The 56,504-nt window shown below is 70.9% G+C and carries 49 protein-coding genes and 1 pseudogene (2 of these 50 running past the window's edge); 24 read left to right on the plus strand and 26 right to left on the minus strand.

The window, feature by feature from the left end:
• Positions 1-287: the 3' portion of a sigma-70 family RNA polymerase sigma factor gene (locus tag ABZ880_RS23970; protein WP_361266681.1), read on the plus strand. The gene continues 286 nt to the left of window position 1, outside the view; the window shows 287 of its 573 coding nt (coding positions 287-573); its start codon lies beyond the left edge, outside the window; the stop codon is at positions 285-287.
• A gap of 77 nt (positions 288-364) precedes the next feature.
• Positions 365-808 carry an SPW repeat protein gene (locus ABZ880_RS23975; RefSeq protein ID WP_361266343.1) on the plus strand — a complete coding sequence of 148 codons (444 nt, stop codon included), beginning with the start codon at positions 365-367 and terminating at the stop codon, positions 806-808.
• Between the two features lie 95 nt (positions 809-903).
• On the opposite strand, the gene ABZ880_RS23980 is transcribed toward ABZ880_RS23975, so the two are convergent.
• From ABZ880_RS23980 to ABZ880_RS23990, 3 genes are all read right to left on the minus strand, one after another.
• Positions 904-1,674, minus strand: coding sequence for a metalloregulator ArsR/SmtB family transcription factor (locus ABZ880_RS23980; RefSeq protein WP_361266683.1), 771 nt, complete (start codon positions 1,672-1,674; stop codon positions 904-906).
• Between the two features lie 316 nt (positions 1,675-1,990).
• Positions 1,991-2,506: a GNAT family N-acetyltransferase gene (locus tag ABZ880_RS23985; RefSeq protein ID WP_361266345.1), complete on the minus strand. Its 516-nt coding sequence runs from the start codon at positions 2,504-2,506 to the stop codon at positions 1,991-1,993.
• A 148-nt stretch (positions 2,507-2,654) separates the two neighbouring features.
• Positions 2,655-4,109: an APC family permease gene (locus tag ABZ880_RS23990; protein WP_361266347.1), complete on the minus strand. Its 1,455-nt coding sequence runs from the start codon at positions 4,107-4,109 to the stop codon at positions 2,655-2,657.
• 112 nt (positions 4,110-4,221) lie between these two features.
• Between ABZ880_RS23990 and ABZ880_RS23995 the strand changes: the two genes are divergently transcribed.
• Both ABZ880_RS23995 and ABZ880_RS24000 read left to right on the plus strand, forming a co-directional pair.
• Positions 4,222-5,406 (plus strand): ROK family transcriptional regulator, encoded by a 1,185-nt coding sequence (locus ABZ880_RS23995; protein ID WP_361266349.1) that lies wholly within the window; start codon positions 4,222-4,224, stop codon positions 5,404-5,406.
• Positions 5,407-5,529: 123 nt separating this feature from the next.
• Complete coding sequence (locus ABZ880_RS24000; protein WP_361266685.1) at positions 5,530-8,211, plus strand: sugar-binding domain-containing protein; 2,682 nt, start codon at positions 5,530-5,532, stop codon at positions 8,209-8,211.
• Positions 8,212-8,249: 38 nt separating this feature from the next.
• Here the strand turns inward: ABZ880_RS24000 and ABZ880_RS24005 are convergent, their stop codons facing one another.
• The gene (locus ABZ880_RS24005; RefSeq protein ID WP_361266351.1) at positions 8,250-9,701 is read right to left on the minus strand and encodes a hydrolase; all 1,452 of its coding nucleotides are present in this window, start codon (positions 9,699-9,701) and stop codon (positions 8,250-8,252) included.
• A gap of 285 nt (positions 9,702-9,986) precedes the next feature.
• Here ABZ880_RS24005 and ABZ880_RS24010 point away from each other — a divergent pair, with 285 nt between their 5' ends.
• A complete protein-coding gene (locus tag ABZ880_RS24010) occupies positions 9,987-10,250 on the plus strand; it encodes a GlsB/YeaQ/YmgE family stress response membrane protein (RefSeq protein ID WP_361266353.1) in 264 nt (87 codons plus the stop codon).
• Between the two features lie 370 nt (positions 10,251-10,620).
• Here the strand turns inward: ABZ880_RS24010 and ABZ880_RS24015 are convergent, their stop codons facing one another.
• Together ABZ880_RS24015 and ABZ880_RS24020 are read right to left on the minus strand one after the other, a co-directional pair.
• Positions 10,621-11,541, minus strand: coding sequence for an NAD(P)-dependent oxidoreductase (locus ABZ880_RS24015; protein WP_361266355.1), 921 nt, complete (start codon positions 11,539-11,541; stop codon positions 10,621-10,623).
• A gap of 57 nt (positions 11,542-11,598) precedes the next feature.
• A complete protein-coding gene (locus ABZ880_RS24020; protein WP_361266357.1) occupies positions 11,599-12,567 on the minus strand; it encodes an NAD-dependent epimerase/dehydratase family protein in 969 nt (322 codons plus the stop codon).
• A 132-nt stretch (positions 12,568-12,699) separates the two neighbouring features.
• Here ABZ880_RS24020 and ABZ880_RS24025 point away from each other — a divergent pair, with 132 nt between their 5' ends.
• Positions 12,700-13,407 (plus strand): TetR/AcrR family transcriptional regulator, encoded by a 708-nt coding sequence (locus ABZ880_RS24025; RefSeq protein WP_361266359.1) that lies wholly within the window; start codon positions 12,700-12,702, stop codon positions 13,405-13,407.
• 39 nt (positions 13,408-13,446) lie between these two features.
• Here the strand turns inward: ABZ880_RS24025 and ABZ880_RS24030 are convergent, their stop codons facing one another.
• Both ABZ880_RS24030 and ABZ880_RS24035 read right to left on the minus strand, forming a co-directional pair.
• Positions 13,447-14,223, minus strand: coding sequence for a GNAT family N-acetyltransferase (locus tag ABZ880_RS24030; protein ID WP_361266361.1), 777 nt, complete (start codon positions 14,221-14,223; stop codon positions 13,447-13,449).
• Between the two features lie 41 nt (positions 14,224-14,264).
• Complete coding sequence (locus ABZ880_RS24035; RefSeq protein WP_361266363.1) at positions 14,265-14,639, minus strand: MerR family transcriptional regulator; 375 nt, start codon at positions 14,637-14,639, stop codon at positions 14,265-14,267.
• Between the two features lie 59 nt (positions 14,640-14,698).
• Here ABZ880_RS24035 and ABZ880_RS24040 point away from each other — a divergent pair, with 59 nt between their 5' ends.
• The 5 genes from ABZ880_RS24040 to ABZ880_RS24060 all read left to right on the plus strand — a co-directional run bounded on the left by ABZ880_RS24040 (position 14,699) and on the right by ABZ880_RS24060 (position 21,587).
• Positions 14,699-15,265, plus strand: coding sequence for an MFS transporter (locus ABZ880_RS24040; protein ID WP_361266365.1), 567 nt, complete (start codon positions 14,699-14,701; stop codon positions 15,263-15,265).
• A gap of 12 nt (positions 15,266-15,277) precedes the next feature.
• Positions 15,278-15,898: an MFS transporter gene (locus ABZ880_RS24045; RefSeq protein WP_361266367.1), complete on the plus strand. Its 621-nt coding sequence runs from the start codon at positions 15,278-15,280 to the stop codon at positions 15,896-15,898.
• Positions 15,899-15,938: 40 nt separating this feature from the next.
• Positions 15,939-16,424, plus strand: a complete 486-nt coding sequence (locus ABZ880_RS24050) for a nucleoside deaminase (protein ID WP_361266369.1) — start codon at positions 15,939-15,941, stop codon at positions 16,422-16,424.
• A 134-nt stretch (positions 16,425-16,558) separates the two neighbouring features.
• Complete coding sequence (locus ABZ880_RS24055) at positions 16,559-20,851, plus strand: aminotransferase class I/II-fold pyridoxal phosphate-dependent enzyme (protein WP_361266371.1); 4,293 nt, start codon at positions 16,559-16,561, stop codon at positions 20,849-20,851.
• A gap of 7 nt (positions 20,852-20,858) precedes the next feature.
• Positions 20,859-21,587 carry a class I SAM-dependent methyltransferase gene (locus tag ABZ880_RS24060; RefSeq protein WP_361266373.1) on the plus strand — a complete coding sequence of 243 codons (729 nt, stop codon included), beginning with the start codon at positions 20,859-20,861 and terminating at the stop codon, positions 21,585-21,587.
• Here ABZ880_RS24060 and ABZ880_RS24065 read toward each other — a convergent pair.
• Together ABZ880_RS24065 and ABZ880_RS24070 are read right to left on the minus strand one after the other, a co-directional pair.
• A complete protein-coding gene (locus ABZ880_RS24065) occupies positions 21,584-22,441 on the minus strand; it encodes a GNAT family N-acetyltransferase (RefSeq protein WP_361266375.1) in 858 nt (285 codons plus the stop codon). The two genes, ABZ880_RS24060 and ABZ880_RS24065, sit on opposite strands and share 4 nt — an antisense overlap.
• A 235-nt stretch (positions 22,442-22,676) precedes the next feature.
• Entirely contained in the window at positions 22,677-23,327 is a 651-nt protein-coding gene (locus ABZ880_RS24070) for a chaplin (protein WP_361266377.1), read from the minus strand.
• A 310-nt stretch (positions 23,328-23,637) separates the two neighbouring features.
• Between ABZ880_RS24070 and ABZ880_RS24075 the strand changes: the two genes are divergently transcribed.
• Positions 23,638-25,215 (plus strand): alpha/beta hydrolase, encoded by a 1,578-nt coding sequence (locus ABZ880_RS24075; RefSeq protein WP_361266379.1) that lies wholly within the window; start codon positions 23,638-23,640, stop codon positions 25,213-25,215.
• Between the two features lie 6 nt (positions 25,216-25,221).
• On the opposite strand, the gene ABZ880_RS24080 is transcribed toward ABZ880_RS24075, so the two are convergent.
• Positions 25,222-25,647, minus strand: coding sequence for a MarR family winged helix-turn-helix transcriptional regulator (locus ABZ880_RS24080; RefSeq protein ID WP_361266381.1), 426 nt, complete (start codon positions 25,645-25,647; stop codon positions 25,222-25,224).
• Between the two features lie 65 nt (positions 25,648-25,712).
• Between ABZ880_RS24080 and ABZ880_RS24085 the strand changes: the two genes are divergently transcribed.
• Positions 25,713-26,150: a PaaI family thioesterase gene (locus ABZ880_RS24085; RefSeq protein ID WP_361266383.1), complete on the plus strand. Its 438-nt coding sequence runs from the start codon at positions 25,713-25,715 to the stop codon at positions 26,148-26,150.
• Between the two features lie 13 nt (positions 26,151-26,163).
• Here ABZ880_RS24085 and ABZ880_RS24090 read toward each other — a convergent pair whose 3' ends face one another.
• Both ABZ880_RS24090 and ABZ880_RS24095 read right to left on the minus strand, forming a co-directional pair.
• A complete protein-coding gene (locus ABZ880_RS24090) occupies positions 26,164-27,420 on the minus strand; it encodes an arginine deiminase (protein WP_361266385.1) in 1,257 nt (418 codons plus the stop codon).
• A 27-nt stretch (positions 27,421-27,447) separates the two neighbouring features.
• Complete coding sequence (locus ABZ880_RS24095) at positions 27,448-28,875, minus strand: basic amino acid/polyamine antiporter (RefSeq protein ID WP_361266387.1); 1,428 nt, start codon at positions 28,873-28,875, stop codon at positions 27,448-27,450.
• Positions 28,876-29,028: 153 nt separating this feature from the next.
• Here ABZ880_RS24095 and ABZ880_RS24100 point away from each other — a divergent pair, with 153 nt between their 5' ends.
• Entirely contained in the window at positions 29,029-30,126 is a 1,098-nt protein-coding gene (locus tag ABZ880_RS24100) for a chemotaxis protein (RefSeq protein WP_361266389.1), read from the plus strand.
• Between the two features lie 122 nt (positions 30,127-30,248).
• Positions 30,249-30,446: pseudogene (locus ABZ880_RS24105) on the plus strand (zinc ribbon domain-containing protein); the annotation flags it as partial.
• Between the two features lie 34 nt (positions 30,447-30,480).
• On the opposite strand, the gene ABZ880_RS24110 reads toward ABZ880_RS24105, so the two are convergent.
• A complete protein-coding gene (locus ABZ880_RS24110) occupies positions 30,481-30,894 on the minus strand; it encodes an SsgA family sporulation/cell division regulator (protein WP_361266391.1) in 414 nt (137 codons plus the stop codon).
• Positions 30,895-31,337: 443 nt separating this feature from the next.
• On the opposite strand from ABZ880_RS24110, the gene ABZ880_RS24115 reads away from it, so the two are divergent.
• Positions 31,338-32,747, plus strand: coding sequence for a SpoIIE family protein phosphatase (locus tag ABZ880_RS24115; RefSeq protein ID WP_361266393.1), 1,410 nt, complete (start codon positions 31,338-31,340; stop codon positions 32,745-32,747).
• 42 nt (positions 32,748-32,789) lie between these two features.
• Here ABZ880_RS24115 and ABZ880_RS24120 read toward each other — a convergent pair whose 3' ends face one another.
• Positions 32,790-34,280, minus strand: a complete 1,491-nt coding sequence (locus ABZ880_RS24120) for a hypothetical protein (RefSeq protein ID WP_361266395.1) — start codon at positions 34,278-34,280, stop codon at positions 32,790-32,792.
• 257 nt (positions 34,281-34,537) lie between these two features.
• Here ABZ880_RS24120 and ABZ880_RS24125 point away from each other — a divergent pair, with 257 nt between their 5' ends.
• Together ABZ880_RS24125 and ABZ880_RS24130 are read left to right on the plus strand one after the other, a co-directional pair.
• Positions 34,538-35,680, plus strand: coding sequence for an aminoglycoside phosphotransferase family protein (locus ABZ880_RS24125; RefSeq protein ID WP_361266397.1), 1,143 nt, complete (start codon positions 34,538-34,540; stop codon positions 35,678-35,680).
• 266 nt (positions 35,681-35,946) lie between these two features.
• On the plus strand, positions 35,947-37,917 hold the full coding sequence (locus ABZ880_RS24130; RefSeq protein ID WP_361266399.1) for a peptidoglycan recognition family protein: 1,971 nt from the start codon (positions 35,947-35,949) through the stop codon (positions 37,915-37,917).
• A 6-nt stretch (positions 37,918-37,923) separates the two neighbouring features.
• Here ABZ880_RS24130 and ABZ880_RS24135 read toward each other — a convergent pair whose 3' ends face one another.
• The gene (locus tag ABZ880_RS24135) at positions 37,924-38,421 is read right to left on the minus strand and encodes a hypothetical protein (RefSeq protein ID WP_142149023.1); all 498 of its coding nucleotides are present in this window, start codon (positions 38,419-38,421) and stop codon (positions 37,924-37,926) included.
• Between the two features lie 162 nt (positions 38,422-38,583).
• On the minus strand, positions 38,584-41,463 hold the full coding sequence (locus ABZ880_RS24140) for an AAA family ATPase (RefSeq protein ID WP_361266401.1): 2,880 nt from the start codon (positions 41,461-41,463) through the stop codon (positions 38,584-38,586).
• Positions 41,464-41,785: 322 nt separating this feature from the next.
• Here ABZ880_RS24140 and ABZ880_RS24145 point away from each other — a divergent pair, with 322 nt between their 5' ends.
• On the plus strand, positions 41,786-42,220 hold the full coding sequence (locus tag ABZ880_RS24145; RefSeq protein ID WP_361266403.1) for a plastocyanin/azurin family copper-binding protein: 435 nt from the start codon (positions 41,786-41,788) through the stop codon (positions 42,218-42,220).
• A 30-nt stretch (positions 42,221-42,250) separates the two neighbouring features.
• Here the strand turns inward: ABZ880_RS24145 and ABZ880_RS24150 are convergent, their stop codons facing one another.
• Positions 42,251-42,856, minus strand: coding sequence for an ABATE domain-containing protein (locus ABZ880_RS24150; protein WP_361266405.1), 606 nt, complete (start codon positions 42,854-42,856; stop codon positions 42,251-42,253).
• Between the two features lie 52 nt (positions 42,857-42,908).
• Between ABZ880_RS24150 and ABZ880_RS24155 the strand changes: the two genes are divergently transcribed.
• Both ABZ880_RS24155 and ABZ880_RS24160 read left to right on the plus strand, forming a co-directional pair.
• Positions 42,909-43,220 (plus strand): pyridoxamine 5'-phosphate oxidase family protein, encoded by a 312-nt coding sequence (locus tag ABZ880_RS24155; RefSeq protein WP_361266407.1) that lies wholly within the window; start codon positions 42,909-42,911, stop codon positions 43,218-43,220.
• A 24-nt stretch (positions 43,221-43,244) separates the two neighbouring features.
• Positions 43,245-43,562: a pyridoxine 5'-phosphate oxidase C-terminal domain-containing protein gene (locus tag ABZ880_RS24160; protein ID WP_361266409.1), complete on the plus strand. Its 318-nt coding sequence runs from the start codon at positions 43,245-43,247 to the stop codon at positions 43,560-43,562.
• A gap of 285 nt (positions 43,563-43,847) precedes the next feature.
• On the opposite strand, the gene ABZ880_RS24165 is transcribed toward ABZ880_RS24160, so the two are convergent.
• The 6 genes from ABZ880_RS24165 to ABZ880_RS24190 form a co-directional block, all read right to left on the minus strand.
• The gene (locus ABZ880_RS24165; protein WP_361266411.1) at positions 43,848-44,753 is read right to left on the minus strand and encodes a universal stress protein; all 906 of its coding nucleotides are present in this window, start codon (positions 44,751-44,753) and stop codon (positions 43,848-43,850) included.
• Between the two features lie 131 nt (positions 44,754-44,884).
• Positions 44,885-45,127 (minus strand): DUF397 domain-containing protein, encoded by a 243-nt coding sequence (locus ABZ880_RS24170; RefSeq protein WP_361266413.1) that lies wholly within the window; start codon positions 45,125-45,127, stop codon positions 44,885-44,887.
• A gap of 93 nt (positions 45,128-45,220) precedes the next feature.
• The gene (locus ABZ880_RS24175; protein WP_361266415.1) at positions 45,221-46,387 is read right to left on the minus strand and encodes a thiolase domain-containing protein; all 1,167 of its coding nucleotides are present in this window, start codon (positions 46,385-46,387) and stop codon (positions 45,221-45,223) included.
• A complete protein-coding gene (locus tag ABZ880_RS24180; protein WP_361266417.1) occupies positions 46,384-47,442 on the minus strand; it encodes a thiolase domain-containing protein in 1,059 nt (352 codons plus the stop codon). Before ABZ880_RS24180 ends, ABZ880_RS24175 begins: the two co-directional genes overlap by 4 nt.
• Positions 47,439-48,380 carry an OB-fold domain-containing protein gene (locus ABZ880_RS24185; RefSeq protein WP_361266419.1) on the minus strand — a complete coding sequence of 314 codons (942 nt, stop codon included), beginning with the start codon at positions 48,378-48,380 and terminating at the stop codon, positions 47,439-47,441. Before ABZ880_RS24185 ends, ABZ880_RS24180 begins: the two co-directional genes overlap by 4 nt.
• Positions 48,381-48,413: 33 nt before the next feature.
• Positions 48,414-49,214, minus strand: coding sequence for a crotonase/enoyl-CoA hydratase family protein (locus ABZ880_RS24190; protein ID WP_361266421.1), 801 nt, complete (start codon positions 49,212-49,214; stop codon positions 48,414-48,416).
• 176 nt (positions 49,215-49,390) lie between these two features.
• Between ABZ880_RS24190 and ABZ880_RS24195 the strand changes: the two genes are divergently transcribed.
• Positions 49,391-51,001, plus strand: a complete 1,611-nt coding sequence (locus ABZ880_RS24195) for an acyl-CoA synthetase (RefSeq protein ID WP_361266423.1) — start codon at positions 49,391-49,393, stop codon at positions 50,999-51,001.
• A gap of 480 nt (positions 51,002-51,481) precedes the next feature.
• The gene (locus tag ABZ880_RS24200) at positions 51,482-53,179 is read left to right on the plus strand and encodes a sulfatase (RefSeq protein ID WP_361266687.1); all 1,698 of its coding nucleotides are present in this window, start codon (positions 51,482-51,484) and stop codon (positions 53,177-53,179) included.
• Positions 53,180-53,311: 132 nt separating this feature from the next.
• Here the strand turns inward: ABZ880_RS24200 and ABZ880_RS24205 are convergent, their stop codons facing one another.
• Positions 53,312-54,052, minus strand: coding sequence for an alpha/beta hydrolase (locus ABZ880_RS24205; protein ID WP_361266425.1), 741 nt, complete (start codon positions 54,050-54,052; stop codon positions 53,312-53,314).
• Between the two features lie 10 nt (positions 54,053-54,062).
• Entirely contained in the window at positions 54,063-54,947 is an 885-nt protein-coding gene (locus tag ABZ880_RS24210) for an alpha/beta hydrolase (protein WP_361266427.1), read from the minus strand.
• A 498-nt stretch (positions 54,948-55,445) separates the two neighbouring features.
• On the opposite strand from ABZ880_RS24210, the gene paaK reads away from it, so the two are divergent.
• Positions 55,446-56,504, plus strand: the 5' portion of a protein-coding gene (gene paaK / locus ABZ880_RS24215) for a phenylacetate--CoA ligase PaaK (RefSeq protein WP_361266429.1). It continues 237 nt past the right edge of the window; 1,059 of the gene's 1,296 nt are visible here — the first part of the coding sequence; it begins with the start codon at positions 55,446-55,448; its stop codon lies beyond the right edge, outside the window.

Genomic DNA, 56,504 nt, shown 5'->3' on the forward strand with positions numbered 1-56,504 from the left:
CAGAACCGGACGGCCCCGAGGCGGTCCTGGACCGCCTGCTCGTCCGACAGGCGCTGGCCGGGCTCCCGGCGCGCCAGCGGCGGGTGCTGCACCTGGCGTTCTACGAGGACCTGACGCAGCGGCAGATCGCGGCGCGCACCGGATGGCCGCTGGGCACGGTCAAGAGCCATACAAGGCGGGGCCTGAACCGGCTGCGCAGCCGACTCCAGCACGACACGAAGGGGTGCCCCACGGCCTCCCTCACGCCCCAGCCGGCCCGCCGACCACTACACATAAAGAAAAAATAAGCGCAGAATGTACTTACGCGGCGCTTACCGCATACCGCAACAGACGCGGTCAGGCCTGCGAGTCAAAGGAGACGAACATGGCCAACGTCTCGCCCACCAGCAGAGGTGACATAACCACTCATCCTGATGTTTCCGAAATGCGGGACCGCTACGCCCGCATGCTCGGCGGTCGCGATGTGGCACTCGTGGACGGACCGGTCTTTCTGCTCGGCCTGTACTGCGCCGTATCCCCGTGGATACTCCACTACACGACGAGTCAGCCCGCACTCGTGACGCACAACCTGATCGTCGGTGTCGCGATCGGTCTGCTGGGCCTCGGGTTCACCAGGGCTCCGGAGCGTATGTACGGCCTGAGCTGGGCGTTCTGCGCGATGGGCATCTGGATGATCATCGCGCCGTGGGTCGTCGGCGACAGCCCTGACACCGGTGTGGCCCTCAACAACATCATCATCGGCGCGCTCGCCGTGATCCTGGGGCTGATGTGCGCCGCTACGGCGGCGAGGAGCGCCCCCAAGCCGTAGGGACACCGCACAGCACCGCACGAAAGGACCACAGCAGGCCGGTCCGCAACCAGCGCGGACCGGCCGTCCCCTGTCCCCGCACTCCCGTGCGCCGCTCAGTGGCCGGGGACCAGCCACGGCTCCTGCGGCAGCGGACTGCCGGTCTCCAGAAGGGACTTGAGGTTCGACAGCACCGCCGGCCAGCCGCCGGAGACGTCGGCGAGCTCGCCCTCGTCGTAGAGCTCCTCGTGGGTCACGGTGAGGCGGACGATGTCCTCGTGCGGCCGGATGTCGAAGGTGACGCGGGAGTGCCTGTCCTCCTGCCCCTCGTTCTCCGGTGCGGCCCAGGTGGTGACCAGACGGGTCGGGCGCTCGCTCTCCACGACGGTGCCGACCACGTCGGCGATGCCGGAGCCGTCCGTACGGACGTGTTCCCAGCGTGAGCCGCGCCGCCAGTCCGAGACATTGCTGTGGCCCCAGTAGACGGCGGTCAGGTCGGCGTCGGTGAGTGCGTCCCAGACCTTCTCGGGTGTGCTGCGGATGTAGGTGACGTACACGAATGTGGGCTTGTCGCTCATGATGGTTTCCTCGGCTCGTCGCTTCACGGCGCTGAGTGCACTCAGGCGCGGGCGCTCGAATTTGTCGATCCACCGCTCCTGGATCTCGTGGAGCGGGACCGGATTGAGGTAGTGCAGCTTCTCCCGCCCCCGCCGCACGGTGCTGACCAGGTTGGCGGCCTCCAGGACGGCCAGGTGCTGGGTGACGGACTGGCGGGTCATGGCGATGCGCTCGCACAGCTCGCCCAGCGTCTGGCCGTTGTGCTCGTGCAGCCGGTCCAGCAGCCGCCTGCGCGTCTCGTCGGCCAGCGCCTTGAAGACCTTGTCCATCCCGGAGTCGCTCTCTGATTGCACACTCAACGTTATGCAGGCAATTACTTGCATGTCAATGCCGGAGGGGTTCGCGCCGCGCTTCCTTGCGCCCAGAGGCAGTTGAGCAGGAAATTATCGACTGTTTCGAGTGATTTGCTCTGCTCGGCCGTTACTCGACGTATGGCAGCCCTTGATGAACGGTCCGTAACTTCGAATGCGTAATCACGAACCACCACCGCTCTCGGTGTCTCGGCCGCCGGCGCCTTCGCCCGGCCGGCACGCGAGGCCCGGACATTCCCAACAATCAGAGCCGACTTGATCGGCCTGAGAGCCCTCAGGCGCCGTCCTCCGCCCGCGGCCCGACCCGGAACGAGATCCACACGTCCGGCGCAAGGTCTGGCCGATTCGGTACCGGTCGCGTCTCCTCCGTCCCGGCGTCACCGACGAGTTCGGTGGCGGCGCGGCGCCAGAAGCGGACCGCGGGATCGTTGGCGTACTGGAAGGCGATCTCCCACGTGCCGGGATGCCGGAGGACGACCTCGCGCAGCGCCGTGAGCCCGATGCCCTCCCGTCGCGCTCCGCGGACGACGAAGAAGCTGTTCAGTACGCGTGTCGGACCGTCGAGGCTGCGGACGAACGCGAATCCGAGGGGCCGTTCCTCGCGGACGAACAGGTACGGCGCCCAACCGGCCTCGGTGAAGGCCGAGTCGAGCCGGTCGCTGCGGAACGTTCCGTCCGGGTTGGGCAGTACGCCCCTGAAGCCGGACAGGTCATGGTGGAACATCAGCCACAGCCGCTCCACGACGGGGCGGTCGTCGGCGGTGGCGGGGCGGACGGTCACGTCGGACATGGAACTCCTCGGTGCGGAACCGGTCTCCTGGACGGCGCTGACCGGTTTTCGGGCATGAGAAAAGCCTCCCCGGCGGACGTTTGTCCGGCCGGAGAGGCTTCACGAGTGACCAAACTCTAGCGTACGTAGGGCAGTTGCGCCGGTTCTTTCACGCGCCCGCCGGCTCCGCATCCGCCGTCGCGGGCGTCAGGTACTCCTCCGTGATCTCCTTCGGACCGAACGGCCACACCTTCTCGAAGCGGGCCCAGAGGACGTACGCGACGCACCCCAGGGCCAGCCAGGCCAGGGACCACTCGATGGGGTGGCGACCCGGCGAGTTCTTGTCCGCGTAGCCGTAGATCACGCACCAGCCGGCGAACGCGACGATGCTCGGCAGCGGGTAGAGCCACATGCGGTACGGGCGCTTCAGTGTCGGCTGGCGCCTGCGCAGCACCGTGAGCGCGAGGATCTGGGCCAGCGCCTGGACGATCACCATCACCGTCGTCAGGAGCTGGATGAGCGTCGCCAGGTCGGTGTGGCGGCCGATCAGGAACCCGATCGCGGTGATCACGCCCATGGTCGCCAGGCCCAGCATCGGGAAGCGGTGGCGGGGGTGCAGCTTGGCGTAGGGGCGGAAGAAGACGCGCTCGCGGGCCGCGTCGTACGGCACGCGTGAGCCGCCCAGGAGGCCGGTGAAGACCGAGGCGAAGGCCGTGATCAGGATGAGGACGGTGACCGTGTCGGCCGCACCCTTGCCCCAGGTCTTCTCCAGGACCGCGGATGCCACCGAGGTGGAGGCGATGTCGTTCGCGTCGGTCATGCGGTGCCAGTCGATCACTCCGAGCGTGCCGATCTGCAGCAGCAGGTAGATCGCCATGATGCCGAGGATCGAGAAGACGATCGAGCGCGGGATCGTGCGGCCGGGGTCCTTGATCTCGGCGCCCATGTAGGCGGTGGTGTTGTAGCCGAGGTAGTCGTAGATGCCGATGGTCAGGCCGGCCGCGAAGCCGACCCAGAAGTGGCTGCTGCCCAGCTCGAAGGCGTGCGCCGGGTAGGTGAAGGCGAGGTGTGCGCTGAAGTTCGTCGCCGCGGCCAGGATGACCAGGACCACCGAGGTGATCATCACGGCCCACATCACGGCCGTGATCCGCGCGATGTTCTCGATGCCCCGCCACAGCAGCAGGACGACGAGCGCGACGATGCCGAGGCCGATCAGATCGCCCTGGGTCTGGGTCAGGTCGGGTGCCAGATAGCCGAGGTACTGGACGAAGCCGACCACACCCGTGGACATGATCAGCGGGATGAAGAGCATCGCCGTCCAGACGAACAGGAACGGCATCAGCCGGCCCGTGCGGTACTGGAAGGCCTGGCGCAGATAGACGTAACTGCCGCCGGAGCCGGGCATCGCCGCGCCCAGCTCGGCCCACACCAGCCCGTCGGCGAGAGCGAGGATCGCCCCCGCGACGAAGCCGGTCACCGCCTGTGGACCGCCGAACGCGGCGACCATCAGCGGGATCGTGACGAACGGCCCGATGCCGCACATCTGGCTCATGTTGATGGCGGTGGCCTGGAACAGACCGACGCGACGGACGAAACCACCGCTGGGTGGCGGACTACCGGACATGGAGACTCCTGAAGCGGGACGTGACTCGCCCGGCGGGCTTGACTGGGCGATAAAGTTAAGGAGCCTTACTTGATGCGTCAAGAGGGGAGTCCGTGTGCGTGAGAATGGTGCGATGACCGCCGGTGACGTCGCAGCGCAGCAGGAACAGCCCTGGAACCGTCAGCGGCTGCGCTCGACCAACGAGCGGCTGCTGCTCGACCGGCTGCGCGCCGCCGGCGCCGCGTCGCGTGCCCAACTCGCCCGCGAGACGGGTCTGTCGAAGCCGACGGTCTCCAGCGCGCTCGCCTCGCTGGAGGCGGCCGGGCTCGTGCACGAGGTCGGTACCCACGCCCCCGAGCGGGGCCGCACCGCCGTCCTGTACGCGCCGGACCCGGCGGCCGGCTATGCCCTCGGCATCGACGTCGGCCGCAGCTGGCTGCGGGTGGCGGTCGCCGACCTGGACGGCGCCGTCGTCGCCCGGTCCGACGTGCGCAACCGGGCCCGCAGCTCGGGCGCGATGGCGGACCTGGTGGTGGCGACGGCCCGCCAGGTGGTCGCGAGTTCGGGCGTGGCGCCGGAGGAGGTGGTGCACGCGGTGGTCGGCACGCCCGGCGTGTACGACCAGAAGCAGCGCCGGGTGCGGTACGCGATGCATCTGCCAGGCTGGGGGCGCGCCGGGCTCTTCGACCGGATGCGCGAGGAGCTCGGCGTCCCGCTGGAGGTGCACAACGACGCCAATCTGGCGGCGCTCGGCGAGTACACGTACGGCGTCGGCGCGGGCAGCCGGCTGTTCGCGTACATCCTGATCGGCACCGGCCTCGGCATGGGCGTGGTGAGCGACGGCCGGCTGTTCACGGGGGCGCACGGCCTGGCCGGGGAGATCGGGTTCCTGCCGTGGCCGGGGCAGCACAAGCCGGAGCGGCTGGAGGACGCGGTGTCGGGGCTGGCCGTCGTGGAGGCGGCGCGCCGGTTCGGGATGAGCGGGCAGCTCACCGCTAAGGCCGTGTTCGACGCGGCGCGGCAGGGAAACGACGCCGCGGTCAAGGCGGTTCAGCTGGAGGGCGAGCGGATCGCGCACACCGTGGCGGCGGCCGCGGCCGTACTCGATCCGGATCTCGTGGTCCTCGGCGGCGGGGTGGGCCACAGCGTCGACCTGCTGCTGAAGCCGGTCCACGACAACCTGCGGGCGCTCACTCCCCTCCGTCCGCAGATCGCGCCCAGCCGGCTCGGCGAGGACGCGGTGCTCCTGGGCGCGGTGGCCACGGCCCTCGGGACGGCGCGGGACGTGGTGTTCGAGCGCCGGTCGGCCGCTTCCTGAACAAGTCCCGCAGGGGCCACGGTGATTGACATGGTCCATGCGTCGCCCTAGCCTGCCCGGGTTAGTAAAGTTTCCTAACTTTACGATGAGGCTGGAGGCTCTGTGAGCAGGCACCGTCTCGCCATGGCCGCGGTGGTCCTGGGACTGTTGGGTTCCCTCACCACCGGCGCCTGGGCCGGAGCGCACGACGACAGACCGACCTCGCACAGCCGGGCCACCAGAGTCTCCTCCGCGCCGGGCAGCACGACCGCCCTGTCCGGCTACAGCATCCAGTCCACGGCCAAGGTCTCCGACCCGGCAGCGGACGTCTCCTCCCCCGGCTACCCGGCGGCCGGCTGGTACCCGGCCGGCCCCCGCTCCACGGTCCTCGCGGCCCTGCTCGCGAACGGCGTGTACGCCGACCCCTTCTACTCGACGAACCAGCAGAAGATCCCCAAGGCCGACTTCCAGGTGCCCTGGTGGTACCGCTCCGACTTCACGGTCGCGGACACCACCGAGCGCACCTACCTCGACTTCAGCGGCGTGATCTCCGCGGCCGACGTCTATGTCAACGGCCAGCAGATCGCGGCGGCGAAGGACATCTCCGGTGCCTACACCGCCCACGAGTTGGACGTCTCCTCGCTGGTCCGCTCCGGCGCGAACACCGTCGCCTTCCGCATCCGGCCGAACAGCCCGAACAAGAACCTCACCATGGGCTGGATCGACTGGCTCCAGCCGCCGCCCGACGAGAACATGGGCATCGTCCGCGACGTCCTGGTCCGACGCGGCGGACCGGTGGCCCTGCGCGACGCGCACGTGGTGACCAAGTTGGACGTGCCCTCGCTCGCCTCGGCCGACCTCACCGTCAAGGCGCAGGCCCGCAACGACTCCGACGCACCCGTGGCCACCAAGGTCTCCGGCAGCATCGGCGCGACGACGTTCGAGGAGGGCGTCACGCTGGCCGCGCACGAGACGAAGACCGTCACGTTCGCACCGTCCGACGTGCCCGGCCTCCATCTGACCTCGCCGAAGGTGTGGTGGCCGGCGGGCATGGGCGGCCAGCCCCTGTACGGCCTCGACCTCTCCGCGTCCGTCTCCGGCACCACCTCGGACACCGCGCACGCGACCTTCGGTATCCGTGACGTCCAGGCGCCGCTGAACTCGGACGGCGCCCGCCAGTACCGCATCAACGGCCGCAAGCTGCTGATCAAGGGCGGCGGTTGGTCGCCGGACGAGTTCCTGCGCTGGGACCGGACGTACGTCGAGGACCGGCTGAAGTACGCCCTCGACCTCGGTCTGAACACCATCCGCCTCGAAGGCCATCTGGAACCGGACGAGTTCTTCGACCTCGCCGACCGCTACGGCCTCCTCACGCTGCCGGGCTGGGAGTGCTGCGACAAGTGGGAGGGACAGGTCAACGGGGACGAGAGCGGCGACAAGTGGACCGCCGCCGACTACCCGGTGGCCAAGGCGTCGATGGCCGCCGAGGCCGCGCGGCTGCGCGACCACCCGAGCGTGATCTCCTTCCTGATCGGCAGCGACTTCGCGCCCGACGCGACGATCGAGAAGAACTACCTCGACGCCCTGAAGGCAGCGGACTGGCCGACCCCGGTCGTCCCCGCCGCGTCCGACAACTCCTCGCCGCAGCTGGGCAGTTCGGGCATGAAGATGACCGGCCCGTACGACTGGATCCCGCCCAACTACTGGTACGCCAAGCGCGAGGGCGGCGCCACCGGCTTCAACTCCGAGACCAGTGCGGGCCCCGACATCCCCACCCTCGACACCCTGCGCCGCATGATGACCCCGGCCGAACTCGACACCCTCTGGAAGAACCCGGACGCCAAGCAGTACCACCGCTCACCGTCGTCGACCTTCGCCACCCTCAAGCTCTACGACAACGCCCTCACCGGCCGCTACGGCGCCCCGACGAGCCTGAGCGACTACGTCCGCAAGGCGCAGCTCGCGCAGTACGAGAACGTCCGCGCCCAGTTCGAGGCGTACGAGCGCAACGCCACCGACTCCTCCAAGCCGTCGACCGGGGTCGTGTACTGGATGTTCAACAGCGGCTGGACCTCGCTGCACTGGCAGCTGATGGACCGTTACCTCGACCAGGGCGGCGCCTACTTCGGGGCGAAGAAGGCGAACGAGTCGCTGCACGTCCAGTACTCGTACGACGACCGCTCGGTGGCCGTCGTCAACAACCGGCACCAGGCCGCCTCCCAACTCACCGTCCGGGCAACGTTGTTCAACCCCGACGGCACGCAGAAGTACGACAGGACCGTCACCGGCGTGAAGGTGAGCGGCGACGGAGCCCACAGCACCGCACTCACGTTGCCGGCGTCGGTGACCGGCCTGTCGGCGACGTATCTGGCGCGCCTGACGCTGACCGACGCTTCCGGCGGGGAGGTCAGCCGCAACGTCTACTGGCTGTCGACCAGGCCCGACACGCTCGACTGGGCCAACACCGACTGGTACTACACGCCGACGACGAGTTACGCGGACCTCAAGGGCCTGAGTTCGATGGCGCAGGTGCCGGTCACGGCGACGGCGTCGACCGAGTCGGCGGACGGTACGTCGACCACGACGGTGACCCTGCGCAACGCGGGCAGCGGCAAGACGCCGGCGCTGCTGACCGACGTACATCTCGTGGCGGCGAAGGGGGATCCGGTGCTGCCGGTGCGGTGGTCGGGCAACGAGGTCAGCCTGTGGCCGGGCGAGTCGGTGACGCTCACCGCCACGTACCGGACCTCGGATCTGCTCGGGTCCGCGCCGCACATCAGGGTCTCCGGCTGGAACACGCCGGAGCGGACGGTCCCGGCGGGATGAGCGCGTGGGGCCCGGCCGGGAGCCGGGCCCCACGAACGTCAACTGACGTTCAGCGCCGTGTCGTCGATGACGAAGGACGTCTGCAGGGTCGAGCCCTCGGTGCCGGTGAACTTGAGGGTGACGGTCTGGCCGGCGTAGCTCGCCAGGCTGAAGCTGCGCTGGGTGTAGCCGCTGGCGGCGTTCAGGTTGGAGTAGGTCGCCAGGGTGCTCAGCACGGTCCCGGAGCTGTTGAGGACCTGGACCTTGAGCGTGTCGTACGCCGTGCTGGTGCTGGTCTCCGCCGTGTCGATGTGCAGGTAGAAGCTGAGCGCGGCGGTGGTGCAGCCGGACGGGACGGTCACCGACTGGGAGAGCGTGTCGGTGGTGGCGGTGCCGTAGCCGTCCAGCCAGGCGTAGTACGAGCCCGAACGGGCCGACTCGCTGCTGGAGTTGGTGATGACGCCGCTCGAGGCGCTCCAGGTGGTGTTGCCCGACTCGAAGCCGTTGTTGCCCAGGAGCTGGGCGGCGGTGCAGGTGCCGGAGCCGCCGCCGTCGTCCCCGCCGCCGCTGCTGCTCGCTCCGGCGAGCCACTCGGTGGCGTTCAGGGCGAGCGCGGCGTTGGTGGCGCCGGAGTCGTTCCAGCCGTCGTAGAGGGTGTTGCCGGACTGGCCGGTGCCGTCGTCGATCGGCGAGCTGTCGCCCCAGAAGGCCACGCGGCCGCTGCCGAAGGTACTGGTGGCGAAGAAGGCGCCGGTGTTGCCGGAGTAACCGGTGCGGTAGAGCAGGCCCTTGACGCTGGAGTTGTCCGAGGGCTTCAGCGTGGCGGTCGTGCCGCTGGCGATGAGGCTCTTGGTGACGGTGCCGAAGGAGCCGTGCAGCACCGGGTTGCTGCTGTCGCTGATGGCCGACGGGTAGTCGGAGCTGATGCTCAGCGAGTCGATGGAGAAGCCGAACGGGTCGGTCGAGTCGACGCTGTTGTTGGTCATCAGGTCGTTGAGGATCTCGACCGCGTCCTCACCGTCGTTGTTGCGGTCCGCCCCGGTGTGGTCGGAGATCATGAACAGTCCGCCGCCGTTCTTGACGAAGGTCATGATCGCCGTCTTCTCGGCGGTGGTGAAGAGGGTGTTGGGCTCGGGCAGGACCAGCGTGTCGAAGTTCGACAGGTCGGTCGAGGACGAGCCGCCGTAGGTGAGGGCGCTGGTGGCGGTCTTGAGGCTGTAGCTGCCGGTCTTCTGCAGGTCGACGCCCCACGAGGACAGTGCGCCGGTCCAGTCCGTCTCGGAGGACGGGGAGGAGTCCTGGGCGAGGGGGTCGGGCTTGCTGGTGGAGATGATCCAGTCGGCGTTGCCGGCCTCCTCGGCGTGGCCGTCGTCGAACAGGATGCGGTGGGTGGTGGCCGCGTGGGCGTGGGTGGCGCCGACCGTGGTCTGGAGAGCTGCGCCCGTGGCGAGCAGACCGAACGCGGCGAGGGCCGTGGTGAGTCTGTGGCGGGATCTGGTGCGTCCGTGCATCCGGCGTACCTCCGTGTGGGGTTGGGGAAGAGCGGTGCGGGGCCCGGACCTACGCGCGTAGACACAGGACATCAGCGCGCGTAGACATTCGGTCGGCCGACACTCGTGCGACCGATCGTTTGAACGGTACATGGCAGAACGGGCCCTGAACAGGCATCACCGACCTCAACAGGCCCACCGGAACGGAGATTGACCGACCGTTGACCCTTGGTTGAAACGGAACGGACTGTCCCTGTCTCCAGCGGGCATCCGGATGGTGCGGGGGTCTGGAGAAGAGGGGCGGAGATGGAGATTACGGGCATCATCAGTGCCATCGTGATCGGCATCGTCATCGGTGTGCTGGGCCGGTTGGTCGTGCCGGGCCGTCAGCGCATCGGAATTCTGCTGACGATTCTCGTCGGCATCGTGGCCGCACTGATCGGTGCGGCGATCGCCTCGGCGGTCGGTGTGGCGGACACCAAGGGCATCGACTGGATCGAGTGGCTGATCCAGATCGGTCTCGCCGCGCTCGGCATTGCCGCGCTGGACCGGTCGAGGGCGCATCGCTGACACATCGTTCGGCGCCGGCACAACAACCGTTTCGGGCCGGGGCGAGGCCCTGAGGTGCCTCGCCCGGCTGCGATAGGTGCTGCTCTGCCGCTCGCGCACAGTAGCTGAATTCCGCATTCCGCTGCGTTCCGTGCAGGACTACGGTGGCGGTACGCGGGAGGCCCGGAATCAGGCCCGCCGACACGGCTCCCCTCGGCAATCGGCGGGCCTGCCGCCTCGACCGTGCGCCCTGAGCGGGAGATCGGACGTGCGGGAGGCAGTTCCCCCGTGGGGCTTCGGGCGCCCCACCGAGGAGAGTCCCATCCGCACCGGTCGGCGAAGGGGGGCCGTTCGGCCCTCAACCCTGGTCCGAACGGCCCCAGTTGTGCCTTCACCCTCGGGCTGCCAGCGCGGCGAGGCCGTCGCGGCTGGAGGGGTATTGGGGCGTCCACCCCAGTTCCTGCTCGGCCTTGGCCGTCGAGACCCGCAGGTTGGTCGACATCATCGTGTGCGCGTACGACATCGGCCGGGTCAGCCACAGCGGTACGGTCATCGGCTTCGGCAGGCCGAACTCCTCGGCCACGTACAGGACATGGGCCCGGAATCCGAGCGGTGTGCGGTCGGCGATGTTGTACGCCTGGCCGGGGCGGCCGCGCTCGACGGCGGCGACCACGGCACGTGCCGCGTCGGTGAGTTCGATCCAGGGCAGCACCCTGCCGTGGTCGTCGGGGGCGGGGAGCCGGCGCTTGCGCAGCATGGGCAGCACGGCGTCGGTGCCGCCGGGGCCGTAGAAGAGGCCGAAGCGCAGCGAGATGCCGTCCAACCCGGTTGCCCCGAAGGTGAGTTGCTCCTTGATGCGCATGCCCTCCACGTGCTTTTCGAGCTCTGCCGTGGTGCCGCGCGGGCCGAAGGAGTCGTCCTCGGTGATCGGGCGGGCGCCGAAGTCGCCGTAGCCGTAGCCGAAGACCATCGACTCGCTCACGAAGCGGCGGGCGCCCGTGGCCTGCGCGGCCTCCACCAGGTGGGCGGTGCCGTCCACGCGCAGGGCGTTGGTGGCGTGCATGTCGCGGTGGCGCATGGGCGCCTTGCTCAGCGCGGTGGCGGCGTGGATGACGGTGTCGAAGTGCTGTCCGTCGACGGCGCGCAGCAGTGCGTCGCGGTCCACGAGGTCGGCCCGGACACCGTTCGCCGGCCCGCGCCCGAGCCCGGTCACCTTGTGGCCGGCCTCGGTCAGCGCGCGGGTGATGTGTCCGCCGAGGACGCCGCTGGCGCCGGCGAGGAGGATGCTCTGGTTCTTCCGGTTCGTCGTCATGACCATGCGACGGATCGGGCGGCCGCGGATGTGACATCGCGGTCGGCGCGACCGCGGTCACTTCTGCGCGAGCCACTCTCCGTACCAGGTCAGCGTCGTGTCGAGAGTTTCCGCGAGCGGCGTCGGCGTGACGCCGAAGGTCTGCTCGAAGGCGGTCGAGTCCATGATCTGGGGCTCGGTGTGCTGGTAGAACATCTCGGCGTACTCGGCCATGAACTGCTCGTCGAACGGTCCGAAGGGCTTGGCCTCCTCGAGGACCACGATGTGCAGCGGCCGCTCCACCCGCTTCTCGATCATGGCGTGGATCTCGCGCGTGGTGACGGCGGGCGCGGTGGGCAGGTGCCAGACGCGGCCGTCGCCCTCCGGCTGCTCGCCCAGGGTGGCGAGTCCGGCCGCGACCTCCCGTATGTCGGTGTAGCTGTGCGGCAGGTCGATGTCGCCGATGCCCAGGACCTCTCCGCCGGTGAGTGCGGCGGGGAACACGGCCGCACCGAGGGTGGAGTTGAGCACGCCGGGACCGATGAAGTCGGCGGAGCGGGCGAGGACGACACGGGCGCGCCCCTCCCGGTGTGCGGCGAGGTACTTCTCGTCCAGTGCGGCGCGCATCCGGCCCTTGCGGCTGGTGGCCTTCCACGGGGAGTCCTCGGTCATCACCGCTCCCCCGGTCTCGCCGTACGGGTACAGCGTGTCGAGGACCACCAGCCGCGCACCCGAGTCCTCGACCGCCCCGAGGACGGCCTCCTGGATCCGGGGCATCACCTCGACCTGGAGGTGGTAGCCGACGTTGACGCAGTGGTACACCACGGCCGCTCCCGCGGTGGCCGCCCGGGCACCCTCCGCCGTGCTGACGTCGGCGGCGAACCGCTCGACCCCGTCGAGCGCGGGCCCGGTGGCGTTGCGGTCGACGAGGCGGACGGGGTGGCCGCGGCGTACGAGCTCGCGGGCCAGAGCGGTGCCGGCCGGGCCGGAACCCAGGACGGTGTGCAGGTCGCGCGACGCAGCGGTGGCAGCGGTGTCAGACGTCATGACGAACTCCGTGTGATGGTGATTGGCTCTCACTTCTGTTAGAGACTGTAACTCTTTCGAGTGTCATTAGCAACGGCGGGATGTCCGGCCTTTCGTTAGGGTGTCTCGCAAGATCAGGAGAGGGGGCCGCCGGTGGCCGGCAGCACGCAGAGCCCGCGGGCGCGTTATCGCGAGCAGACCCGCGTGGAGATCAAGGAGATCGCGCTCAGGCAGCTCGCCGAGGGCGGTACCGCGGCCGTCGCCCTGACCCGGATCGCCAAGGAAGTCGGCCTCTCGGGTCCCGCGCTCTACCGCTACTTCGACAGCCGCGACGCCCTGCTGACGGATCTGATCCGCGACGCCTACGCCGACCTGGCGGCGGCCGTCTCCGCAACCGCGGGCGCACTGCCGCCCGGCTCGTCAGGGCGCGCAAGGCTGCAGGCGCTCGCGGGAGCCTGCCGGGACTGGGCCGTCGCGCAACCGCACCGCTACCTGCTGATCGAGGGCACCCCGGTGCCGGGCTACACCGCACCCCCGGACACCCTCGACAGCGCACGGGCCGTGCTCGGGCCGTTCCTGCCCGCCTTCGCAGAGGGCGAGCCGTCGGCGGCGGTGCGGCCGGTGGTGGAGCAGATGACGGCCTGGGCGGAGACGGACGAGGCCGTCGCCCAGTGGGCGCGCGGGAACGTGCCCGCCGGTGCGGAAGGGGTCGCGCTGGCCGGAGCCGTGTTCGCCTGGGCACACATGCACGGGGCGATCGGCCTGGAGGTGTCCGGCCAGTTCACCGGCATGGGCCACGACGGAGGCACGCTGCTCACGGCCCAACTGGACTTGCTGGCGGACGCGTTCGGCCTGGACTGACCGGCTCCCGCCACGGGACGTACGTCGTGCCGGCTTCCGCTACGGGCCGTACGTGTACGGCGTCGTCGTGGTCAGCGGCTCGAAGCCCAGGCGTTCGAGGATGGGGCGGCTCTGACTGGAGGCGTCGACCTGGAGGTAGCGGTAGCCGCGGTCGACCGCGGCGCGGGCGCGGTGGGCGACCAGGGCCCGGTAGACGCCTCGGCCGCGCCAGGCCTCGACGGTGCCGCCGCCCCACAACCCGGCGAACCGGGTGCCGGGCACGAGCTCCATACGGGCCGCGCTCACCGGCACGTCGCCGGCGAGGGCGACGGTGGCGACGACCGTGTCCGGCTCCTGCGTCAGCCGGGCGAGCAGTTGGTGCCGTATCCGGGAGCCGTCGGTGCCGAAGGCCTTGCCGTGCACGTCCGCCACGAGGCCGACGCCCGTCGCGTCGGCGACCGGCAGCAGACGGATGCCCTCGGGCGGCTCGACGTCGAGATCGAGAGCGGCCGCCTCGGCGACCATCACCGTCTCCTCGGGCTCGGCCTCGAATCCGGCGTCCCTGAGCCGCTGCCCCAGATCCACCGGCAGGTCGTGCCCGTACAGCTTCCACTCGAACTCGCGGCCGAGATCGGAGTAGTACGCGATCTGCTCGGCGATCGCCGCGTCCGCGCCCGTCTCGTCCACGTCGGACCAGACGACGCCGTTCCACCCCTGCGCGGACGACACCTGCCGCACCACACCACCGACCCGCTCCACCCGCGCGTCGGGCCCGTCCGGCTGGGCGCCTTCACGCATGTCACGGTCGAAAAGGGCGAGCACCGCTGCATGATCCATGGGCTCACTCCAGCATCCGGGGGGCGAGGGCGGCAACGCCTTTACGAAGCGCCCTCCGGCCGCACCGCCGCCAGATATGCGCTCAGCCGGTCCCGGTTGCGGGCCAGGCAGTCGATGCGGGACTGGATGCGGTCGATGTGGGACTGCAGGAGCGCCGCGGTCTCGGGGGTCAGCAGGCCGGCGGGGAGGAGGATCTCGTCCGGGCCGGACAGGTACGGCAGGATCGCACGGATCATCTCCGTCGTCAGGCCCGAGTCCAGCAGGCCGCGGATCTGCTGAACGTCCCGGACCGCCGGCTCGCCGTAGTCGCGATAGCCGTTCTCGGTGCGTTCGGGGCTGAGGAGTCCCTGCTCCTCGTAGTAGCGCAGCAGTCTCGTGGGCACACCGGTGCGGCGGGACAGTTCGCCGATCTTCATGGCCGCCTCCACGAGTCGCCCTTGCCTTCACACTGATGTGAGGGTTCGAGCATGGTCGCATGTCCACCGCATCCATGGCCCAGGGCACCGCCCTGCCCGTCCCGCTGCCCTGGTCCGGGCTGCTCGCCCTGTCCACGGCCGCCTTCACCGCCGTCATGACCGAACTGCTCCCCGCGGGTCTGCTGCCCGAGATGGCACCGGCGCTGGGCGTCCCCGAAGCCCGCATCGGGTTCCTGGTCACCGCCTACGCGGCCGCCTCCTTCGCGGCCGCCATCCCGCTCACCGCGCTGCTTCGAGGGCTGCCACGGCGGCCCGTGCTCGTCGGCGCGCTGCTCGGGTTCGCGGTGAGCGACGCCGTCGTCGCGCTGTCGTCGTCGTACGCACTCACCTTCGGCGCACGGCTCGTCGCCGGATGCACGGGCGGGCTGCTGTGGGCGATGCTCGTCGGGTATGCGGCCCGGATGGTGCCGGCCGAGCGGCGCGGCCGGGCGATCGCGGTCGTGCTCGCCGGGATCACGCTGGCTCTGTCGCTGGGCGTGCCCGCCGGGACCGCGCTGGCGGGAGCGATGGGATGGCGGACGGCCTTCGGGGTGCTGGCCGGGCTCGCGGTGCTGCTCGTGGGCTGAGTGTACCGGCGAGTGCCCGGGTTTCCGGGCGAGCCGGCGCACGCGCGCGTGCCGCTCGTACGGGTGGCCGCGCTTCCGGGTCTGCCCGCCGTGCTGTCCGTGACGCTGTTCCTGCTCCTCGGGCATCAGGTGATGTACACATACGTCGCCCCCTTCGCGGCCCACGCCGGTTTCGGCCGTACGGACGTGGTGCTGCTGGTGTTCGGGGTGGCCACGGTGGCCGGCATCTGGGTCACCGGGCTGCTCGTCGACCGGTGTCTGCGGGCCGTGCTGCTGGGCGCGCTCGCGCTGTGCGCGGCCGTCATGCTCGTGCTGGGCCTGTACGCGAGGACGCCCGTCGTGCTGCTCGGCTCGGTCGCGCTGTGGGGTGTGGCGTTCGGCGGTGCGCCCACGCTGATCCAGACCGCGCTGGTCGACGCCTCGGGTCCCGTCCACGCCGACGTGGCCACCTCCCTGCAGACGACCGTGTACAACGCGGGTATCGCCGCGGGCTCGCTGACCGGCGGCCTCGCCCTGGAGCGCCTGGGCCCCGGCGCGCTGCCCTGGACCGCACTGCCCCTGCTCACGGCCGCCCTCACCGTGGTGACCCTTGCCCGCCGGCACGCCTTCCCGGCCGTGCGGGGGCGCGCATAGGCTGCGCGGCGAAGATCGCGTGGCGAGGAGGCCGTAGACCATGACGGTGATGGACACCGAACTGACGTATCTGCGCCGCTGTGTGGAGCTGGCCGGCGAGGCGCTGGAGGCCGGGGACGAGCCGTTCGGATCGGTCCTGGTGGGCGGGGACGGTGCCGTGCTCGCCGAGGACCACAACCGGGTGGCCTCCGGCGACCGCACCCGGCATCCCGAGTTCGAGCTCGCTCGCTGGTCCGCGGCCCGCATGACGCCCGAGGAGCGGGCGGCGGCCACCGTGTACACGTCCGGCGAGCACTGCCCGATGTGCGCGGCCGCGCATGCCTGGGTGGGGCTCGGCCGGATCGTGTACGTGGCGTCCTCGGAGCAACTCGCCGCCTGGCTGGCCGAGTTGGGGGTGCCCGCGCCGCCGGTGCGGACACTGCCGGTGCACGAGGTGGCACCGGGTGTAGTGGTGGAGGGTCCGGTGCCGGAGCTCGTGGAGGAGGTGCGGGCGTTGCACCGGCGATTCCACCGGGGGCGGGCCTGAGGGCGGTCCGTCCGCCCGAGATGCAGGCGTCCGGTCGAAGTGCCTACGATCTAGGAGGAATCAGACCAGGTTGGACGGCCCGGTCTCCTCCAGGCGGGGGGAGGCGCTTGCTCTTGCAGCCGGCACATCGGCTGATGACCGCGCATGCTGCGCTGGTCGCAGCCGCAACGGCCCTCTATATGACGGTGCCCGCCGCACGCTCTTCGGTGTGGGCCGTCATCGGACTCGCGGGCGTCGTCGCCGTGCTGGTCGGCAGCCATGTCAACGGCCCGGCCCAGCGCTGGCCGTGGTGGGTGCTCGCGGCGGGGCTGTTCACGTTCATCGCGGGCGACACGTACTACAACGTCGTGGAGGAGTACTTCCACGCCTCCAACCCGTTCCCCTCCCCCGCGGACGCCTGCTACCTCGCCACCTATCCGCTGTTCGCCCTCGGGCTGTCCGGTCTGGTGCGTTACCGCTGGGCGGGCCACGACCTGCCGAGCCTGCTCGACGCGCTGATCATCACGGCCGGTCTGGCCCTGCCCGTGTGGGTCTACCTGGTACAGCCGCTGACGGAGGTGAAGGGGCTGACCTGGGAGCAGCGGGCCATCAGCATCGCCTACCCCCTCGGTGACGTCCTCGTGCTGGCCCTGCTGGCGCGGCTGCTGACGCCGCACCCGGTCGACGCGCACAACAGATCGGTGCAGTTCCTGGTCGTCGGCACGCTGACGCTGCTCGCCATCGACATCGCGTACGGAATCCTGCAGCTCAACGAATCATGGCAGGCGGGCACGCTGCTGGACGTCGGGTGGATCGTCTTCTACACGGCCTGGGGACTGGCGGCACTGCACCCGGACATGGTGGACCTCACCGCGGCCGCGTCCCAGCGAGGGTCGCTGCTGCCGCCACGGCGCCGGATTCTGATGCTGGCCGTGGCGACGTTCATCGCGCCGGGGATCCTGCTGTACGAAGGACTGAGCGGCTCGGCGCACGACGCCGCCGTCATCGCCGCCTTCTCGGGCGTGCTCTTCCTGCTGGTGATCCTGCGGCTGTCGGGCATGGTGGTGGCGCACCGCAAGGCTGTCTCCCGGGAACTGGTGCTGCGCCGCGCGGCCGCCTCGCTGGTCTCGGCGGTCCGGCAGCAGGAGGTCGCCCGCTCGTGCGAGGCTGCGGTCGACCGGTTCCTGGGCACCGCGGTCGGCCACCGCACCCTGCTGCTGCCGGCCGAGCGGGCGGCGGGTCTGGCGCAGTACCACGGGCGGATCGTGGCCGCCCGCGAACTGGGCGCCGACACCGCCGAACTGGACGGCACCGCGACCGTCCTGGTCTGTCTGATGACGCCGCCGGACCGCCCGTACGGCGACGTCCCGGGCGTCCTGCTGGTCGCCGGACCGGCGGGGCCGCTCACCGAGACGCGGGGCTCCATGGAGATCCTGGCCTCGCACGCGGGGCTGGCCCTGGAACGCATCGCGCTGCGCCAGGAGATCATCCGCCGGGAGAGCGAGGCGTACTTCCGCACCCTGGTGCGCAACACCTCCGACGTCATCCTCATCGTCGAGGACGACAACACCATCCGGTACGCCAGTCCCTCGGCAGCCACCGTCTTCGGCACCGCCGACCTGGTGGGCGCCTCCCTGCCGGAGCTGGTCGACCCGCGCGACCGGCACCGCGCGGCGCGGGAGCTGACGGCCGTGCGCGAGACCGGTCCGCGGGCCACCCACGACCACTGGTGGGTGCGCCACCGGGCGGGCCGCGTCGAGGTGGAGGTGCGGTGCAGCGACTTCCGCGACGAGCGGACCGTGGCAGGTCTGGTGGTCACCCTGCGCGACGTGACCGAGCAGCGCCGGCTGGCGCACGAGCTGACGCAGCGGGCCTTCCACGACTCGCTGACCGGGCTGCCCAACCGCACGCTGCTGCAGGAGCGCATCGAACGCGCCCTGCTGCGCGGCCGGCGCGAGTCCTCCCTGACCTGTCTGCTCTTCATCGACCTGGACGACTTCAAGCTGGTCAACGACACGCTCGGGCACTCGGCCGGCGACCATCTGCTGGTCGCCGTCGGCAACCGCCTGTCCAAGACGCTGCGCCGCACCGACACCGCGGCCCGGCTCGGCGGCGACGAGTTCGCCGTACTCATGGAGGACGCCCGCGAACCGCTGGACGCGGAGCTGCTGGCGGCTCAGGTCATCCAGACGCTGACCAGGCCGTTCGCCCTCTCCGAGGAGTCGGTGACCGTGTCCGCCAGTGTGGGCGTGGCCACCGCCCGCGACAGCACCGACGCGGAGGAGCTGCTGGGCCACGCCGATCTGGCGCTGTACGCGGCGAAGTCGGCCGGCAAGCGGCAGTGGCGCCGCTTCCAGCCGCTGCTGCACACCCGCATGGTCGAGCGGCACGACCTGCAGAGCCGGCTCGCCGAGGCGGTCGCCGGCAAGGAGTTCGCCCTGCGCTACCAGCCGGTGGTGGACATCACCGCGGGCGAGGTCGTCGGCTTCGAGGCCCTGATCCGCTGGCCGAAGGCGCCGCCCCGGCCGGTCCCGCCGGAGCAGTTCATCACAGTGGCCGAGGAGACCGGGCACATCGCGCCGCTCGGGGCGTGGGTGCTGCAGAACGCGGTCAGCGACATCGTCGGGCTGCAGCAGCTGCCCGGCCCGGTCACCCCGCCGTACGTCAGCGTGAACGTGTCCGCCCGCCAGTTCCGCGACGGCGGCTTCCTCGACCAGGTCGGCCGGGCGCTGCGCACGCCGGGTCTGGCTCCCGGTTCGCTGCAGCTGGAGCTCACCGAGACGGTACTGCTGCGCCGCGACACCCAGATCCAGGCGGTGCTGCGCTCCCTGAAGGAGCTCGGCGTGCACATCGCCGTCGACGACTTCGGGACCGGTTTCTCCTCGCTGCGCTACCTGCGGGACTTCCCCATCGACGTACTGAAGATCGACAAGACGTTCATCGACGACATCACACGCGACGCCCGGCAGGTCGCGCTCGTCGAGGGCATCGTACGGATCGCCGACACGCTCGGCCTGCAGGTGATCGCCGAAGGCATCGAGGACCCGGGGCAGCGCGACCTGCTGGCGGACATGGGCTGCCGGTTCGGGCAGGGCTATCTGTTCGCCCGGCCGATGACGGTGGAGCAGAGCGGGCATGTGCTGCGGCAGCACGAGGGCCGCTGCTACGCGCCCTCCAACAGCGGCAGGAAGCCGGCGCCGGTGCCCGTGCCGCGGCCCGGGCACCGGGCACGGCGGACGGCGCTCTGGGCGGACCTGGAGCATCTGCGGCGGACCAGCCCGATGAGCGACGCGGTGCTGGACGAGGTGCGGGGCCGGCACATCCGCAGCCGCGGCCACTGGCTGGTCGACTTCGCGTCCTGCAACTACCTGGGCTTCGACTGGGACCCGGAGGTCATGGAGTCCGTGGATCCCGCCGTACGGCGCTGGGGCACGCACCCGAGCTGGTCACGGCTGCTGGGGAGCCCCCGCCTGTACCCCGAGATCGAGGATCGGCTGGCGGCGCTGCTCGGTGCGCAGGACACGCTCCTGCTGCCCACCCTCACGCTGATCCACGGCTCGGTGATCCCGATCCTCGCGGAGGACGGCCATGTGTTCGTGGAGGCGACGGCGCACCGGACGGTCTACGACGGCTGCGTCGTGGCCCGCGGCCAGGGCGCCACCCTGCACCGCTTCCACGCCGAGCGGCCCGATGAACTGGAGGCCCTGCTCGCCTCGGTGCCCGCGGGGCTGCCGCGGCTGGTGTGCCTGGACGGCGTCAACAGCATGACCGGCAACCTCCCCGACCTGCCCGCGCTGGCCTCGGTCTGCCGCGCCGGGGGCGCGACGCTCTACGTCGACGACGCGCACGGCTTCGGTGTCATCGGCGAGCGCGGGCCGCAGGAGCCGTGTCCGTACGGTTCGCGCGGCAACGGCGTGGTGCGGCACGCCGGGGAGTCGTACGACTCGATCGTGCTCGTGTCCGGTTTCTCCAAGGCGTACTCGTCACTGCTGGCCTTCCTGGCGCTGCCCACGGAGCTGAAGAACCGGCTCAAGACGGCCGCGGGCCCCTACCTGTACTCGGGACCGTCCCCCACGGCGTCTCTGGCCACGGCGCTGGCCGGGCTCGACGTCAACGACCGCCGCGGCGACGAACTGCGCGCGGTTGTGTACCGCAGGACGGCCCGGGTGCTCGAGCATCTCGACGGGCTGAACGTGGGCACGCTCAACACGGACGGGCTGCCGATCATCGAGATCCCGCTGGCGAACGCCGACGACCTCGAGGCGGTCGCGGCGTTCCTGTGGGAGGAGGGCATCTACGTGACGCTGGCCGCCTATCCGCTCGTACCACGTGACCGGGTGGGCTTCCGCATACAGATCACGGCGCTGAACTCCGACGACGACATCGAGCGGCTGAACCGCACGCTGAGCCGGCTGTCCGCGCGGTTCCCGCTGAAGGCGAAGGCTTGAGACGGCCATGATCACGCACAACGACGATGTCGACTGGGACAGTTGGCCGGTCGCGGACTACCTCGCCGAGAACTACCGCGACCTGCACCCCGCCGACGCCGCGGTCATCACCCACCACTCGGCCTTCTACCGCCGCTTCGCGCCGGGATCCGTCGCCCGCTCGGTGGAGTTCGGCGCGGGACCGAACCTGTATCCGCTGATCCTCGCGGCCGCCGCGAGCCGCCGGATCGACGCCGTCGAGGCGGGCGCGGGCAACGTGGCCTATCTGGAACGGCAGTTCTTGTACGGCCCGGACGCCAGCTGGCAGCCGTTCCACGCCCTCTGCCGCCGCCTCAATTCCGACCTGCCCGCCACGCTGGCCGGGGCGCTGGCGCACGTGAACATCGTCCACGCCGACGTCAGGTCCCTCGAACCGGGCGCCTACGACCTGGCGTCGATGCACTTCGTCGCCGAGGGCGCCACCGAGGACTACGCGGAATTCGCCGACTTCTGCCGCGCCTTCGTCCAGTGCGTGGTCCCCGGCGGGTCGTTGGTGGCCGCCTTCATCGAGAACATGCCCACCCACCGGATCGGCCCCGCGTCGCACTGGCCGGGCTGCCCCGTGAACCCGGAGCTGGTCACGAAAGTGTTCGCACCGCTGACCCGCGACCTGTCCGTCACCCGCATCGGCACCGACCCGACCCTGCCGGACCACGGCGACTCCGGGATGGTCCTGCTCACCGCGACCGCGCGCTAGCCGAGCTCCAGCGTCGTGACGCCGAAGACCCGCTGCCGGGCGTACGGCCGCACCGGGCCCGTGTACATGCGGGCGGTCTCGAAGGAGGGGGTGAAGCCGGCCGCCTCGGCCAGGGCGATGCCCGCCGTGTTCGTCTCCGGCACGTCCACCGCGACCTCGCTGCCGGCCGCGTCGGCGGTCAGGGCGGCGAACAGGGCGCTCGCGTCCTCGGCGGTGTCGGCGAACAGGGGGCCGATGCGCAGCGTGTCGCGGCCGGGGCGGATCACTCCGTAGCCGGTGACGCGGCCGCCGGTGCGGCGGACGACGGCGCGGTGTCCGGGGGCGGTCAGCCAGTGGGCGAGGAAGCGCGGGCGGTCGGCCGGGGAGCAGACGCTGTCGTACGCCGTGAGGTCCGCGAGGTCGGCCTCCACCGCGGCGTGCACGCCGCTGGGAGGCTCGGCCACGGTGGGCGCGGTTCCGCTGAACCGGACCGTGCGGTGGGCGAGTTCGAAGCCGGAGCGGCGGTAGTTGTCCTGCTGGGCGACCACTCCGTCGAGTCCGATGGTGCGGGTGCCGGCGTGGGCCAGCGCGGTCTTCCAGGTGGTGAGGCCGTGGCCGCGGCCGCGCAGGTCCGGTCGGACGAGGTAGCAGCCCAGGAAGGCGTAGTCGTCGCCGTAGTTGACGACGGAGATCGCCGACACCGGTTCGCCGTCGATCCGGCCGAGGAAGAAGCCGGCCGGGTCCTGCGCGAAGAACGCCGGTCCGTCGGAGAGCCCCGGGTTCCATCCCTCGTCCGCGGCCCAGCCGCTGATCACCGGCCAGTCGTCGGGGCCGGCCTGGGTGACGACGAGGTCTTCGAGGGCCTCAGAGGGCATGTGTGCGCTCCATTCCGTGGCGGTACGGCGGACTCGGCGCGCGGTGATCGACCGCGCCCGCAGCATCCTTGCGGATCTTGCGGCGGGCGTCACGGTGCGATCGGGCCGTTGGCCGGATCCGACTGGGCCTGTCTGTCGGGCCGTTGGCGGTCCACGGCCGCCGGACCGAACGGCCGCAGGCCCTGCCGGTCCCCCGGCCGGCAGGGCCTCCCCGTCCTGAGATGGGGCGGGACGCTCAGCGCGTCGCCCGCGGGCGGAAGCGACGGTGGACGGCGGCCCCGCCCAGGATCAGCGCGGCGCTCGCCACGGCGGCGGGCAGCGTCTGGTCGGTGCCGGTGTGGGCGAGGGAGGCCGCCGAGTGCCGCGGGGTGTGCCGGGCGGGTGTGGGCTGCGGAACCGTCCCGGAGGGGGCGGTCGGCTTCGGTGCCGGCTCGGTGCAGTGGCGGGAATGGCGGCCGGAGTTCCTGGACTCGTTCCCGGTGGCCGCGTTCCCGGCGCCGATCACGTTCGCGGTGTTGCCGCTGACGTTCACCGGTGCATGGACCGGGACCTGGACGACGTTCCCGGAGACGATCCCGGGCGAATCCTTTCCGCTGCCGTGGGCCTCGCTGCCGCGTTCCGAAGAGCCGCCGCCCTTGTTGGCGCAGCTGTTGCCCGCGGCCGGGTTGAGCAGCCCCACCACGTTCACGGTGTTCCCGCACACGTTCACCGGGACGTGCACCGGAACCTGGACGGTGTTGCCGGAGAGCACGCCGCCCGAGTCGGCGGTGGCACCGTCCGCGGAGGCCCCGTCGGCCGCAAAGGCGGCGGTCACCGGCATCGTCAGGGCCATCGCGCCCGAGGCAGCGGCGACGGCGATCACACCGTTTCGGGTAACCCTTCGCATAGGTTTCCCTGCCTTCCAGACATGGTCGCGGACAGGTGCCCGCGCCGAGGAAGCGGGCACTCGCCCGCACGGGATAAAACGCGGGCGAACCATCCGAGTTATGGCTTATCGGCCTTTCACCCCATCGAGCGGCACGTTTATCGAACTGGCAGCAAAACCGCCGCATACGCGCGGAGCGGTGCCAGGAAGGCGCACAGGGTAGGTCATGTGGTGCGATCCCGCTCGTCCGGAGGCGATGCCCGGAACGTCCGCTTATCGTGATCGAGGGCGCCGTTCCACCGGTCCCCGGCGGGCGCCCATGGAGGCATTGATGCTGGCCAAGCTGTCGAAGCGGCCCGCCATACGACGCTGCGCCGTCACCGGAGCCGTAAGCCTGACCCTGCTCGCCGCGGGGCTGCCCGCGGTGGCCTCGGACGGGCCCGAGCCGGACCTGTCGCGGTTCTACGACCAGAAGATCGCGTGGTCGAAATGCAGGGGCGAGGACATGCCCAAGGACCTTCAGTGCGGCAAGGTCACCGTCCCCCTCGACTACGCCGACCCGAAGGCGGGCACCCTCGACCTGGCGCTCGCGCGCTACCGGGCCACGGGCAAGAAGAGGGGCTCGGTGCTGCTGAACTTCGGTGGCCCCGGCGGTGCGGGCGTCCCCGAACTCGCCGCCGGCGGCGACGACTTCATGGGCCTGACCAACGGCTACGACGTGGTGACCTTCGACCCGCGCGGGGTCGGCAGATCCTCCCCGGTCAGCTGCGGCGACGGCACCGACGAGGTCTCGTCGGCGGCGGACGAGGACGCCGACATCAGCCATCCGCAGGCCGTGCTCGATCGGGTGCGCAAGGCGGCTGCCCAGTGCGCCAAGCACTCCGGACCCGTGCTCCCCCACATCGGCACGGTGAACGCCTCCCGCGACCTGGACGTGATGCGCCAGACCCTCGGCGACAAGAAGCTCAACTACCTCGGCTTCTCCTACGGAACCCGGCTCGGCGCGGTGTACGCGGCCCAGTTCCCCAAGAAGGTCGGCCGGATGGTGCTCGACGGCGTCGACACCCTGACCGAGCCGATGGCCGAGCAGGGTGTGGCGGGCGCCGAGGGACAGCAGAGGGCGCTGGAGGACTTCATCGACTGGTGTGCCAAGGACATCGCGTGCCCGTTCGGACAGGACCCGCGCGACGCCCGGGACCAGGTCGTCGGTCTCGTCGACTCGCTCGACGAGGATCCGGTGCCGAGCGACTTCGGCGAGGCGTTCTCCGGGCAGGACCTCGTCGGCGCCATCGGACAGGCGCTCTACAGCAAGGAGTTGTGGCCCTCGCTGGAACGCGCGCTCGCCCAACTCGTCGAGGACGGCGACACCCGCGGAATCATGGGCTTCACGGCCGGCGGGGCCGCCGTTCGCGGCAACGAGACGCCCGGGGCCGGCCTGGTCGACGAGAATGACGTCCCGCTCGACAATCTTCCGGCGGCGCTGATGGCGATCAACTGCGCGGACGATCCCGATCGCCCCGGCGCGGGCCGGATCACCGAGGACCTCGGCCGGCTGCGCGCCGAGTACGAGCAGGCGTCACCGGTCTTCGGCCGCTACCGCCTCACCGAACTCCTCATGTGCTACGGCCGCCCCAAGGGCACCGACTTCATCCGCGACAAGGTGCGTGACCTGCACACCGCGAAGATGCTCCTGGTCGGCACCCGCGGCGACCCGGCGACGCCCTACCGCTGGACCGTGGAGACGGCGAAACGGCTCGGCTCCTCGGCCGTGGTGCTCGACAACAGGGGCGAGGGCCACACCGGTTACGCCTCCTCCAAGTGTGTGCACCGCAAGGTCGACGACTTCCTGCTGTACGGCGGGCTGCCGCCGAGCGGCAGCTCCTGCGGCCCGGACGAGGACGACGACTGAGCCGGGTCAGGGCTCCCAGTACGCGAGCCGGTGCAGGGCCCCCGCCGTCGACACGAACCCGTCGTCGCCGAGCAGTTCCCGCACCTGCGCGTTGAAGCGGTCGACCTCCGGCTGCGCGGCGCGCAGGGCGGCGACCCCGGCCTCGGTCAACTCCAGCACCACGGCCCGGTGTTCACGCGGGTGCGTCTGCTTCAGCAGCAGGCCCGCCGTGGTCAGCCGGCCGACGAGGGCGGTGACCCCGGACTCGCGCAGCCCGAGGACGCGGGCCAGCTCCTGCTGGGTGATGCCGGGCTGCTCCTGTACGGCGAACAGCGCGCCGAGCTGGGCGGTGGTGACGCCGGCGGCGGCCAGGCAGCGCCTGTCCAGCGTGGTGCGCAGGAGGTGCGCGGACCGCTGCAGCAGGAAGAACAGACGCCGGTCGGGCTCGGACATGGGCCGATCTTGACAGAGGTCACCGGGCCGCGCCACCCTCACTTCACTGGTGAAGTGAGGTGGAGATGAGCGGGACGATGGATCTGGAGCTGGCCCGGAAGATCCTTGCGGAGCAGCCGTTCAGCAGGCTGCTGGGCGCCCGGGTGGCGGCGTTCGGTGACGGCGAGGCCACGCTCGAGCTGGACATCCGCGAGGAGCTGCTCCAGCAGTACGGCTTCGTCCACGGCGGGGTGCTCTCCTACGCGGCCGACAACACGCTGACGCTCGCCGCCGGCACCGTCGTGGGGGCGGGTCTGATCACCTCCGGCTTCACCATCGACTATCTGCGCCCGGCCACGGGCGCGTTGCTGCGCGCACACGCCCAGGTGGTACGGGCCGGCCGCACCCGGGTCGTCTGCCGCTGCGACGTGACCACACTCGACGCGAGCGGCGCGGAGACCCTGTGCGCGGTGGCCCAGGGCAACATCGCGGTGATCGACACACCGGACACGCCCCGGTCCTGAGACAAGCCCCGGATCAGAACTCGACCGGGTCACGCACGATCGGGCATGTCATGCAGTGTCCGCCGCCACGTCCGCGGCCCAGCTCCGCGCCCACGATGGTGATGACCTCGATGCCCGCCTTGCGCAGCAGTGTGTTGGTCTGGGTGTTGCGGTCGTAGGTGAACACCACGCCCGGCTCCAGGGCGACCGCGTTGTTGCCGCTGTCCCACTGCTGGCGCTCGGAGGCATACACGTCGCCGCCGGTCTCCACGATCCGCAGCTTCGGCAGGCCGAGCGCCTTGGCGACGACGTCGACGAACGGGGTCGAGCCCTCGTCGGTGATGTCGATGCCGGGCGCCCGGTCGGAGGGGCGCAGGGAGAAGGTGTGGACGCCGTCCATGATGGCCGGGTAAAGGGTCACCAGATCGCGGTCGGCGAAGGTGAACACGGTGTCGAGGTGCATCGCGGAGCGCAGCCTCGGCATGCCGGCGACGACGACGTGTTCCGCGGCGCCCTGCTCGAACAGCGCCTTGGCGACCTGGGTGATGGCCTGCCGTGAAGTGCGCTCGCTCATGCCCATCAGGACGACACCGCCCCCGACCGGCATGATGTCGCCGCCCTCGAACGTCGCCTGGCCCCAGTCGCGTTCGGGGTCGCCCCACCACACGGTGGAGCCCGCGTAGTCGGGGTGGAACGTGTAGACCGCCTTCATCAGCAGGGTCTCGTCGTGCCGGGCCGGCCAGTACAGCGGGTTGAGGGTGAGGCCGCCGTAGAGCCAGCAGGTGGTGTCGCGCGTGTAGAGGGTGTTGGGCAGCGGCGGCATCAGGTATTCGCGGACGCCGATCGACTCCCGGGCCAGCGCGAGGTATCCGGTGCGATATTCCTCCGGCAGGTCGCCCGTGGCCAGGCCGCCGATCAGGAACTCGGCCAGCCGCCCGGGTTCGAGGGACTCCAGATAGGCGCGCGTGGTGTCGATGAGCCCGACTCCGACCTCGTTGGCGATGATCTTGCGGTCGAGGAGCCAGTCCCGGGCACCCGGGACCGCCAGGGTCCGGGCGAGCAGGTCGTGCAACTCGACGACCTCGACGCCGCGTTCACGCAGTTCGTCGACGAAGTCGGCGTGGTCGCGCTGCGCGTTCTCCACCCACATGACGTCGTCGAAGAGCAGGTCGCTGGAGTTGGTCGGGGTGAGTCTGCGGTGGGCGAGCCCGGGCGCGCAGACCAGCACCTTGCGCAGCCTGCCGACCTCGGAGTGGACGCCGTACGCGGGACGGGGGTCTTGACTGGTCACGGTGCACCTTTCCGAGAGGCCGGCGGGTCAGAGGCTGATCCAACCCAGCGCCAGGGCGACGATCCCGATCACGGCGCCGACGGCCGAGACGGCGAGTACGACGAGTTCGCGCGGCGAGAAGAGTCTTCGGCCCTGTTCCCTGCGGGCCATGACGAACAGGGCGGTGGCGGGAGCGTAGATGATGAACGAGACGAGGACGAACTTGAACCCGGCCGCGTAGATGAGGAACGCGGTGTAGACCGTGGCGAGCCCGGCCACCGCCAACTCACCCTTTCCCGACCGGTTTCCGGCCAGGGCGATCCGCACGGCGAACGCTGCGGCCAGCAGGAACGGGATCAGGGTCAGCGCACTGGTCAGGTCCAGCGCGAAGTTGAACGCGTCGTCCGAGAACAGCGTGACGACCAGGACGATCTGACTGAGCAGGGTGGTCATCACCAGCGCGGGCACGGGCACGTCGGCCGCCGTGGAGCGCCTCAGGAAGCGCGGCATGTCGTCGTCCTTGGCGGCCACGAACAGCACTTCGGCGGCCATCAGCGTCCAGGCAAGATAGGCGCCGAGCACGGAGACGATCAGGCCGACGCTGACGAAGACCTTGCCCCAGGTGCCGACCGCGCTCTCCAGGACGCCCGCCATGGACGGCTGGCGCAGTTCGGCGATCTCACTCATCGGCATCAGGCCGTACGACACGATCGTGACCGACGCGAACACGGCGAAGACGCTCAGGAAGCCCAGGACGGTCGCGCGGCCGACGTCCTCGCGGCGCGCCGCGTGCCGGGAGTAGACGCTGGCCCCCTCCACGCCCAGGAACACGAAGACGGTGGCCAGCATCGTGCCCTTGACCTGTTGGAACAGGGATCCTGCGTAGTCGGCGCCGCCGAAGTTCTCGGCGAAGACGTGCGGCTTGAGATAGAAGAGCGCGAGAACGACGAAGACGAGGATGGGCACGACCTTGGCGACCGTGACGATCCGGTTGATCGCCGCCGCCTCCTTGACGCCGCGGCTGATGAGCAGGAAGAACAGCCACAGCCCCGCGGAGGAGAGCACCACCGAGAGCACGGTGTCGCCGTCGCCGAGCGCGGGCGCGATCGCGCCGATCGTCGACATGATCAGCACCCAGTAGGTCACGTTGCCGACGCAGGCGCTCGCCCAATAGCCGAACGCCGAGAAAAAACCGAGGTATTCACCGAAACCGGCCTTGGCGTACGCGTACACACCGGCGTCGAGGTCGGGCCTGCGCACCGCGAGGGTCTGGAAGACGAAGGCCAGCATCAGCATGCCGGTACCGGCGACGGCCCATGCGATGAGGGCACCCGCCACGCCCGTCTCCTGGGCGAAGCGGCGCGGGAGGGAGAAGACACCGGCCCCCACCATCGAGCCGACCACCATGGTGGTGAGCGTCGGGAAGGAGAGCTTGGCGGTGGCTGGGGCCCCGGTTTCCTGCTCGACCTGCGTCATGAAAGGCCCCGCGAGGGTCGGGCATCGGCGTTGATCGACGATGCGGAGAGCGCCATCCGGCGACCCGAGCGAGATTAGCAATGAATTGTCCCCAATGCCCGGCGTGGTTGGCCCCTAATGCCCGATCGGCGAAACGGTCCTATCGTGCTTGTTATGGAGCACGACCTGAGTCCCTCAACCCTGTCCGAGCTCCGGCGTCCGCGTGCCTATCCGGCCGTGTCCGTGCTGACGCCGACGCATCGCCGAGAGCCCGAAAACGCCCAGGATCCGGTCCGGCTGCGCAATGTGGTGGCCGAGGCCAAAAAGCAGCTGGAGGCCGACCCCTCGGTGACCCGGGAACGGCGCTCCGACGTGGTCCGTCACCTCGACCAGGCCCTCAGGGAGGTGGATCTGGCGCACGCCGAGGACGGCCTGGTGATCTTCGCCGCTCCGGGCGAGCACCAGGTGTGGTCGCTCGCCCGAACCGTGCCGGAGCGCGTGGTGCTCTCGGACACCTTCCTCACGCGCAACCTGGTCTCCGCGCACGCCGCCGAACGGCCGTTCTGGGTGCTGTCGGTCTCCCCCGACCGGGCCACCCTCTGGAGCGGCGGCACGGATCGCGTCACGGAGGACCGCACCGGCGGATTCCCCCTGACCAGGCGGCTGGAGAACTTCGACGCCGAGCGGCAGGAGCGCATCGGCGACATGCCGAGCACCTTCCGCGACGAGGGCACCCGCCACTTCCTGCGGGAGGCCGACGCCGCGATGGGCATGGTCCTGCGTGACCAGCCGCGCCCGCTGTACATCACCGGCGAGCAGGCGGCGCTGTCCGTGCTGGACGAGGTCGGCAGCGTCACCAAGGAGGCGGTGCACGTGCCGCACGGCGGTCTCACGCACGGCACGCCCGACGCCGTGTGGCAGGCGGTACGGCCGATGGTCGCCGCCGAGGCCCGCAGAAGCACCGACGCCGTGGCCCGGGAGCTCGAAACCGCCCGCGGCCGCAAGGCGTTCGCGGCCGGCGTCGATGAGGTCTGGCAGAGCGCCCGCGAGGGCCGCGTGCGTCTGCTCGCCGTCGAGGAGAACTACCGCGTGACGGTGCGCGACAGCCACGGCGACCACTTGATCCCGGCCGAGAGCGGCGACCTCGACTCCCGCGAGGACATCGTGGACGAGATCGTCGAGCAGTGCCTGGAGACGGGCGCGGACGTCCGGTTCGTGCCGGACGGGATGCTGGGCGACGCGCACGGCATCGCCGGCATCCTGCGGTACTGAGCGTGGGGTGAAGCACGTTCACCGGATTCCTCCGAGGATGCCCCGGCCTTTGGTCCGGGGAGGAATCGGAGTCCTGCGGAGCAGGACTGGAACAGCCCGCGCGGGGGTGAGCCGGCCCACAGATGGACTGCGCGCAGTGCGGAGCGAGAACCAAGCACGCACTACCTCTCTGCGAGAGAACGTATGCCTGCACCGCGTGCGGAGCCGTGTCCCCCAGGGACAAGAACTCCGCCCGCGTGATGCTGGTCCGGGCTGGTCTCAACCCGGCTGGTGCCGAGGGCGTAAGACCCACTGAGGCGCCGCCTCAGCGGGCAGCCTGAGCCAGGAATCCCCTCCCTTCAGGGAGGGGAGGATTCAAACGTTGCCGAACAGCGAGCTCAGCCCTTCCTCGACGGCCGCACCGATGTCCTCCTGCCCGGCCGCGACCACCGCGTACGTGCGCAGCAGGAACCGGCGCAGACAGGTGGTGTCGAACTGGAGCAGCGCCAGGCCGTGGGGCGAGTGGAACTCCACGACCGTGCGGTTGTCGCCGCACGGCCAGATGTGCACGTCGCCGCCGCCGGCCGGGCCGCGCAGCCCCTCCTCCAACAGGGCGCGGCCGAAGGCCCAGGTCACACCCGTGCCGTCGAGGGAGACCTCGGGCGGGAAGTCGAGGTGCACGGCCAGCGGGTCCGTGGAGACGTAGCGCAGCGTGGCGGGAACGGGCAGTTCCCGCTCGTCCGCCGTGATCAGACGGCCGGGGGCGGGCTGCTCGAGCGTGATGTCCATGGTCGGTCTCCACTGCGGTCGGAGGTCGGCCGGATTTCCGGTGTGCTGTTACGACCCCGCAGATGCCGTTTGCATTACGTGGAAGCGCTTGCGAGTTTATGTGACCTGCGTCACCTTCGACGGGTGCGACCCATCGCCGCCGCGGGGTTGATCCACGCCCACCGGATCCCGTAGAACAAGAAGTCGTCGAACACGCGGCTGAACGCCTACGGCAATCCCTCGACGACCCGTCAAATCACGTACGTCACCTACGACTTGACCTGCACGGTGAGGTACACCATTCGCACCGCACAAGCACTCCGTGAAGACTGTGGCATATGCCAGAAGCACCACCGTATCGTGTGTTGCCAAATCCCTTACAGGGCGTCGCGGGCTGTGCAAGAGTCGTAACGGTCCCTCGAGCCGTCAGCCCCGGTCGAACCGTCCCCGCATCGGAGTGCTTCATGCCGTCCCATCTCTCTGCGGATCGCCCAGCCGCCCAGCCGCCAGGACGCGGCTCGGTCGACGCGCTGATATCGCAGGCGCGACGGCTCAAGGGCGACGTGGACGCCGTACGGAGGGACGCGCACGGCGACGGTTCGGACCCGCAGGAGCGCTGGCAGCGCGCGCTGTGCGACCTTGCGCTGCACCAACTCACCGATCTCAATGCCCACTTGGCGCAGCTGCGGGACGGCCCGACGCCCGTGACCGCCGCGGAGGCGGCGCCCGCCACGCGGAGCGGCTCGCTGCTCAGCCGGGTCGGCAGTGCGGAGTGGAACCTCCTGACGGACGAGGCGAGTTGGTCCGGCGAGCTCTACCAGATCCTGGGCCGCGACCCCGCCGCTCCCCCGCTCACCCTCGACGAACTGCCGTCCGTGGTACTGGACGAGGACCGCGCGCAGCTGACGGCGATGGTCACGGACTGCCTCGTGGACGCCAAGCCCATCGACGGCGAGTTCCGCATCGTGCGCCCCGACGACGAGGTGCGGACCGTGCACATGATGGGCGAGCCCGTGCTCGACGCCGACGGCAGCACCGCCTCCATGTGGGCCGTACTGCGGGACGTCAGCGAACTGCGCCGCAGCCAGAGGGCGGTGAGCGAGACCCGTGACTCGCTGCAGCGCCAGCAGCACCGTGCGCAGACCGAGCACCGGCTCGCGGTCGAGCTGCAGGAGGCCGTGCTACCGCCGTGGCGTGGCTCCCTGCGGCTCCCGCACCAAGGCCCCGAGACGCTGGACCTGGCGGCGCACTATCTGCCGTCCTCGACGAGCGCGCTGATCGGCGGCGACTGGTACGACGCCCTCGAACTGCCCGACGGGCAGACCCTGTTGAGCGTCGGCGACCTCACCGGACACGGTGTCGTCGTCACCTCGGGCATGGCGACGCTGCTGGGCGCCGTGCGCGGCATGGCGATGGCCGGCACCGAGCCCGGGCAACTGCTGGCCCTGCTCAACCAGTTACTCGACGCCACCGTGCAACCGGCCCTGGGCAGCGCCGTGTGCTGCCGCTACCGGCCCGAGACCCGCACCCTGACCTGGGCGCAGGCCGGACACCCCGCCCCGCTGCTGTTCCGCGACGGGACGGGGCGCAGGCTGCAGGCACCCGACGGCGTCCTGCTCGGCGCGACCTCGGGCGCCGCCTACGAGCAGGTCCACGAGACCCTCGAGGCGGGCGACCTCCTCCTGCTGCACACCGACGGGCTGGTGCCCAGGCACGGCAGCACGGAGTCCGAAGCCGTGAACCCGCTCCTCGACCTGGCCCCGCGCTTCACCGAGGCGCGGACCGCACAGGACTGCGTACGGACGGTCGTGGAGGAGTTCGGCCGGGCCGAGCGCGCGGACGACGCGTGCGTGCTCGTGGCCAGGGTGATGTGAGACGCCAAAGCGGCGTGAGACTACGGCAGTTGCACGAACCCCCTATGCACGTGCGGTGTTGCCGCCCTTCGCCGGCCTCGGCAACGCCAGTTTGATCTCCTCTCGCAGCTCGTGGATCTTCGGGTAGCTGGAGTACTCGGCGGTGAGCCGGTACATCTGGCGCAGCCGGTCCCAGGTGCGGTGGGAGGAGTTGGATCCCATCGACATCAGGGCCAGGCGTGCATACCGGTCCGCCTGTTCGGGGTCGTCGGCGATGAAGCAGGCGGAGGCCATGGACAGGAAGTCGAAGATCTTCGACCGCTGCCGGCCGTCGACCCTGAGGGCGAGCGCCTTCTCCGCGTAGTGCTGGGCGTGCGCGGCCGCTCCGGGGTCGTGCTCGGCCAGCGTGCGGTAGGCCAGGGCCTGCATGCCGTACAGGTCCTCCTCCTTGAACATCTGCATCCAGCTCGGCGGCGGCACGTCGCCCTTGTCGGAGACGAAGAGGTCCTCCGCCCGGCCGAGGGTGCGCCGCATCGCCTGGCCCTTGCCCATGGAGGCCTGTGCCCAGGCCTCGATGGTGTAGAGCATCGCCCGGGTGCGCGGCAGCACCTCTTCGCCGGAACCGGACTGGGCGAGCTTCATCAGGTCGAGTGCGTCGTCGGGCCGGCCCAGGTGCACCATCTGGCGAGCCGCTCGGGAGAGCGCCTCTCCGGCGCGGGGCCGGTCGCCGCCCTCACGGGCCGCGTGGGCGGCGATGACGAAGTACTTCTGGGCCGTGGGCTCCAGGCCGACGTCGTGCGACATCCAGCCCGCGAGGACGGCGAGGTTGGCGGCGACGCCCCACAGGCGCCGCTGGAGATGGTCGGGGTGCCGGTAGGCGAGCATGCCGCCCACCTCGTTGAGCTGCCCCACGACTGCCTTGCGCTGCAGCCCGCCGCCGCGGGCCGCGTCCCAGGCGCGGAACACCTCGACCGAGCGCTCCAGTTCCTCGATCTCCTGCGACCCGATGGGGGCGGCCTCGTAGCGGTCGAACCCAGCGGGGTCGGCATGCAGGGGATCGTCGAATCGGGGAGCGTCGGCCCTGAGGGCCGGATCGGTGTGCAGCCAGTCGTGCATGGCGCTGCTGAGTGCGGATCCTGCGGTGAGCGCGACACCCGCACCCACCAAGCCGCGTCGGTTGAGCATGAGGTCCATTCCCGTGAATTCGGTGAGGACCGCAGCCGTCCGCTCGGGCGCCCACGGCACACCGTCGGGATGTTCCACACTCCCGGCGTCCTGCCGTTTCCCCGTACGCCCGTGCCGGACCAGACCGAGGTCCTCGATGGTCACGACACGGCCGAGACGCTCGGTGAACAGAGCAGCCAGCACCCGCGGCACCGGATCGCGGGGGATCTCCCCCATGTCGATCCAACGCCGCACCCGGGAGGTGTCGGTCGACAGCTGCGGATGGCCCATGGCCGCCGCCTGCCGGTTGACCAGCCTCGCGAGTTCACCCTTGGACCAGCCGGCCAGGCCGAACAGGTCCGAGAGACGGGTGTTGGGTTGTCCGCTCACGTCAAGCCCCCAGGTTCTCGGCTGAGTTGACAGTAGCCCGGTGAAAGATGCCGGGCGACTATTCGCCAGGGTTCGCCAGGGTGCGCCAGATGGTGTGCCACTGGGCATCGGGTGTCAGGTAGGAACGCGCCACCCCGACCCGGTCGCCTTCTGGAAACAGAGCTGGAAACAGAGGACGCATTCCCCAGGGTGCATCCAAGGGACCGGGCCGGGTAGCGCACAGACGTCGCAGGCACACGAAGGGATCTGTTTCGCCCATGTACGCAGCATCGTCCTCCGTGTCCGCCCCGCCCCGGTCGCTGCACCCCCGCCCGGCGGGCAGCGGCCCCTACCTCGACCCCGCCGCGCGCCCGGCGGCCCCGGTGCTCGGCGCGGGCCGCACGCGGCGCCCCGCCGGGCTCGGCACCCAACCGCTCAGCGGGAGACTCGACTTGTCCGGCCCTCAGGGCGCCCAGCTGCGTACGGCCATCGCGTCGGTGCACCGGATCTGTCCGGAGTTCGCTCCGGTGCAGGTGCTGCGCCGCAGTGGACGGTCCGTGCTCCTGGTCGGAACGACCGGGCGCAGCACGGCCGTCGCCAAGTGTTTACTCGACCACTCCCCAGTGTGGTCCGAGCGGATCCGCCATGAAATAGCGGCCTACCGCTCGTTCGTCAGGCACCGCCCTCCGGTGCGGGTGCCGAGGCTGATCGCGGCGGACCCGGACAACTGCACACTGGTCATCGAGCGGATGCCGGGCCGGGTGGCGGCACTGCAGCGCCACCCGGCGGAGGCCCCGCCGCGGGCGGACATCAGGGCGGCACTCGGCGCGATCTGCCGGCTGAACGCCTGGCGGCCACCGGCGGGCACCTTCGACGCCCCGCTCGACTACGCGGCCCGCATCTCGCGGTACCACGAGCTGGGGCTGCTCACCGACCGGGACATGGGCGACCTGCAGAAGCTGCTGCACGGCATCGCGCACTCGACGGGCCGGCAGGGCATGGGCCAGTTCTGCCACGGCGACGCACTGCTGTCGAACATCCTGCTCTCACCGGCCGGTCCAGTGCTGGTGGACTGGGAGCACGCGGGCTGGTACCTGCCGGGCTACGACCTGGCGACGCTGTGGTCGGTCCTCGGCGACGCCCCGGTGGCCCGCCGTCAGATCAGTCAGATCGCGCAGTCGGCGGGCCCGGCCTCGCGGGACGCGTTCCTGGTGAACCTGATGCTGGTCCTGACCCGTGAGATCCGTACGTACGAGACGGCCGTGCAGCGTTCGATGCACGAGATGACCCCGGCGGCACCGGGAGCGGCCCACCCCGGTGCTGCGCCGTCCGGCGAGGAACAGCGGCTGCTGCTGAGGCGGCTGCACGACGACTGCCAGCTGGCCCGTCGGGCCGTGCGCGCGGCGGTCGGCACTCGCTGACGGGGACGAAGGTCCGCGGTGTGCCCGGGACAGCGGCACACCGCGGACCTTCGTATGTCGCGACCTGCTTCCCTACGGCCACTGGTGTACGCCACTGACGCTGCGCAGGCCCGCACGCCGCCGCAGCGAAACTCCTGCACACTCGTGTTGACATGGGAAATCCCCTGCCTCTGGGCATGATTGACGGATCGTCGGCCAGCCGGTAACACAGACCCACCGACCGGCCCTGCACGCCCCGCCACGCTCGTCCGTCCCAGGAGGCTGCATTGCGAGGATCCGCCACCGCCCCCACGTCCGCACCCGGCCACAGACGCGCCCGCAGAACCGCCGGCGCCGTCGCCTCCGCGGCTCTTCTGCTGCCTCTGCTGGGCATGGCCCCGTCCGATGCGCCGCCCGCCACCGAGCGGCTGCAGCTGGCCTTCGCCTCTGCTGCCGCCGAGTACCACGTCCCGCAGAGCGTGCTGCTGGGCGTCTCGTATCTGCAGTCCCGCTGGGACGCGCACGGGGGCGCGCCGAGTGTGACCGCCGGCTACGGCCCGATGCACCTCACCGACGCCCGCACCGCGCTCGCCGCGACCTCGCACCACAGCGAGGGCACGGAGGACGCCCGCGGGGACTCCGCCCGCGCGGCCCTGCATCCCGACACCAAGGTGCCGCAGGACTCCCAACTCCCGGCCCGCCTCAAGACGTTGGCGAAGGCGGCCCAGCTCACCGGCATCCCGGCAGAGCGGCTGCGCAGCGACGAGACCGCGAACGTGGCGGGCGGTGCCGCGCTGCTGGCCGCCGCGCAGAAGAAGCTCGGCCTGCCGCTGAGCGAGGACCCGGCGGACTGGTACGGGGCGGTGGCCCGCTTCTCGGGCGCGGACGACACGGCGACGGCGGCGGCGTACGCGAACGACGTGTACGACGTGATCCGCACCGGCGAGCGGCGCACCACGGACGCCGGTCAGCAGGTCGCGCTGGCCGCCCGGCCCGGGCTGGCCCCCGAGACCGCACAGATCGCCAGGACCGGACTGCGCACCCTGTCCGACGACGGCGCGGAGTGCCCGAAGTCGGTGTCGTGCCAGTGGATCCCCGCCCCGTACGAGGAGTTCGGGGACAACGACTACGGCAACCACGACCTGGGCGACCGCCCGGCGTCACAGAGCATCAGGTACATCGTCGTCCATGACACCGAGGGCGCCTGGGACGGCGTACTGAAGCTGGTCCAGGACCCCACCTATGTGTCGTGGAACTACACGATCCGCTCGACGGACGGCCTGATCGCCCAGCACGTCAAGGCGAAGGACGTGGCCTGGCACGCGGGCAACTGGTACGTCAACGCCAAGTCGGTCGGCATCGAGCACGAGGGTTTCCTGGCGAACCCGGACGCCTGGTACACGGAGGCGATGTACCGGTCCTCGGCCCGGCTGGTGAAGTACCTCTCCGCCAAGTACGGCATCCCGCTGGACCGGCAGCACGTCCTGGGCCACGACAATGTGCCGGGACCGACCACGTCGACCATCCCCGGCATGCACACCGACCCCGGCCCCTACTGGGACTGGCGGCACTACTTCGAGCTGCTGGGCCACCCCTTCAAGCGGACCGCCGGCAAGAGCGGCGGGCTGGTGACGATCCGGCCCGACTACGCGACCAACCGGCCCCAGTACACGGGCTGTGTCACCGCGGGCGAGCCCTGCGCGGCGCACGGCTCCAGCGAGGTGCGGCTGTACTCCGACCACGACGAGCACTCCGCCCTGATCAAGGACGTCGGCCTGCACAAGGGCGCCGACTCGACGATCGACGTCAACGACGTGGGCTCACGGGTCTCCACGGGGCAGCAGTACGCGGTCGCCGACCGGTATGGCGACTGGACGGCGATCTGGTACCTGGGCCAGAAGGCCTGGTTCAAGAACCCGAAGAAGCACCCGACCGCGGTGAGCGCGTCCGGTTTCGTGGTGACGCCCAAGGACGGTCTGGACAGCGTCCCGGTGTACGGGCGTGCCTACCCGGAGGCCTCGGCCTACCCGGCGGGAGTGCCCGCCCAGGCGGTGGCCCCGCTGCCGTACACCCTGCCGAAGGGGCAGAAGTACGTCGTCGGTGACAAGGTGCCGGGCGAGTACTACTACGCGGTCACCTTCACCACCGACTCGCACCGGGTCGTGGCCGGCAAGGACCTGTACTACGAGATCCAGTTCGGACACCGGGTGGCGTTCGTGCGCGCCGCGGACGTGCAGGTGCGGCCGTCGGTGTCGTAGCCGGGATCAGCCCTGCTGGAAAAGCTCCGCCGGGAGCGGCTTCAGCAGGGCGTACAGGTCGTCGGTGATGGGGCGGTCCCAGGCGGCGATGGTCACCAGGACGTTGTCGCTGCGGTCGAACTGGACGCAGGAGATACGGCTCTCGGAGAGCTTGAGGCGGCGCACGATCAGGAGGTTGTCGCCCTGCATGACCGGCATGTCCTCCACGCCGACGACGGTCACCTCCTCCTCGTTCTCCAGCGCGAGCAGCAGCTGGGCCACCTCGAAGGGGATCTCACCCTCGGCGACCTCGCGGGCCGGGGAGCCCTCGGGGAGGTTGCCGATGATCATGGCGGGGCCGCGGCCGCCGAAGAGGTCGTAGCGCAGGAAGACGCCCTGACAGCTGCCGTCCGGGGCGGGCAGCAGCCCGGCGCCGAGATTGCCGGGCCAGTCGCCCGGATCCATGGCCAGGACGTCGAAGTCGGGGCCGGCGGGGGTCGCGCTGCGGCGGCGGAGGAACGACATGTCGCCCATGGTACGTGCTGCCGTTCGGCGATGTGCGGGAGGTCACGGGGCCGCGGGGGGACACGCTTCGTCCTTCGTGTGCGGGTCGTACGGGGCTGGTCGCGCCCACCCGGCGGAGCCGCACATGGACACCGCCCCGCGCCCCTTTTGGGGCGGCCGGCCTCAGGTCGGCTTCAGCGCCACCGTCAGCCCAGTGATCTCGGTTCCCATCTTTCGGTAGACCGCGGAGAGCAGGCGCACTGCTGTCGGCTCGTCGATGTGCAGCTCTCTTGCGATCTCCGTCTCGGTACGGCCCTCGGCTGCCAGGTTCGCGGCGACGCGTTCCCTCGACGTCAAGGTGTCCGTCTCGGTGCTGTGCAGGCGGCGCGGGCGCAGGCCGGCGGCGGCGAGTTCGTCGCGGGCGGCTTCGACGAGCCCGTCGGCCGAGCACTGGACGGCCGCGTCCAGCCCTCGGTAGAGGTACTCGGCGGCCTCCCTGGCGCGGCCGGTACGGCGAAGCTCCGTGCCGAGGGCGACCAGGGCGCAGGCGAGTTCGTAGGCGGCCGGGGAGCGCTCGAGGTGGGCGACGGCCTCCTCGAGGTACTTGATGCGGGCCGACCCCGAGGAAACCTCGGCGGCGACGCGCAGGGCCTGGCCGACGGCGGACGGCGCGCCGAACTGGCGGGCGCGGGCGACCGCTTCGAGGGCGGTGGCGACGGCGCGTTCGGGGGTGTCGTGGGCTTCTGCGCGGGCGAGGTGGAGCTGCCAGGGGCACCAGGCCGGGTTGCGCATGCCGCGCGGTTCCAGGCGGCGGCCCGCGGCGGCGAGCTCCTCCGCCGCCTCCTTGGTCAGGCCGCGGGCCAGCAGCAGTTCGCCGTGCACGGTCTGGGCGTCGGGGAAGACGACGGCGGCCGGGAAGGGCGCGCAGAACGAGTAGTGGTCGCCGGTCTCGGCGGCCTCCGTGACCCGGCCGCGGGCCAGCAGCACTTCGATGAGGATGCCGACCGCGTACCAGTGGGCGGGGGTGCCCGGGCCGACGCGTTCGGCGAGCCTGAGGCCGGCCCGGACGAAGTCCTCCGCCTCGGCGAGGCGGCCGCGCCGGTAGCGGACGTAGGCGAGGAGCGTGTAGGCGAAGGAGAGGTGGGCGCCGCGCCAGCCCTGGCGTTCGAAGTCGGCGATGCCGGTCGTGAAGAGCTCTTCGGTGCGGCCGGGGCGGTCGGCGTACATGAAGGCGAGGGCGACCAGGACGGGCACCTCGAAGCCGCGGTCGGGTTCGGCCCAGCCGAGGCCGCCGGCCAGGGCGCGTTCGGCGTGGTGCAGGGCGACGTGGGAGGGTTCGCCGCGCAGGATCGCGTCCCAGGTGCGCAGGCCGATGATGTAGCGCTCGGTGAGGTCGCGGCCGCTGAGGCGGTCGGCGAGTTTGGCCATGCGCCGGGAGCGGGAGGGGTGGTCGGGTTCGTCGGCGCGGAAGGCGTCCCACATGAACTGTTCGGCGACCATGCGCAGCTTGACGCGGGCGTCGTCGGTGACGCGGATCTCGCGGGCGAGGGTGTCGGAGGCCTCGGCGAGACGGTCGCTGTGGGCGAGGACCTGGGAGAGCCGGTAGACGATGTGGTGGCGCAGGTCGCCGTCGGTGATGGGTTCCTCGAGGGCGGCGCGCAGGTGGTTGACGGTGGTGGCGGGTTCGGTGAGCAGGGATGCGGAGCCCAGTTCGTACAGGACGGCGGCGCGGTCGTCGTAGGGCGGGGGTTCGCGCAGGGCGCGGGCGAGGTAGCTGCGGGCGGCGTCGGGGGCGCCGGCGCGGAGGGTCTCCTCGGCGGCGGCGCGCAGTTGCTGCACGACCCAGTTGTCGCCGTCGGGGTGGGTCTCCAGGAGGTGGCGGGCGGCTGCGGAGGGACCCTGTCCGTCGTTGATCACGCACCAGGCGGCCTGCCCGTGCAGGGCGACCCTGACGCCGGGCGAGATGGCCCGGTAGACGGCGGTGGCGATCAGCGGGTGGACGAACTCCAGGGTCTCGGCGCCGGTGAGGATGCGGGCGCCGCGCAGCGCGTCGGCGGCGTCGGCGGCCTCCTCCTGGCCGAGTCCGGCGACGGCCGCGGCGAGGGAGGGCCGGATCTCGGTGCCGAGGACGGCGCAGGCCCAGGCGAACCGCACGGTGGAGGTGCCGAGCCGTTCGAGCCGGGCGATGAGGCCGCTGCCCTTGACGGCGGCGGCGAGGTCGCGCAGCAGGTGGGCGCCGGTCTCGGTCGGGGTGACGCCGCGGTCGCGCACCTTGGCGATCAACTCGACCGTCTCGAAGGGGTTTCCGGCGGTGACGGCCCAGCACTCGCGGCAGAACGCGTCGTCGGCCTGCGCGCCGAGCGCCTCGCGCACGAGGCGGCCGACGGCGGCGGCGCTCAGCGGTTCCAGGTCGAGGGGGCGTCCGCCCGCGCGCCCTGGTAATCCCTTGAACGACTCGGCGTGGTCCGGGAGTTCGTCGGGGCGGTAGGCCACGACGACGAGCAGTGGGAGTTGTTCGGCGCGGGGTGCGAACGCGGCGAGCCAGCTGAGGGATTCGGCGTCGGCCCAGTGGGCGTCGTCGAGGACGAGGACCATCGGCGCGCGCAGTGCGGCGAGATGGGTGAGTACCCAGTCGAGGCCGTCGCGCAGGCCCTGTTGGTCGGGCGGGGCGCCGCCGGTCGGGGCGCACAGGCCGAGCGCCGGGCCGACGATGTCGTACCAACTGCCCAGCGAGGACCGCAGATCGCTCTCCGCCGAGCCGGCGAACTGGGGCTGCAGCAGCTGACGGGCGACGTGGAAGGCGACGCGCTGTTCCTGGTCGCCGCCGCGGGCGGACAGAACGGTGCAACCCCTGGCGGCGGCGCGCCGGCGGACCTCGGCGAGGAGGGTGGTCTTGCCGATGCCGGCGCGCCCGGCGAAGGCGAGGAGCGCGCCGCGGGGGCGGTCGGGAGACTCGGCGCCGTCCCTGCGCAGGCCGGTGAGCTCCGCCAACGCCTCGTCGACGGCGGCGAGTTCACTTTCCCGTTCGAAGATGGTTCGGCTGCTCCACACGCGCTGCCCCATGGTGTACCCCCTGCCACGGTGGTACGTCCGCGCGGGGAGCGGGCGCGCACCGTGACCTACAGGCACCTCAGCGTACGCCTCGCGGAGGTCGCGCGACTCGGTTCGACCGTTACTGGCCACCAACGGGTGAGGGCCGCCTCCCGTGCGCAGGTATGCCGGTCCGGTGACCGGCATCCGCCGGGCGGGCGGAGTGCGCGGCCGGCCGGACTGGACCGCCCTGAACACCGGGGCATGACCGTCCGTATCCCCCATAGAGGGCCTCTCGCGCCAGACACGGACAAGCCCGACGACTCGCGGGCAGGCCCCGAAGGGGATGAGCCTCATGCCACGCACTGCGCGCAAGGCCCGCACGACACGTATGACACTGCTGATGACCGCGCCGGCCTTCTCCGCCGTCCTCGTCCTGGCCGCCTGCTCCAGCGGGGGCGACGGCCAGGGAAGCAGCTCGTCCGGCTCCGCCGCGGGCAAGGCCGGATCGGGGACCCGGGTGACCGTCACCGAGACCGACTACGGGCTGAAGCTCTCCCGGTCGTCCTTCACGCCGGGCACCTACACCTTCGTCGCCGACAACGCCGGCAAGGTCACGCACGCCCTCTCCATCGACGGCCCCGGAGTGGAGGACGCCAAAACCAAGAACATCCAGGACGGACAGCAGGCAACGGTCACGGTGACCTTCAAGAAGGGCACGTACGAGCTGTACTGCCCGATCCCCGGTCACAAGCAGCTCGGGATGGACACGCACATCCAGGTCGGCTGACCCGGCCGGCACTCCGGCTCGGACCAGCCGTCACGCCTGCGCTGTCGTCTTGTGCCGTTCGTGATGCCGGGCGACCCGGGCACGGTTGCCGCAGGAGGGCTTGCACCACTCCTGGCGCGGGTGCTCCTTGAGGAAGTAGCGCACACAGCGCGGCGCGTGGCAGGCGCGCAGCCGCTGCCGGTCGGGGCTCGCAAGGAAGGCGATCACGGCCTGCGCCAGGGCCGAGGAGAGTTCGTCCGCGCCTTCAACTGCCTTTCTGTGTACGACGGGTTCGGCGTCGTCGGCCCAGTGCAGCACGGGGACGGTCGGGGTGCGGGCGGCCGCGGCGTTGAGGCGGGCGACGGCTTCGGGCGCGGGCAGGAGGCGGGCGGCGTCGGCGGGGCTGGGTGCGGCGGGACGTACGGCGCGGGCGAAGAGGGCGCGGACGGCCGCGCGCAGATCCCGTACGGCGGCCAGGTGCGCGTCGTCGGCGACGAAGCCGGCGGTGTCCGGCAGGGCCTCGGGGTGCGCCTGGACCCAGGCGGTGAGTCCGGCCGGGTCGGTCAGGTCGTCGGCGACGCCGCCATGTCCGTCGTGGCGGATGGTGAGGGCAAGGTCCAGGGCGAGGCGGGCGTCCCTGATCAGCGATTCCGGCATGCGGCTAATGATAGGTTCCAATTCATCCATTAGCTGCCGAGGGAGAGAGTTCATGGAGGATCTCCGTGAGCTGCTGCACGGTCTCGAGGCGTTCGCCGGGGAGCTGCCTGCCTCCGATCCGGTCGCCACGCCGGGGACTCCGGTGGAGTTGTTCACCGAATGGCTGATCACGGCGGCCGAGGCGGGTGCGCGCGAGCCGCACGCGATGACGCTCTCCACGGCGGGCGCGGACGGGAATCCGACGGCACGGACGCTGATCCTCAAGGGCGTGGGTCCCGACAGCTGGCAGTTCGCCTCGGACGGCGGCAGCACCAAGGGCCGTGACCTCGCCGCGCGCCCCTTCGCCGCCCTCACCTTCCACTGACCACAGCTGGCGCGCCAGGGCCGGGTGCGAGGCCCCGTCGTCGCCGCGGCGCCCCAGGACAGCGCCGCCGACTTCCTGGCGCGGGGCGTCGGCGCCCGCGCGGAGACGCTGCTCGGCCGCCAGTCGCAGCCGCTCACGGACCTCGCCGAGCGGGACGCGGCGGTCAAGGAGTCCCTGGTGCGACTGGAGGCCGAGCCCGGCCTGGTCGCGCCCGGCTGGACGCTGCACTCCGTTCGGCCCGAGTCGGTCGACTTCTGGCAGGGCGACAAGGAACGCCTGCACACACGGCTCGTCTACCTGCGCGAGGAGGCGGGCTGGCGGAAACAACTGCTGTGGCCGTAAACCGATGCAGCCGTCTCGAGGTCGGGCGCGCATCCCGGCTGCGGCAGCCGGGCACGGCTTCGGCGGCGGCGCCGACCTGGCACCGCGACAGCCGCCGCGACAGTCGCGAAGCCGGTCACGCCAATCGCGGATACAACCGCCCCACCGGGTGCGACCTCGACGACGGCACCGGACCCGGCGCCACCGCAGTTCTGACCGCGGGCCATTGCGGCTGTCCCGCCGGGCGGCTCTCGCCGTCCCGCGACTGCGGCACCCGGGCCGCTGATTCGACGGTCGCCCCGGGCCCTACTCCTCCCCCGGCCCGGGCGGAATCACCGCCACCGGTGCCGCCGCGTGCAGCAGCACCGCGTGGGTGACCGAGCCCATCATGCGGGCGGGAGCCGACAGACGGCGCCGATGGCGGCCCACCACGACCAGTTCGGCGTCCCTGGAGGCCGCGACCAGCAGGCCCGCCGCGTCGCCCGGCATCGCGTAGGCGTCGGCCCGGACCTCGGGGTGGTTCTTGCGGTGCGGGGCGAGGAAGCCCTCCGCCAGGGCCCAGGTCTCGTTCTCCACGGCGCTCTGGTCGACCGCAGGCGGGACGAGTTCGCCGGGGGCCGCCCAGCTCTGGAGCGGCCAGGTGTAGGCGGCGATCGCCTGGAGGCGGGCGCCGCGCAGTGCTGCCTCGGTGAAGGCGAAGGCGAGGATCGCCTCGTCGGGGCTGTCCACCTGCAGTCCCACGACCACGCGGGGGCCGGGCTCGACCGGTGCGTCGCCGTGCACCTCGCGTCCGGGCCGGGGCACCACGACGACGGGGCACTCGGCGTCACGGGCGGCGGCCAGACCGTTGGAACCGAGCAGCAGGCTGGCGAATCCGCCGCGGCCGCGGGAGCCGAGCACCAACAGCCGTGCGGTGGAGCCCAGTTCGGGCAGCATGGCGCCCGGTGCGCCCTCCAGGCCCAGATACTCCAGGAGCGGCAGGTCGGCCCGCCTCTGCAAATACTCACGCACCCGGTCGAGCACCGGATCGGCGTCCGAGTCCGGTGGCCCGGCGACCAGCACGCCGGGCTGCGCCCACGCGGAGTACTGCCGTACGTGGACCACACGCAGCGGCGCCTCGCGTCTGCGGGCGTCGTCGAGGGCCCAGTCCAGGGCGCGCAGGCTGTCGTCCGAACCGTCCACCGCCGCGACGACCGGCAGGGTGCTGCTCATGGGCTTCCTCATCTCCGGAAGACGACCTTCCCTTCCCGGGGCCAGCCTCGCTCAGGCGTCGGCCCGGGAAGGGTGCTGAAGGTCGCGTGTCCGGAAAGACGGGTGGAACACCCCCCGGATCGCCCGTCGGATCAGGTCAGGTCGAACTCTCCTTCCCGCGCCCCCGACACGAACGCGCCCCATTCCGCGGGCGTGAAGATCAAGGAAGGGCTTTCCGGGCGGCCGCTGTTGCGCATCGCGATGAATCCCTCGACAAAAGCGATCTGGACATCCCCCAGGCCACGGCTGCTCGAGTGCCAGTCGGCGGTGCTGAGGTCCAGGTCAGGCTTGTCCCAGCCCGCAAGCGGGTGCTGCTGGATGGTGCTCTCGGCCACGTCCGTGCTCCTCCCGATTCGTCGTCCGCGGCCAGCCTAGCGATCGGTTTCTGATGCCAACAGGCCACGTGAGGAGGACCTTTCCGGAGTCTTTCAAGAGTCCGGGGGTTCGCTCCCCACGAGCCACATGGAGAAGAACTGCGATCCGCCACCATAGGCGTGCCCGAGGACCCGCCTGGCCCCTTCCACCTGGTGTTCTCCGGCCAGTCCGCGCGCCTGCAGCGCCGCCTCGGCGAAGCGGATCATGCCGGAGGCGCCGATCGGATTGGTCGACAGGACACCGCCCGACATGTTGACGGGCAGGTCACCGTCCAGCTCGGTGACCCCGGCCTCGGTGAGTTTCCAGCCCTCGCCCTCGTCGGCGAAGCCGAGGTTCTCCAGCCACATGGGCTCGTACCAGGAGAACGGCACGTACATCTCGACCGCGTCGATGTCGCGCCGCGGGTCGGCGATCCCGGCCTGCCGGTACACGTCCGCGGCACAGTCCTTCCCGGCCTGCGGCGACACCGCGTCCTTGCCGGCGAAAAGGGTGGGTTCGCTGCGCATCGCGCCGCCGAGCATCCAGGCCGGCGACCGGGGCGCACGGGCCGCGCCCACCCGGTCGGTCAGCACCATCGCGCAGGCGCCGTCCGAGGACGGGCAGGTCTCCGAGTAGCGGATCGGGTCCCACAGCATGGGCGAGGCCTGGACCTTCTCCAGGGTGATGTCGTGCTCGTGGAGGTGCGCGTACGGGTTCTTGAGCGCATTGCGCCGGTCCTTGTACGCCACCAGGGAGCCGACGGTGTCGGGCGCGCCGCTGCGTCGCATGTACGCGCGCACGTGCGGCGCGAAGAAGCCGCCCGCCCCGGCGAGCAGCGGCTGCTGGAAGGGGATCGGCAGGGACAGGCCCCACATGGCGTTGGACTCGGACTGCTTCTCGAAGGCCAGCGTCAGCACGGTGCCGTGCACGCGGGCCGCGACCAGGTTGGCGGCGACGAGCGCGGTCGAGCCGCCGACCGAACCGGCCGTGTGCACCCGCAGCATCGGCTTGCCCACCGCGCCGAGCGCGTCGGCGAGGTACAGCTCGGGCATCATCACGCCCTCGAAGAAGTCGGGCGCCTTGCCGATGACGACGGCGTCGATGTCGGCCCACGCCAACTCGGCGTCGTCGAGCGCCCGCCCGGCCGCCTCGCGGACGAGCCCCGCGATCGACACGTCCCGCCGGGCCGCCACGTGCTTGGTCTGGCCGATGCCTACGACGGCCACGGGCTCCTTGGTCATCGCAGATCCCCTTCGAGTACGGCGACCAGGTTCTGTTGCAGACAGGGACCGGAGGTGGCGTGGGCGAGCGCCCGGTCGGACTCCCCGCGGTGGATGGCGGCGGCCGCCTCTCCGATGCGGATGAGCCCGGCGGCCATGATCGGGTTGGCGGCCAGGGCTCCGCCGGAGGGATTCACGCGGACGCTGTCGTCGAGCCGCAGCGCCTTGCGCAGCACGACCTCCTGAGAGGTGAAGGGGGCGTGCAACTCGGCGGTGTCGACGGGCCGTTCGAAGGCGCCGGCCCGCTCTGCGGCCTGGCGGGTGGAGGGCGAGTCGGTCAGGTCGCGGACGCCGAGGCTGTGTGCCTCGATGCGGTGGTCGATGCCGCGGATCCACGCAGGACGTTCGCACAGTTCCCGGGCCCGCTGCCCTCCCGCGAGGACCACGGCGGCGGCTCCGTCGCCGATGGGCGGGCAGTCGCCGGTGCGCAGGGGCCGTACGAGATAGTCGCCCTGCGGTACCGAACCGCGCAGCTGGGCATGGGAATTGGCGGCGGCGTCCGCGCGGCTGCGGGATGCCACGGCGGCGAGGGCCGGTTCGTCGGTCTCGCCCGCGTCGATGAGCGCCTGTGCCTGGAGGGCGGCGAGGGCGACGGAGTCCGGCCACAGGGGCGCCACGTAGTAGGGGTCCAGTTGGCGGGTCAGGACGTCGCGAACGGAGCCGGGTGAGGACTTGCCGTAGGAGTAGACGAGGGCCGTGTCCGCGTCCCCGGTGAGGAGTTTGGTCCATGCCTCGTACAGGGCCCAGGCGCCGTCCATCTCGACGTGCGACTCGGAGATCGGCGGCCAGGCGCCCACGCCGTCGAGGGCGAGGGTGAAGGAGAAGGCGCGGCCGGCGAGGTAGTCGCTGGAGCCGGAGCAGGTGAAGCCGATGTCGGCGGTCTTCAGGCCGGTCTGGGCGAGGACGTCGTGCAGCACCGGCATCAGCATCTCCACCTCGGAGAGCTCCGCGCTGCTGCGCCGGTGGTCGGTCTGGGCGAAGGCGACGACCGCGATCTCACGGATCTCACGCGTCATAGCAACTCCTTGTAGGTGTCGTACTCCGCGTCGGGCTCGCCGGTGGGCCGGTAGTGGTCGGGATACCGGGCCCCTTTCGTCCACACCGGCTCCACGCGCAGTCCCATGCGCACCTGGTCGTAGGGGATGCCGCCGATACGGCCGTGCAGCGCGAGGTCGGCGCCGTCGAGGGCGATGTGGGCGTAGACGTAGGGGACTTCGATGTCGAGGTTCTTCGCCTTGATGTTGACGATGCAGTACGTGGTGACCGTGCCGCGCGGACCCACTTCGACCTGTTGGGACGTGGCCACGCCACAGGTGGGACAGGCGCCCCTGGGCGGGACGTACACCTTGCGGCAGGACGGGCAGCGTTCGCCGACGGTGCGCCGGCCGGAGAGGGCGTGGATGTAGGCGGTCTGCGCGCGGCCCGGCGAGTAGGTGTAGTCGAGGCGGGCGGCGGCGACGATGCCGGTGATCGCGTCTTCGAACTCGCCGCTGTAGCCCGTCGGTTGTGCTGCTTCGCCGTCGTAGGGCTCGAAGCAGGCGATGTCGGTGATGGCGCCGGTGCGCTCCTCGGCCCAGCGGACGCGGACGCGCATGCCGGTGTGCACGGCGTCGGGGCCGGGGGCGTCGAGGGCGTGCAGGAGGGCGGTGTCGGCGCCGTCGAGGCGGACCAGGACCCAGGCGAAGGGGGTGTCGAGGGGCTGGCCGCGGCGGGGTTCGTGGTTCCAGGCCCAGGTGGTGACCGTGCCGGTGGGGGCGACCTCGATCAGGTCGCGGAGCTCGTCGGCGGTGACGGGGTCGTACTCGACGGGCGGGACGAGTGTGCGGCCGTCGACGGTTTTCACCCCGAGGACGACGCGCTCGCGCAGTCCGGTCAGGAAGGCGCTCTGGACGGGGCCGAGGGAGCGGGTGAAGGGGAACTCGACGGCAAGGGGGGCTTTGAGGACTTCGGGCATGCCGATCTCCTTTGGAAGCCGGGCCTGTGGGGCTCAGGCTCGTTTGTAGACGGGCGGTCGCTTCTCCGCGAAGGCGCGGGCGCCCTCCTTGGCGTCGGCGGTGTCGAAGATGGGCCAGCCGCGCTTGAGTTCGGAGGCGAGGCCGTCCGTCTCCGTCATCTCGGCGGTCTCGTAGACGGACGCCTTGACCGCCTCGACCGCCAACGGCCCGCAGGCGTTGATCTGTTCGGCGATCTCCAGGGCCTTGGCGAGCGCGGTGCCGTCGGGGACGACATGACCGATCAGGCCTACGGCGGCGGCCTCGCGGGCGGTGTACGGGCGGCCGGTGAGCAGCATCTCCAGCGCGTGGGTGCGCGGGATCTGGCGCTGCAGGCGGACCGTTGAGCCGCCGATGGGGAACAGTCCGCGTTTGACCTCGAAGAGGCCGAAGGTCGCCGACTCGCCCGCGACGCGGATGTCGGTGCCCTGGAGGATCTCGGTGCCGCCCGCCACGCAGTAGCCCTCGACGGCGGCGATCACCGGTTTGCGGGGGCGGTGGTGGCGCAGCATCGCCTTCCAGTGCAGGTCCGGGTCGGCCTTGAGGCGGTCCCGGTAGTGCTCGCCCTCCATGCCCTTGCCTGCGAGGGCCTTGAGGTCCATGCCGGCGCAGAATGCGCCGCCTGCGCCGGTCAGCACGATCGAGCGGACCGCGTCGTCCTCGTCGGCCTCGATCCAGCCGTCGTACAGACCGACGAGCATGGACAGCGAGAGCGCGTTCTTGGCGTCGGGCCTGTTGAGCGTGAGCACCAGTGTGGCGCCTTCGCGCTGCACGGTGAGGTGTTCGGTCCCACCCATCACCCATCTCCCCTCTGAAAGAACGAGAACAGGTTGCAGTAGGCGGGGAGCCACTTCAAGAGTTTTCTGACAGACAGTCAGATTTATTCGCGCGAACCCTTCACAGTTGTCGCCCCCTTTGCTCTGATGACCGGCGAACCGGCAACTGCCAGGCACGCCCGGGGTCAGGAGGAGCGGTGGAGTACAACCTTGCCGATCTGTTCGAGTCGGTCGTCGACGTGGTGCCGGACCGCGAGGCCCTGGTGTACCTCGACCACCCGGGCACGGGCGCGGAACGCCGCCTGACGTACGCGGAGTTGGACGCGGCGGCGAACCGCATCGCCCACCATCTGATCGACGCCGGGATACGCCCCGGGGAGCACCTCGGGCTGCACCTGTACAACGGGATCGAGTACCTGCAGACGGTGTTCGGGTGCCTGAAGGCACGGATCGTCCCGGTCAACGTCAACTACCGCTACGTGGAAGACGAGTTGGTGTACCTGTACCGGGACGCCGATCTGGTGGCGCTGGTCTTCGACGCGGAGTTCGACGGGCGGGTGGCGGCGGCGCTGCCGCAGTGTCCCAAGCTGCGGCATCTGGTGCGGGTGGGCGGGGCGGACGACGGGGTTGCCGCCGTGCCGTTCGCGGAGGCCGAGGCGGGCGGGTCGCCGCAACGCGGGTTCCCCGCGCGGTCGGGCGACGACCAGTTCATCATCTACACCGGCGGCACCACCGGGATGCCGAAGGGCGTGATGTGGCGGCAGGAGGATCTGTTCTTCTCGGGGCTCGGCGGGGGCGCGCCGACCGGTGAGCCGGTCAGGAAGCCGCAGGAGCTGGCCGAGCGGGTCGCGGCCGGCGGCTCCGGGATCACCTTCTTCCCCACTCCCCCGCTGATGCACGGCACTTCGACGCTCACCTCCTTCATCGGCTTCAACTTCGGGCAACGGGTCGTGATCCACCGCAAGTTCGTGCCCGAGGAGGTGCTGCGGACGATCGAGAAGGAGAAGGTCACCAGCATCTCGCTGGTCGGCGACGCAATGCTGCGGCCGCTGATCGACGCGCTGGGCGGGCCGATGAAGGGCACGGACTGCTCGTCCGTCTTCAGCGTGTCCTCGTCCGGCGCGGTGCTGTCGGAGACGGTGCGGCGGCAGTTCCAGGAGCTGGTGCCGGGCGCGATGCTGCTCAACAACTACGGCTCGTCCGAGTCCGGGTTCAACGGCACGGCGACGGCCGACTCCGGGGCCGGGCAGAGCTTCCGTATCCGCGTCAACTCCCGTACGCAGGTGGTCGATCCCGCCACACACGAGCCGGTCACCGCGGGCGAGGTGGGCAGGGTCGCGCAGTGCGGTCATGTCCCGCTCGGCTACTACAACGACCCGAAAAAGACCGCCGAGACATTCTTCGAGAAGGACGGCGAACGGTGGGTGCTGCTCGGCGACATGGCGACCGTGGACGAGGAGGGCGTGGTCACGGTCCTCGGCCGGGGCTCGCAGTGCATCAACACGGGCGGGGAGAAGGTGTATCCGGAGGAGGTCGAGCAGGCGCTCAAGTCCCATCCGGACGTGTACGACGCGCTGGTGGCCGGGGTGCCGGACACGAAGTGGGGCAACCATGTGGCGGCGGTGGTACAACTGCGCCAGGGCGCGCCACGGCCTTCACTGGAGGACGTGCAGTCCTACTGCCGTACGCATCTCGCCGGTTACAAGATCCCCCGGCAGCTGGTGATCGCGGAGACGATACGGCGCTCGCCCAGCGGCAAGGCGGACTACCGGTGGGCCCGGGAGGTGGCGGTCGCGGCGGACCGGTAGGCCGGAGGCAGAGGTTCGCAGGTGGGCCCGCCGGGGGCGACGGGCGTACTCTTTGCGCGCGGTTGACCCGGGTGTTTGAACGGAGGGTGACGTAGGGCCGTACGCGAGGTTGGCGGCCCGGCCCGGCGGGTCCGGTTCGCCGTGCCATCAGCGCGCTTCGCACGGAAGGACCTACGGGTGTCGCACCTCACGCCCCATCGTCAACTGCCCGACGCCGACACGGCCGTCGACCCCGATACCGACGGGACGGGGAAGGAGACGGCGGCGGAACCGGGCGAGTCGACGCAGCCCGCGGAGCCGGCGGAGTCGGTGACCGACAAGGAGTTGGTGACCGACAACAGGGCGACCGAGTCTGCGGATGCGGAGGTTGAGGAGACTCCCGAGGTCGATGGGGTCGGTGGGGTCGATGAGGTCACGGAGGCGAGCGACGCCTCCGAGGTATCCGAAGAGTCGGCGGTCGCGAGCGCCGAGGCTGCACCCGTGCCCGACCCCGTATCTGGACCCGGACCCGCTGCCACCGGCCGCCCCGGCTGGTTCGGCTGGCGCCGTCGTTACCCCCGCGCCGCCCGTGCCGTGCGGGTGGGCACGAGTGTGCTGGCCGGTGCGCTGGTGCTGGTCGTGCTCCTCGTGCCCAACCGCCTCGACTGGATCACTGTCCGGTCCTTCCTCCGCCTCCCCGTCGAGGCGATCTTCCTCGCGGCGGTCCTCCTCGTACTGCCGGCGAAGGCACGGCGCATCTCGGCGGTCGCCCTGGGGGCGTTCCTCGGGCTGTCCGCCGTCCTGAAGTGCCTCGACATGGGCTTCCGCCAGACCCTGGCCCGGCCCTTCGACCTGGTCTTCGACTGGGTTCTGCTGAGCGACGGGGCGGACTGGGTCAAGGACTCGTTCGGGCGCTCGGGCGAGGTGCTCGCGATCGTCGGGGCGATCATCCTGCTCATCCTCGTGCTCGTGCTGAGCGCGCTGGCGATGGTGCGGCTGGCGGACGTGATGGCCCGGCATCGCCCCATGGCCGTACGCACCACGCTGGTCCTCGGCACTGCCTGGATCGTCTGCTTCACCATGGGTGTGCAGTTCGGCGGCGTCACGATCGCCACCAAGGGCTACGCCCAGTACCTCAGCAACCGTGTGCAGTACGTCCGCGACGGCCTCGGTGACGCCGACGTCTTCAAGAAGCAGATGGCCGTCGACGCCTTCGCCAAGACCCCGTCCGACCAGCTGCTGACCGGGCTGCGCGGCAAGGACGTGATGTTCACCTTCATCGAGAGCTACGGCCGGGTCGCGATCGACGATCCGTCGATGGCACCCGAGATCGACGCGACGCTCCAGGAGGGCAACGCCAGGCTCAAGTCTGCGGGCTTCGCGGCGCGCAGCGGCTGGCTCAAGTCGCCCGTGACGGGCGCCGGCAGCTGGCTCGCCCACTCCACGTTCCTGTCCGGCCTGTGGATCAAGAACCAGCAGCGGTACCGGACCCTGACCACCAGCAACCGCGCGACCCTCACCAGCTACTTCCAGAAGACCGGCGCCTGGCGCACGGTCGGCATCGTCCCGGGCGTGCGCAAGGCCTGGCCCGAGGGCAAGTATTTCGGCCTCGACCACATCTACGACTCGACGCATCTCGGCTACTACGGTCCGTACTTCAGCTGGACGCCGGTACCGGACCAGTTCAGCCTCGAGGCCTTCCAGAAGCTGGAGCACGGCAAGAAGAACCGCGACCCGATCATGGCGGAGATCATCCTGGCCTCCAGCCACAACCCCTGGTCCCCCATCGCCCACATGATCGACTGGAAGGACCTCGGAAACGGCAAGGTCTTCTACAAGATCAAGAAGGAGGGCACCAACCCCACGGAGGTCTGGAAGAGCGCGAAGCGCGTGCGCACCGAGTACCGCAAGGCGATCCAGTACTCCCTGGACAGCCTGACCCAGTGGATGCAGCGCTACGGCGACGACAACACCGTCCTCGTCTTCCTCGGCGACCACCAGCCCGTCCCGACGGTCACCGGAGGCAGCGCCAACAGGGACGTGCCGGTGACGATCGTCGCCCGCGACCCCAAGGTGCTGGACCGCGTCTCCGACTGGGGCTGGACCGAGGGACTCAAGCCGGCGGGCAACGCCCCGGAGTGGACCATGAACAAGTTCCGGGACCGCTTCATGACGGCATACGGCCCGCAGGCCGGGTGACACAGCCGCACTCGCAGTACTCGTGATCGCCGCACCGGCGGTCACGAGGCACACGCAACCTCCACGGCCGTGCCTGTTACCTTCCGAGTAGAGCCCGGTTCGGTGGCGTCTTGAGAACGGGAGACCCGGGCATCACTCCGCCAGAAACGCCTCCACCACCGCCAGGAACTCCTCCGGCCGGGTCTCGTGCACCAGATGGCCGGCGTCGATGGTCACCAGCCGGGCGCCGGGGATCAGTTCGGCCAGGACGGCGATCTGGTCCTGCGGGATGAGGCTGTGGGAGCCGCCGCCGATCAGCAGTGTGGGCATCGTGATGCGCCCCATGTGGTCCCACCACACAGGGTCGGGCGCATTGCGCTGTTCGTCGGTTGCGCGGATCATCGCCCAGTCGAACGGCAGCTCTCCGTCGGGCCGTTCGGCGGGCGGCCGGGGCGGGTCGAGGGGGATCGGCGCGGGCACGTCCTCGAGCACGAGGCGTCGTACGAGATCCGGCGTCTGCTGGGCGAGGAGATAGGCCACTGCGCCGCCCAGCGAGTGGCCCACCACGTCCGTGCGGTCGATGCCGAGGGCGGTGGCGAAGGCGCGGATGTCGTCGCGCATCGACTCGTACGCGTACGTTTTCGGATCGTCCGCGTAAGTGTCCGAGCCCGCGCCCGCGCCCGGCCAGTCGCTGCTCCCGTGACCTCGCAGATCAGGGGCGTACACCCGGCGCGGGCGCGCACCCGACGCAAGGCGTTCGGCGATCGGGGTCCAGTCCGCGCCGTCGGTGCCGCGGGAGTGGAGCAGGAGGACGGCCGGTGCGTCCTCGGGGCCCCAGGTGCGGTACGCGAGGGTGATGCCGTTCGCCTTGACGGTGCGGGGTGCGGTGTCCATGCCAGGGACGTTACTCAGCGGGCAGCGCTACGGACTCCTCCTCTGCCGATGGCAGAGCGGCGCCCACGCCGTCCAGGAACTCGGCGACCCGGCGGGCGAACCACTCGGGACCGTCCACCCAGGGGTAGTGGCCGGCCCCGGGCTGCACCGCGAACTGCGCGTTCGGGAACACCCCGGCGGCGCTGCGGGCCAGGTCGGGGCAGGGGCCACCGTCGAGCCCGCCCGCGAGGACGAGGACCGGTGCGGTGAACCGGGCGAGTACGGCGCGGGTCGCGGGTGGGTCGTAGGCGCCGTCCGAGCCGTAGACGTCGGCCGCGTCGTCGTTGAACTGCACGCGCGCGTCGTGCTCCGCGGCCGCGTCGTCCCAGCGGCCGTAGAAGAAGGGCACGATCTTCGGGTCGAAGTCGGCCTTGCCCGCCAGCCACTCCACGAACGCCGGGAAGGCGTCGGCGAACCACGGCTCGCTGCTCCTCAGTCGCGCCGCGGCCAGCCGGTGCTCGGCGGTGGCCGGCATCCCCAGCGCCCACGGAATCGCGGTGATCAGGGCCAGCCGTGCCACCCGCTGCGGGTACCGGGCGGCGTACAGCATCGCCAGGCTGCCGCCCGCCGAATGCGCGAGCAGGTCCATGCGGTCCAGGCCCAGGTGGGCGCGCAAGGCCTCCACGTCGTCCACCAGGCCGTCGCAGCGGTACGTGGCCGGATCCGCCGGCACCGCGGAGTCGCCGGTGCCGCGCAGGTCGAGCAGGACCAGCCGACGGTGCGCGGCGAGGCCGCCCAGGTCGCCGAGGTAGGAGGAGGCCCACATCGGGCCGCCGGGCAGGACGACGAGCGGGTCGCCCGCGCCCCGGAGGTGGTAGGCGAGCTCGGTCCCGTCGGGCGCGGTGAAGATCGGCATGCGCCGATCCTCCTGTCCAACGGCCCGGTACCGCAATGGAGTTCCCCGCGTCACAGGGCGATCGGGCGAGGCGTGCGCCGATCCGGCCGGCGAGTGGAGGATCAGACCGGAGGCGCGCGGGTGGGCCACGTTCACGGTGAAGAGCGTCAGGCCGTGGTCCTGCTCCGGGCCGGATTCCAGCACCTCAGCACGATCTCGACGAGATGCTCGCGCGCGATGTCGGCTACGCCCGGCTTCCCACGCGGACTCCTCCAAGCCGACCGGTGGCCCGGTCCCACGCGGTGATCGCCGATTCCGCCGTCGCCTGCTCGCCGCTGCGCAGCAGTTCCTCACCCCCCCCTCGATCGCCCGGCCGAGCTCACGCAGCCTCTCTTCCACAGTGAGAAAATGAGGGCAGACCACTTGCCTGCGCCGAGGCGGCCTGAATTACTGATCCCGAACACGTCGACCGAATGATCGGTCGCCCGGATTGATGCGGTTGGTTAGGGAGAAGTCCCCATGGCGGATGCTACGGACCTGCTGGACCCCGGGGAGCGGCTCGACGCCGAGGCACTGCGGGCGCTTCAGCTGGAGCGGTTGCGGGCCTCGCTGCGGCATGCGTACGAGCACGTGCCCTTCTACCGGGAGTCCTTCGACAAGGCCGGTGTCCGCCCGGACGACTGCCGGTCACTGGCCGATCTGGCCCGTTTCCCGTTCACCACGAAGGCGGACCTGCGCGAGAACTACCCGTACGGGATGTTCGCCGTGCCGCAGGACCGCATCCGCCGTATCCACGCCTCGAGCGGCACCACCGGACGCCCCACGGTCGTCGGCTACACGGACAACGACCTGTCCCTGTGGGCCGACATGGTGGCCCGATCGATCCGCGCGGCGGGCGGCCGGCCCGGCGACAAGGTCCATGTGGCGTACGGATACGGGCTGTTCACCGGTGGGCTCGGCGCGCACTACGGTGCCGAACGACTCGGCTGTACGGTCATCCCCGCGTCCGGCGGCATGACGGCCCGTCAAGTGCAGCTGATCCAGGACCTCGAGCCACAGATCATCATGGTGACCCCGTCGTACATGCTCACCATCCTCGACGAGTTCGAGCGGCAGGGTGTCGATCCGCGCTCCACGTCGCTGCGGGTGGGTGTGTTCGGTGCCGAACCGTGGACCGAGCAGATGCGCCGGGAGATCGAGGAGCGGTTCGCGATCGACGCGGTCGACATATACGGGCTGTCGGAGGTGATCGGCCCGGGCGTGGCCCAGGAGTGCGTGGAGACCAAGGACGGGCTGCACATCTGGGAGGACCACTTCTTCCCGGAGGTCGTCGACCCGATCACCGGCGAGGTGCTGCCGGACGGCGAGGAGGGCGAACTCGTCTTCACCTCGCTGACGAAGGAGGCGATGCCCGTCGTCCGGTACCGGACGCGCGACCTGACGCGCCTGCTGCCGGGTACGGCGCGCGTGTTCCGGCGGATGGAGAAGGTCACCGGGCGCAGCGACGACATGGTGATCCTGCGGGGCGTCAACCTCTTCCCCACGCAGATCGAGGAGATCGTGCTGCGCACGCCCGGC

This window comes from Streptomyces sp. NPDC047043 (genome assembly GCF_040644055.1).
GTDB lineage: Bacteria > Actinomycetota > Actinomycetes > Streptomycetales > Streptomycetaceae > Streptomyces.

What these genes read in the sequence shown, in the direction of transcription:
- ABZ880_RS23975 (WP_361266343.1), top strand. Translation starts at nt 365, where the DNA reads ATGGCCAACGTCTCGCCCACCAGCAGAGGTGACATAACCACTCATCCT.
- ABZ880_RS23980 (WP_361266683.1), bottom strand. Translation starts at nt 1,674, where the DNA reads ATGGACAAGGTCTTCAAGGCGCTGGCCGACGAGACGCGCAGGCGGCTG.
- ABZ880_RS23985 (WP_361266345.1), bottom strand. Translation starts at nt 2,506, where the DNA reads ATGTCCGACGTGACCGTCCGCCCCGCCACCGCCGACGACCGCCCCGTC.
- ABZ880_RS23990 (WP_361266347.1), bottom strand. Translation starts at nt 4,109, where the DNA reads ATGTCCGGTAGTCCGCCACCCAGCGGTGGTTTCGTCCGTCGCGTCGGT.
- ABZ880_RS23995 (WP_361266349.1), top strand. Translation starts at nt 4,222, where the DNA reads ATGACCGCCGGTGACGTCGCAGCGCAGCAGGAACAGCCCTGGAACCGT.
- ABZ880_RS24000 (WP_361266685.1), top strand. Translation starts at nt 5,530, where the DNA reads ATGGCCGCGGTGGTCCTGGGACTGTTGGGTTCCCTCACCACCGGCGCC.
- ABZ880_RS24005 (WP_361266351.1), bottom strand. Translation starts at nt 9,701, where the DNA reads ATGCACGGACGCACCAGATCCCGCCACAGACTCACCACGGCCCTCGCC.
- ABZ880_RS24010 (WP_361266353.1), top strand. Translation starts at nt 9,987, where the DNA reads ATGGAGATTACGGGCATCATCAGTGCCATCGTGATCGGCATCGTCATC.
- ABZ880_RS24015 (WP_361266355.1), bottom strand. Translation starts at nt 11,541, where the DNA reads ATGACGACGAACCGGAAGAACCAGAGCATCCTCCTCGCCGGCGCCAGC.
- ABZ880_RS24020 (WP_361266357.1), bottom strand. Translation starts at nt 12,567, where the DNA reads ATGACGTCTGACACCGCTGCCACCGCTGCGTCGCGCGACCTGCACACC.
- ABZ880_RS24030 (WP_361266361.1), bottom strand. Translation starts at nt 14,223, where the DNA reads ATGGATCATGCAGCGGTGCTCGCCCTTTTCGACCGTGACATGCGTGAA.
- ABZ880_RS24035 (WP_361266363.1), bottom strand. Translation starts at nt 14,639, where the DNA reads ATGAAGATCGGCGAACTGTCCCGCCGCACCGGTGTGCCCACGAGACTG.
- ABZ880_RS24040 (WP_361266365.1), top strand. Translation starts at nt 14,699, where the DNA reads ATGTCCACCGCATCCATGGCCCAGGGCACCGCCCTGCCCGTCCCGCTG.
- ABZ880_RS24050 (WP_361266369.1), top strand. Translation starts at nt 15,939, where the DNA reads ATGACGGTGATGGACACCGAACTGACGTATCTGCGCCGCTGTGTGGAG.
- ABZ880_RS24055 (WP_361266371.1), top strand. Translation starts at nt 16,559, where the DNA reads ATGACCGCGCATGCTGCGCTGGTCGCAGCCGCAACGGCCCTCTATATG.
- ABZ880_RS24060 (WP_361266373.1), top strand. Translation starts at nt 20,859, where the DNA reads ATGATCACGCACAACGACGATGTCGACTGGGACAGTTGGCCGGTCGCG.
- ABZ880_RS24065 (WP_361266375.1), bottom strand. Translation starts at nt 22,441, where the DNA reads ATGCCCTCTGAGGCCCTCGAAGACCTCGTCGTCACCCAGGCCGGCCCC.
- ABZ880_RS24070 (WP_361266377.1), bottom strand. Translation starts at nt 23,327, where the DNA reads ATGCGAAGGGTTACCCGAAACGGTGTGATCGCCGTCGCCGCTGCCTCG.
- ABZ880_RS24075 (WP_361266379.1), top strand. Translation starts at nt 23,638, where the DNA reads ATGCTGGCCAAGCTGTCGAAGCGGCCCGCCATACGACGCTGCGCCGTC.
- ABZ880_RS24080 (WP_361266381.1), bottom strand. Translation starts at nt 25,647, where the DNA reads ATGTCCGAGCCCGACCGGCGTCTGTTCTTCCTGCTGCAGCGGTCCGCG.
- ABZ880_RS24085 (WP_361266383.1), top strand. Translation starts at nt 25,713, where the DNA reads ATGAGCGGGACGATGGATCTGGAGCTGGCCCGGAAGATCCTTGCGGAG.
- ABZ880_RS24095 (WP_361266387.1), bottom strand. Translation starts at nt 28,875, where the DNA reads ATGACGCAGGTCGAGCAGGAAACCGGGGCCCCAGCCACCGCCAAGCTC.
- ABZ880_RS24100 (WP_361266389.1), top strand. Translation starts at nt 29,029, where the DNA reads ATGGAGCACGACCTGAGTCCCTCAACCCTGTCCGAGCTCCGGCGTCCG.
- ABZ880_RS24110 (WP_361266391.1), bottom strand. Translation starts at nt 30,894, where the DNA reads ATGGACATCACGCTCGAGCAGCCCGCCCCCGGCCGTCTGATCACGGCG.
- ABZ880_RS24115 (WP_361266393.1), top strand. Translation starts at nt 31,338, where the DNA reads ATGCCGTCCCATCTCTCTGCGGATCGCCCAGCCGCCCAGCCGCCAGGA.
- ABZ880_RS24125 (WP_361266397.1), top strand. Translation starts at nt 34,538, where the DNA reads ATGTACGCAGCATCGTCCTCCGTGTCCGCCCCGCCCCGGTCGCTGCAC.
- ABZ880_RS24135 (WP_142149023.1), bottom strand. Translation starts at nt 38,421, where the DNA reads ATGTCGTTCCTCCGCCGCCGCAGCGCGACCCCCGCCGGCCCCGACTTC.
- ABZ880_RS24140 (WP_361266401.1), bottom strand. Translation starts at nt 41,463, where the DNA reads ATGGGGCAGCGCGTGTGGAGCAGCCGAACCATCTTCGAACGGGAAAGT.
- ABZ880_RS24145 (WP_361266403.1), top strand. Translation starts at nt 41,786, where the DNA reads ATGCCACGCACTGCGCGCAAGGCCCGCACGACACGTATGACACTGCTG.
- ABZ880_RS24150 (WP_361266405.1), bottom strand. Translation starts at nt 42,856, where the DNA reads ATGCCGGAATCGCTGATCAGGGACGCCCGCCTCGCCCTGGACCTTGCC.
- ABZ880_RS24155 (WP_361266407.1), top strand. Translation starts at nt 42,909, where the DNA reads ATGGAGGATCTCCGTGAGCTGCTGCACGGTCTCGAGGCGTTCGCCGGG.
- ABZ880_RS24165 (WP_361266411.1), bottom strand. Translation starts at nt 44,753, where the DNA reads ATGAGCAGCACCCTGCCGGTCGTCGCGGCGGTGGACGGTTCGGACGAC.
- ABZ880_RS24175 (WP_361266415.1), bottom strand. Translation starts at nt 46,387, where the DNA reads ATGACCAAGGAGCCCGTGGCCGTCGTAGGCATCGGCCAGACCAAGCAC.
- ABZ880_RS24180 (WP_361266417.1), bottom strand. Translation starts at nt 47,442, where the DNA reads ATGACGCGTGAGATCCGTGAGATCGCGGTCGTCGCCTTCGCCCAGACC.
- ABZ880_RS24185 (WP_361266419.1), bottom strand. Translation starts at nt 48,380, where the DNA reads ATGCCCGAAGTCCTCAAAGCCCCCCTTGCCGTCGAGTTCCCCTTCACC.
- ABZ880_RS24190 (WP_361266421.1), bottom strand. Translation starts at nt 49,214, where the DNA reads ATGGGTGGGACCGAACACCTCACCGTGCAGCGCGAAGGCGCCACACTG.
- ABZ880_RS24205 (WP_361266425.1), bottom strand. Translation starts at nt 54,052, where the DNA reads ATGGACACCGCACCCCGCACCGTCAAGGCGAACGGCATCACCCTCGCG.
- ABZ880_RS24210 (WP_361266427.1), bottom strand. Translation starts at nt 54,947, where the DNA reads ATGCCGATCTTCACCGCGCCCGACGGGACCGAGCTCGCCTACCACCTC.